Genomic DNA, 56,595 nt, shown 5'->3' with positions numbered 1-56,595 from the left:
TTGTTGATGATAGCTCTCTGGGCAAGGTTGAAGGAGAGGGGATAATTGGACCAGAATCGATTATTCAACGTTATTGGGTAATGGGTGACAAAAAAATGCGAACGGGTTTTCAGACTCTTTACCGTCGAGATAATAATATTTATTCTTTAGCTAGTGGGATTATTGCGGGTCAAAATCTCGAAAGCACAATGGAAGCAATATTGACACGTCACATGGATTCATAAAAAAAGCGGACAAAGTAATGTCCGCTTTTTTTATATTTATAGCTATAGCAACGTAAGAGATATCTAGGAAAAATCAAAACCCAAAAGATGAGTGGCGGCGCTTCGCGCCGCCACTCATCTTTTGGGTTTAAAGTGTAGCAACACTTTTGGGAATTAAAAAAACAAAACAAGTAAGGGTTTTAAAAACACAAAATGGCATATTTTGTGTTTTAGCAAAAAGATAGAGACGCTTTGCGTCTCTATCTTTTTTTTAGCGAGAGCTTACACTTTTTAGCTCAGTCGATAAGATATCGATCGCCTTGGCAAACTGTGGATCAGAGCTTGTCCCTACTAGCTCACGATTTTTATTGAGCTTTTCCAAATCTTCTTTGGTTAGCTCAACTACGCGATCAGGCACAATCCCCATGTGATTGATATCGCGTCCGTTGGGTGTGTAGTACTTAGCGATCGTTACCGCCATACCTGAACCATCACTCAAGGAATGTACTGACTGTACTAGTCCCTTACCAAAAGTTTTAGTGCCGACAATCACCGCTCGTTTGTTGTCTTGCAAAGCCCCCGAAAGGATCTCACTAGCACTTGCTGAGCCACCATCAACTAACACCACAAGGGGTTTATTAGTGAGAGCTTGACGGTTAGCGGTCAGCCTCTCACTTTCACCCTTGCGATCAATTGTGGAAACAATGGTGGCATTGTCGAGCCACATCCGCGCAATTTCAGCACTGGAATAGAGTAGTCCACCGGGGTTAGAGCGCAAATCTAAGATAAATCCAACCGCGCCTTTACTGACGTGATCTTGGATCGCTTTACGCATATCACTGGCGGCATTAGCATTAAACTGACGCAGGCTGATGTAGCCCACCTTGCCAGCATTGGTATCACGAAGCTCGGCTTTGACTGGATGAATCTCAATCTTGGCGCGTTCTAGCTCAATATCAAATTGCTTGTCGCCCCGCTTGATCCCCAATTTAACTTTTGTGCCAGCAGGACCACGAATTAGGGCTACTGCTTGGTTAATATCCATCCCTTCCGTAGACTTATTCGCGATCGAAGTAATAATGTCTTTAGTCAAAATGCCAGCTCGAGATGCTGGTGAATCTTCAATTGGGGCAACAACTGTCAACTGTTTGGTCGCGTCATCCATCCCCAACTGAATACCAACGCCTGTGAGTTCCCCCGAAGTATCAATTTGCATACTCTTAAACTGCTCAGGGTCCATAAAGCGAGTATATGGATCATCGAGAAGTTTGAGCATTTCCCGAACTGAGCGATATGCCTCAGCTTTGGAAGAGTAATCGCGATTTTCGACATATTGTCGTCTGACTTGCCGCCAGTCAACTTTGTTGAAAGCACCATCGACATATTCGCGATTGATCAGCTGCCAAGCTTCATCAACGATTTCTTTGGGGCTATCCCGAAATGCGGCGATGCTAGGGTTTGCTAGCTGAAAACCAACAACTGCCACAGCCGCAGCCAATGCTGCTGTTGTACCAAGTACAAGTCCGCCTTTTGCCATGTCAACTTCCTGAAAAGTGATGTGTGTGAGGAATACGTGAATGCGAGATATAAAATCACTCCAACTCTAGCACAGGAGTTTTTAAGCGTGTGATTAAATTAGCAAAATCATGGAGTGAACTAGCCCTTTCGGGTTCAGCATTAATGCTTAAAATTACTGAATATTCTAGCTGCCGCTAAATTTTAGGTTTGCTTTGTATTTATGAGTTTATTAGTAGTGTTCATAAATCTTGTTGTACCCATAATCGGAAATGTGATTTCTAATACAGATTGATGGCTTATAAATTGATGAAATCATTATTGGATAATTTGTCTATGGTAATCATAGAAATCTGTCTATACGCTTCGTGAATTCTTCGCTTTTCAGCCTTAGGATGCTTCTGAAGCAGCGCTTATTTAAACTCGTTCTACCTTAATATGAAAACTTTGTGAAAGGTATGGAGTCTGTAATCAAAAAATTTCTATTGAGTACGTTGCTAGTTTTGTGGTTAGTGAGTTTTCCTTTTACAGGTCAGACTTGGGCGCAATCACCTACTCCCACCGCTAGCCCTACAGAAACTGCTTCTCCTGCGGCTACCGTAAGTCCTTCGCCTAGCGTTTCGCCAACCACTACCTCAGCTCCCACAAGTAGCGATGTTGTAACTCTAACTAAAGAGCAAAAGGAAGCCCTCGACAAACTTCTTGCACCTGCACCTGCTGCTTCTCCCATCAATTCTGGTGATACGGCATTTGTGTTGGTAGCGGCGGCTCTTGTATTGCTGATGACTCCAGGGTTAGCATTTTTCTATGGCGGATTAGTCCGCACCCGCAACGTATTAAACACGATGATGATGAGCTTACTGCTCATGGCTGTAGTCGGTGTTACTTGGGTACTTTGGGGATATAGCCTAGCCTTTGATGTATCCGTCAAAGTTCCAGAATTTGGTCAAGGGATCGAAAAGTTTATTGGTGGGCTTGATTGGGCTTTTCTCAATGGAGTTAAGTTTACTGAGCCTGACCCTGTTGGCTATGCAGGTACGATTCCCCATGCTGTGTTCATGGTCTATCAAATGATGTTTGCAATCATTACCCCTGCGCTGATTTCTGGGGCGATCGTTGAACGGATGAGTTTTAAGGCTTACTTCTGGTTTATTTTGCTTTGGTCTACCTTGGTTTATTCTCCTCTTGCCCACATGGTATGGGGGCGTGGATTGTTGCAAGAACTTGGATCATTAGACTTTGCTGGCGGTACGGTTGTGCATATCAGTTCTGGGGTTGCCGCAGTAGTTGCGGTTTTGATGATCGGATCCCGTAAAGACTTCGCAACTAGACCACATACGCCTCACAACGTTCCTTATGTCCTATTGGGAATTGGAATACTATGGTTTGGTTGGTTTGGATTCAACGGAGGTAGCGCTCTTGCAGCTGGTCCTCTCGCGGCAGTTGCAATTGTTGCCACGACAGTTTCAACTTCGGCAGGTGGCTTGACATGGCTATTGGTTGAGTGGGTACTGCGTGGTAAGCCAACAGCCGTTGGAATTGCCAGTGGATTTCTGGCTGGACTAGTGGGCATTACACCTGCGGCTGGCTTTGTCATGCCAATTGGCGCGATTTTGATTGGTTCGATTACAGCAGTATGCTGTTTCATTGCTGTAAGTTTGCGTGCTAAGTTCAAGTTTGACGATTCGCTTGACACTTTCTCTGTCCATGGTGTAGGCGGCACTGTCGGCGCAATGTTGACGGGCGTATTTGCTACTAAAATTGCCTTTGGAGGAGATGCTCCACTCGGGCTTTTGGATGGTAATCCTATCCTAATCTGGAAGCAGTTTGAGGGTGTTGCGATTACCTACGTGTTTGCAGGCATAGCCACTTTTATTATTCTGCAAGTCTTGAAACTATTTATGGACTTGAGAGTTGCTCCTTCCATCGAAGAGCAAGGTATTGACTTGCCAGTACATGGAGAAGAAGGCTATGGCAGTGAGTTTGGTTCTGGTGTATTTATCAGTCAAAGTCCAACTGAAAGTTAAAATTTCAAAACAATCTCAGACTCAATCCTAAAATACTTTCAATAACTATAGACACTATAGACGGCGCAATGCGTCGTCTATTTTTATATATCAATGCTCGAAACTGTATAAGTTTACACAAAACCTAGGTGCTTGAATCTGTTGTTATGAACGTAATTGATCTTTGCATTCTTTGTATTTGCATGGGTATCTTAATTAGCTGAGGAGAATCTTAAGGTGTTGGTCTATAAATCAAATCAAAAGAGGAGACTCAAGAGTTCAGTAAATTGGACTGCTTGTATTCCCCTTGCGGCAATTATCGGTGTTTTTTGGGTGTACGCAGCCACTGCTCAAACTCCTGCTCCCACCCCTGAACCCTTAACTCCAGATAAAGTTCAGGAAAACGTTGCGGCTCTCAAAGTTGGTTTAGATACTATTTGGGTAGTTATTGCTTCGTTTCTAGTGTTTTTCATGAATGCTGGCTTTGCTTTGGTTGAGTCTGGCTTTTGCCGCCGTAAAAATGCGGTTAATATTCTTACCAAAAACTTAATCGTATTTGCGATCGCTACGATCGCTTACTGGGCGATTGGCTTTGGGTTCATGTATGGCGATAGTGGCGGCAATACTTTTATTGGCTTGAAAGGATTTTTCTTGAGTGGTGCAGACAATAGCCCTGCAACCCTTGATGCTTATAAGGGTGACTTCCCTGGACTAAGCTGGACAGGTGTGCCTCTAGAAGCTAAGTTCTTGTTCCAGTTAGTATTTGCAGGAACAGCAGCAACGATCGTTTCAGGTGCAGTAGCTGAAAGGATTAAGTTTGTTTCCTTCTTGATCTTCAGCTTTTTGCTAGTTGGCATTTCCTACTCGATTACCGGGCATTGGATCTGGGGCGGTGGCTGGTTATCAAAAGTTGGCTTCTTTGACTTTGCTGGTTCTACAGTAGTTCATTCAGCTGGCGGCTGGGCAGCACTTATTGGCGCGGCAATTCTTGGCGCACGTCATGGCAGATACGGCGAAGATGGCAAGAATCGTGCTATTCCTGGTCATAGTATGAGTCTGGCAACTCTAGGATGCTTGATCCTGTGGTTGGGTTGGTTTGGTTTTAACCCTGGTTCGACCATGGCGGCTGACGGTCGTTTGATCTCCCATATTGCCTTGACTACAAACATGGGTGCTTCCGCAGGTGGTATTGCTGCAACTATCGTTGCTTGGTTTTATCTTGGTAAGCCAGACTTATCAATGATCGTTAACGGTATTTTGGCTGGATTGGTATCTGTTACAGCTTCTTGTGCTTGGATTACCTTACCTAGCTCCATTATCATTGGTGCGATTGGCGGCATAATTGTTGTGTTTGCAGTTGGCTTCTTCGACAGTCTTAAGATTGATGACCCTGTTGGTGCTACTTCAGTTCACCTTGTTTGTGGTATTTGGGGTACTCTAGCTGTTGGTTTATTTGCTGTTGGACAGACAGCGGATATCGGCGGTGGTTACATTTTGCAAGCTGGTGCTGGTCCTAAGGCTGGTTTATTCTTCGGCGGTGGCTTTGATCAAGTTGTAGCTCAATTGATCGGTATTGCTTCCGTTGGTGGTTTTACCGTTGCCTTTAGCTTTATTGCTTGGTACGTTATTTCCCTAATTACAGGTGGTATTCGTGTTGAGCCAGAAGAAGAGTTCAAGGGTCTTGATATCTCTGAACATGGCATGGAAGCTTATTCTGGCTTTAGTAAAGAAAGCGAATAGTTTTTCCAAACCCCAAAAATAGCAATGGCGGCACGAAGTGCCGCCATTGCTATTTTTGGGGTTATCTCCTAAGTAGGACTCACATTGCAATAGACGAGTGGCGGCGCAAAGCGCCGCCACTCGTCTATTGCAAAACAAAAAGCAAAGGCAGCCCATGGGGCTGCCTTTGCTTTTTGTAAAGTTCATCCTAATTCCGATGGGGTTATCGGGGTATAATGGTGGGGCAAAGAAGTTAAAAATATACGAAATCTCATTTGAACCATGACAAACACTTTGGCAAATCCTGTAAAAGTATCAAAGGTTGAAGTCCTTAAGCAAAAAAGCAACTTTTTGCGGGGACCTATCAACACTGAACTAACTGATGGCAATCCTTTTTTCAGTCAGGATGGTATACAGATCCTGAAGTTTCATGGTTCTTATCAACAAAAAGAGCGAGATTTTGAAAAAAACAAGGCTAAAGGGGAAGAAGCTCAGTACAGCATGATGCTGCGTACCCGTAGCCCTGGGGGAGTGATTCCTTGGCAGTTGTATGTGGCGCTGGATAAACTTTGTGATAAATATGGCAATCACACTTTACGAGCCACAACGAGACAAGGTTTTCAGATCCATGGCATTCTCAAAGAAAATCTGAAAACGGTGATTGCTGACATCACCAGAAACATGGGATCAACGGTGGGTGCTTGTGGCGACATCAATCGTAATGTAATGGCTCCATCGGCTCCTTTTAAAAATAAGCCTGAATATATCTATGCCCGTGACTATGCTTTTAAAATTGCGGATTTACTAGCACCACAAGCTGGCGCTTATTACGATATTTGGCTTGACGGTGAAGTAGCCGTGACTTCTTCCGAAGCACCAGAAGTGACTGAGGCGCGAAATCGTCAGGGAACAGGGACGGCTAAAACAAATATCAGTGATACTGAGCCGATCTATGGTGTGCAGTATCTGCCACGCAAATTTAAAATTGCGATCGCGGTTGCTGGTGATAACTCAGTCGATCTCTATACCAATGACTTGGCATTGGTGGTGATTACCAATGCTCAAAACGAGCTAGAAGGCTTTAATGTTTACGTTGGTGGTGGTTTGGGACGCGCCCACAATAATGATGCAACCATTGTCAGAATGGCTGACAGCATTGGCTTTGTGCCTGTGGCTCAAATTTATGATGTGATTAAGGCGATCGTTTCATTGCAACGGGACTATGGCGATCGCCACAATCGTCGTCATTCTCGCTTTAAGCATATTTTGCATGAGTGGGGTGTAGAGAAATTTAAGCAAGTTTTATTGGAATACTATCCAACCAAGCTTGATGCGGCGCGTGAATTGCCTGATTTCAAATATCAGGATTATTTGGGCTGGCATGAGCAGGGTGATGGCAAATACTTTGTCGGTGTCTCGATTGAAAATGGTCGGGTTAGCGATCGCGAAGATCTAAAACTTAAAACTGCTTTGCGGGAAATCAGCGAAAAATTCCATCATGATTTTGTCCTTACTCCTAATCACAACTTGTTGATTACAGAAGTTGCCGCCGATGAGAAAGAAGAGATTCAAAAGATTCTCGATCGCTGTGGTGTTCTTGCTACAGATAAAATTGATTCCCTCGTTCGCTATTCGATGGCTTGTCCCGCATTTCCAACTTGTGGATTAGCGATCGCCGAGTCAGAACGTGCATTACCCAGCGTATTAGCCAGAATCCGCCAACTATTAGTACGTTTGGGCTTAGAGAACGAAACCTTTGTCACCCGCATGACAGGCTGCCCCAATGGTTGCGCTCGTCCCTACATGGCTGAACTTGCTTTTGTCGGTAGCGCTGCTGATGAATACCAAATTTGGCTAGGTGGTAGCTTTAACTCGACCCGTTTAGCTCAACCCTATGTACAACGTTTGCATATTCAAAATCTTGAACAAGGTTTAGAGCCTCTATTTGTTTATTTCAAAAATGAACGAGTCGCTAGTGAAACCTTTGGTGATTTTTGCGATCGCAAGGGGATCGAAGACTTACGCAAGTTTGCGGAAACCTATGTTCCCGAAGTAGATGAAACTGACTCTAAGGGCAAACGTAAAGATGTCCGTCATCGTGTTACTCTTTCAGCAAAGTCCTATGAACTGCTCAAAAAAGCCGTTGAGGAAAAGGGTGCTTCGATGAAGGATCTTGTAGAAACAGCTTTGGAGAAATATTTGGGTTAGTGAATTTAGGATGGGAGGAGCTTTGCGCCTCCCATCCTAAATTTTGCCATATATAAAAAAAAACCTTGAATCAAGATTCAGTTCCATTATTAGAAGCGGCGCGGCGATATCTAGATATCAATCACGCGCCGTTTTATATGCCCGCGCATAAACGGGGGCAGGGAACTGATCGCGAGTTGACGGCAATCATGGGTGAAAATATGTTTCGCCTAGATTTGCCAGAATTACCTGATCTTGAAGACTGCATCACTGAAGCTGAAACTCTTGCTGCTGATGCTTATGGTAGCGATCGCGCATGGTTTCTAACCAATGGCTCTACTTGTGGCGTGCAAGCGATGCTTTTGGCAACCTGTGGCGCAGGTGACAAGATTCTCATTGGGCGCAATTGTCATAAGGCGGCGATCGCAGGATTAGTTCTCAATGGTGCTACGCCGATTTATTTACCTACTGACTATCTAGCAGAATATGATTTAGATTTGGGTGTAAGCCCTAAAACTCTAGAATTATTTCTAAATCTGCATCCTGAAGCAAAAGCAGTGATGCTGGTAAGTCCTAATTATTTTGGAGTCTGTGGCGAACTTGAGAAAATGGTAGCGATCGCCCATTCTTTTGATGTTCCGCTATTTGTCGATGCTGCTCACGGAGCGCATTTAGGGTTTCATCCTGAACTACCAAAATCGGCATTACAAGCGGGAGCCGATCTCGTAGTTCAATCTACGCACAAAGTGGCAGGTAGTCTCACGCAGTCTTCAATGTTGCATCTCCAAGGCGATCGCGTTGCCACTGAACAGGTTGATCGAGCGTTACAAATATTGCGATCGAGCAGTCCCAATCTCTTGCTCATGATTTCTCTGGATGTGGCAAGGCGACAAATGGCTGTGCATGGCAAAGAACTCTTAACTGAGACGTTGAAGCTAGCAAAAACTGCGCGATCGCAATTAGACCAAATTCCAAATTTGCGAACCTTTAGTCAAATAGAAGTTGCTACTCTTGATAATACTCGACTTACGGTGATGACTGATTGCCTAGAGATTACAGGGTTTGAAGCCGATGAATATCTGCATTCCCAAAGGGATGTGATGGCGGAAATGCCTACACTTACGCAATTAGTATTTAGTCTTAGCTTTGGTAATACTAAAACTGATATTGAGCGGCTAGTGAATGGATTGCAACAACTCAGCAAGGAACAAGGAAAAAGGAAAAAGGAAAAACCAATCACCAATTACCAATCACCAATCACCAATTACCAATCTAAACTTACTCCCCGTGAAGTCTATTTTGCTAAAAGCGATCGCATTCCTCTCGAACAAGCGATCGGGCGAATTAGTGCGGAATCTCTTTGTCCCTATCCTCCAGGGATTCCTTTAGTGTGTATTGGTGAAGAAATTACCTTTGAAGTATTAGAAATGTTGCAAGCTATTGTGCGATCGGGAGGCATCATTAATGGAGCTAGTGATACCACTCTGCAAACGGTTCTAGTCGTATCATAACTCTGTAGCAAATATTGAATCTACATTACAATAAGTGACATCTGGCTATACGACAGGGTGTCTTTTGACTTGAAAGAAGGAATAGCGCAATGTTGTAGAAAAAAACCGTGTGGGCTTTCAAGTTAAGAAATGGCTTAGCCATTTCTTAACTTGGTATTAAATCTAGATAAGCATTTGGTAAAGACTTGTGATCTTGGCTTAACCTAAGAGTGCGATCAGGAAATCAATTATCTTGTTGAGTATGCACAATAATTATGCTGGAATCCTTACCACCGTTAAATGACCATAACTTACCTTATCCCGATACGATTCATCCAATTGTGGTGCATTTTGTAATTGCGATGGTGTTGTTTGCCGTAGTATGTGATGCGATCGCCTATTTCACGCGCAATCCGCGCCTATACGAAGTTAGTTGGTGGAATCTGTTTTTTGCCACTATTTCTATCTTTATTGCCATTGTGTTTGGACAAATTGAAGCTGGACTTGCAGAACCTTATAGTTCAGTAGAACCTACTTTAAACTTACATACAATCATCGGCTGGTCATTATCGGGGATTATTGCAGCCATGACAGGATGGCGGTATGTCTTGCGTATCCGCGATCCCAAGACTTTACCTATTTCATTTCTCTTTGCAGGTGTACTATTAACAGGAATAGTTCTGTTTCAAGTTTATTTAGGTGATTTATTGGTTTGGGTTTATGGGCTGCACACAGTTCCAGTAGTCGAAGCTTTAAGGGAGGCTAATCTGAAATGATCGCAACTTTAATCGATCAATTACATGATCAATTGGGAGTGAATGGTTTACCCTACAGCATTCCCATCCATCCAAATCTCGTTCACCTGACCCTTGGCTTATTCATTGTAGCGATCGGGTTCGATCTAGTGGGCGTATTTTTTGTTTTGGAAAAGCCGCTATTCAAATTTATGGCGATCCCTGCGGCGCGATCGAATTTTTTTGATGTCGGTTGGTACAACATGGTCGCCGCCGCGATCGTTACTTTCTTTACGGTCGGCGCAGGTTTTTATGAAATCCTTCTAGCTACACCCGATGAGAATGTCAAAAGTGCTTGGGGTTTTCAAGCAATGGAGACAATGATTTGGCATGGTGTGGGCGGTGTGCTGTTATTAGCTCTAATTGTGGGCATGACGGTCTGGCGTGGGTTTCAGCGCTTCCTATGGCGCAAGGATATGGGACAACAGGTGCAGTGGAGCTATTTGTTAGCAGGACTCGTAATCTTCGCGATCATGTTTGTGCATGGGACTTTGGGCGCACAGCTTGCCTCAGAGTTTGGGGTGCATATTACCGCCGATCGCCTGTTACGCATGGGGCAAGATCTTAATTCGCTATAGGAATAACCATGAAACTTCGCACGATTTTAATTTTAGCGGTTGCAGCGATCGTGATCGCTTTCGTCAGTCTCTGGATGGGACAAGCCGCCTATACTTGGTTCCCGCCCCAAGCTTCGGCAGAATCAATATTAGTTGATAACCTGTTTAGCTTTTTAGTGACCTTAGGAACCTTTATTTTTCTCGGTGTGTTCAGCACGTTGACCTATTCGATCTTGTTTCAACGCGCCGAAAAATATGACTATAGCGATGGTCCCCACATTGAGGGAAATGTCAAATTAGAAATCATCTGGACAGCGATTCCCTCTGCCTTGGTAATTTGGATTGCCGCCTATAGCTATCAAATCTATGACCAGATGTCAATTTTAGGACCAATGGAACATGTGCATATGGCGGCGGCGGCTGATGCAGCACCAATGGAGCAAGATAAAACTGCATTTAGGGAAAACGCGGTACATATTGATGTATTTGCGCGGCAATGGTCATGGGAATTTGTTTATGGCAAAGGCACTAATATTGATGTTAGTAGTACAGAATTACATTTACCGAATAATCGCAGGATCGAATTAACACTGCATTCCGAAGATGTTCTACATGGCTTTTACGTTCCTGCCTTTCGCGTGAAGCAAGATGTGATTCCTGGACGTGATATTAATTTTGAATTTACACCGATTCGTGAAGGCAAATATCGCTTGCGGGATTCTGAATATAGCGGCACTTACTTTGCAGCTATGCAAGCCGATGTGGTTGTGGAATCGCCTGAAGCCTTTCACCAATGGCTAACTGATGCTGCAAAACAACCTGCGATCGCTGCTTTCAATCCTGCATCTGATGAATACAACAAACGTAGCCCTAACCAATGGCAAACCGTTGTCCCTGCGGCTCCGCCTGTGGTGAATTATTCCAATTAAATATTCCAATTAGTTATGGAGGTCAACTTATGTCTGATCCATTGGAAAATAATGTTGAAGAAGTTTCTCGCAAAAGAAATCCTAAACGAATTATTGCATTGACCGCGATTGGTGCAATTCCTCTGGGGATTGGAATTTGTTTTATTCAAGTTCCGATCAGTTGTGCTTGCGGTAATCCTGCATTAGATATAACTGGTAGTTATCTGAGAACTCAACAAGCCTATCACTTAGAAAAGCAGAGTTTTAGCAAATCTGTTGAGTCCCTGAATATTCCACCGATTCCTGAAAAAACGAATCGTTATCTTTTCTCTACAGAAGTAACTAGCGATCGCGTTTATATCTATGCAACCCCAAGGGAAGTACCAACTGACCTATTTGGGCTAGGACTCACTAAAGCCAAGATATATGCTCTTGTCGGTGCTGTTGCCTATGACGAGAAACGGAAAGCTACTGATTCAGTTCTATGTATAGCTGAAGGAAGTACTTTCGATAAGCCATCTAAGCCTCTATTCAATGGTGGAAAATTTACTTGTCCAAGTGGATTTTATGCCAGATAGTGATCGGGCTTAAATTGATTCAACATCTCATCCGTTTCCCAATTCTTAGTTAATCTTATTCGTTATGGCAAACATTTCTATTGATGCGATCGCCGATCTTCCACCTCAGTCTGAGCAACCCGAAGACTGGCGGCGATTTTTTGGATTTAGTACCGATCATAAAGTGATTGGGATTCAGTATATCGTTACTTCTTTTTTCTTCTTTCTCATTGGTGGCGTGTTGGCGATGGTGATCAGGGGTGAACTAATTACCCCTGAATCGGATTTAGTCGATCGCGCTGTGTATAACTCCATGTTCACGATGCATGGCACGATCATGCTGTTTCTCTGGACATTTCCCGTACTTTTAGGAATATCCAATTACCTAGTGCCATTGATGATCGGCGCTCGTGATATGGCTTTCCCTAAGTTAAATGCGATCGCCTTTTGGATGGTTCCTGTATTTGGAGTAATCCTGATGGCAAGCTTCTTTGTGCCTGGGGGATCTTCGCAATCGGGCTGGTGGGCTTATCCGCCAGTGAGTTTGCAGAATCCTACGGGTAATATTGTTAATGGTCAGTTCCTTTGGTTAGTTGCAGTCGCCATTTCGGGCATTTCTTCGATTATGGGCGCGATTAACTTTGTGACTACGATTTTCCGAATGCGAACTACGGGCATGACTTGGTTCAAAATGCCTGTGTTTGTGTGGACTGTCCTTGCCGCGCAGATTATTCAGTTATTTGGTTTGCCAGCGTTGACCGCAGGAGCAGTAATGCTCTTGTCTGACTTAACCTTCGGCACGAGTTTCTTCGATCCAGCTAAGGGCGGCGATCCTGTTCTCTTTCAACATTTTTTCTGGTTCTATTCCCATCCTGCCGTCTATGTGATTGCTTTGCCAGTGTTTGGGATTTTTTCCGAGATTTTCCCTGTCTATGCGCGTAAGCCTCTCTTTGGTTACAAAGTTGTCGCAGTATCTTCCTTAATCATTACAGCATTGAGTGCAGTGGTTTGGGTACATCATATGTTTGCTAGTGGCACGCCTAGCTGGATGCGGATGCTCTTTATGGCGACGACGATGTTGATTTCTGTACCAACGGGGATCAAGGTTTTCGCATGGGTGGCGACGATCTGGGGTGGCAAAATCAAGCTAAATACAGCGATGCTATTTGGATTAGGAGCGATGGTGATGTTCGTATTCGCAGGAATCACAGGCATCATGCTGGCTTCTGTTCCCGTTGATATTCATGTGAACAATACTTACTTCGTCGTTGGACATTTCCATTATGTGATTTATGGCGCAGTGGTAATGGGAATCTATGCCGCCCTGTATCACTGGTTCCCCAAAATGACAGGCAGAATGTATTCCGAAGGTTTAGGGAAACTGCATTTTATCCTCACCTTTATCGGTACAAATGCTTGTTTCTTTCCGATGCATCCCCTCGGTTTGCAGGGAATGCCTCGCCGCGTTGCCTCCTACGATCCAGAGTTTGCTTTCTGGAATGTGATCGCCAGTTTAGGCGGATTTCTCTTAGGAGTATCAACATTGCCCTTCTTGCTCAATATGATTGGCTCTTGGGTACAGGGCGAAAAAGCTCCCAAAAATCCTTGGCGGGCGATAGGTTTGGAATGGCTAATTTCTTCGCCTCCTTCCCATGAGAATTTTGAGGAGTTACCGATTGTAATTTCGGAACCTTACGGCTATGGCAAAGATGAACCCTTAGTTTCTAATCCTGATAAATTGGAGAGAGTCCATGCAACCAACTGATACTTCTATAGATAGTTCTAATCCGATTTTAGAAGTTGCTCAAGCAGCCACACTTCACGATCATCCTGACAATCGAATGTTTGGCTTTGTAGTCTTTCTACTTTCGGAAAGCGTCATCTTCCTTAGCTTTTTCGTTGCTTATATTGTCTATAAAACTACCGCCCTCAATTGGCTACCAGTGGGAGTTACAGGCTTAGAAATTCGAGAACCTGCCATTAATACCGTAGTTCTAGTTTCCAGTAGTTTCACCATCTATCTCGCCGAAAAGTTTCTCCATAAAAATAATCTTTGGGGATTCCGCGCCTTCTGGTTACTAACGATCGCAATGGGTAGCTACTTCCTTTACGGTCAAGCCGTGGAATGGAGTGGTTTAACCTTTGGCTTCGGTGATGGTGTGTTTGGTGGTAGTTTCTATTTGCTGACGGGCTTTCATGGCTTACATGTTTTCACTGGTGTGCTGTTGCAGCTAATCATGTTAGTGCGATCGTTCTTTCCTGATAATTACGCAAAAGGAGAATTCGGAGTCGAATCCACTTCACTATTTTGGCACTTTGTCGATGTGATTTGGATTGCGTTGTTTATTCTGATTTACGTCTGGCAATAAAAGAATCATAAAAATGTAGGGGCAAAGCATTCCCACCCCAATCTATAAATTCTTAGATCCCCTTTATTTGGGAATGCTTTGCCCAAAACCTCGCAACGTAGGGACAATCCCAAAAATCTCTAACCCAGAGACAATTTTCAAAACATCAGACGCAGTGAAAATTTAACAGTGAAAGCGGAGAGGGCAGAGCATTTGCGGATCGAGATTTTTGTGGAGAGTTTGGAAATTGTGGCGCAAATGCTCTGCCCCTACGGTTCTTTTACGATTGTTTTTCTATTTTAAAATTATTTATTCAAAGGAGAACCCAATGATTATTGACGACCATTATTACGATGTGATTATTGTGGGAACTGGTGCGGGGGGTGGAACCCTTGCCTATAAACTGGCTTCCACAGGTAAGAAAATCCTGATTCTGGAACGCGGTGACTTTATGCCCCTCGAAGAACAGAATCGCAGCAATATTGATATCTTTCAGCGCGATCGCTATCATGCTCCCGAACAATGGTATGACCACACAGGTGAGCCATTTTCGCCACAGACTAACTATGCGATCGGTGGTAATACCAAAATCTATGGTGCGGCTCTATTGCGGCGGCGCGAGAAGGACTTTGAATCCGTTACCCATCAAGCGGGAATTTCGCCAGAATGGTGTGTGAAGTATGACGAGTTTGAGCCTTATTACACCGAAGCCGAAAATCTCTATAAGGTGCATGGTGAGTCACAAACTGATAGCACCGAACCAAATCACAGCGGTAATTATCCCTATCCTGCGGTGAGTCATGAGCCAGAGATGCAGAAGATCTATGAGGCGATCGCTAATCAAGGTTTGCATCCATCCACAATTCCCCTCGGCTTGACCCGTAAAGAGGATGACCCCACTAGCGACTCTGAAGAAAGTTGCCTCATCCCCGCCCTGAAATCTGCCAATGTCACCTTGAAAACCCAAGCAAAGGTGATTAGTCTCCATACCAATCCATCGGGGCGATCGGTGAAGGGAGTAGAAGCGGAAGTGGGCGGACAGTCCTATCTCTTTTTAGGCGATATCGTTGTGCTTGCCTGTGGTGCGATTAATTCGGCGGCGTTGCTATTGCGATCGGCTAATGATTCCCATCCCAAAGGACTTGCCAATAGCTCCGATCAAGTGGGACGGAATTTGATGAAAAGTCTGTTGTCATCGGTAGTCCAACTCAGCACGAAGCCCAATAATGGCTCCTTCCAAAAGTCGATTTATGTGAATGATTTCTATTGGGGTGATGCGGATTTCCCCTATCCGATGGGACATATTCAGAACTCTGGCGGACTACTCACCGACATCATTTTTGCAGAATCTCCTCCCGTATTCTCTATTGTTGCCAAGCTCATGCCCAACTTCGGATTGAAGCAGTTGGCAACCCATTCGATCGGTTGGTGGGCGCAAACGGAGGATTTACCAGACTCGAATAATCGGGTGCGTTGGGAAAACAATAAAATCCATATCGATTACAATCCCAACAATACGGAAGCCCACGATCGCCTAATTTATCGCTGGACTGATGTTTTAAAAAATATCGAAAAGTCCCTAGATGGCTTCCGTACTGGTTTCCTGCATCCCCGCTCTGAGTCGCCCTTGCAAGTGGTCACCAATCAATGCGGAACCTGTCGCTTTGGTGTCGATCCCTTAACTTCCGTTTTAGATCGCGATTGCCGCGCCCACGATCTCGATAATCTCTATGTTGTCGATGGCAGTTTCTTCCCGTCTAATGCGGCGGTGAGTCCTGCTTTGACGATTATTGCTAATGCTCTAAGAGTAGGCGATCGGTTAATCGAGAGGTTAAAATAGAATCTCAGATTGAAAAACATATCAATACTTTGGGAAATAGCAATTTGTATTTTTTATCAACTAAAGTCTATAGTAAATTAAAATAAAGATCTAATTGATAATTTAGTTGGCAAGCAAAGTCTATCCCAAGTATTGATTTCAATTAATTTATAGGTTACACAAATTGACAATATGAATATTATGTTAATACCTTTTCGGATAGATGAACTCTGGGGATACCAAGACGTAGAAGACAATGTAATAATTGTTCCTCAGTTTAATTATGCTCACAATTTTTCTGAAAACCTAGCATCAGTGAAAATAGGTGAGAAATGGGGATATATCAATAGTCTTGGGAATGTGGAAATACAGCCGAGATATGATAGCGCTGGTAAATTTTCTAATGGAGTTGCAAGAGTCAAAGTAGGGAATAAATATGGATATATTAACAGTACAGGAAGAATGTTAATCCAACCTAAATTTGAATGGTCTGGATATTTTTCAGATGGATTAATTCCAGTTTTAATTAGCAAAAAAATTGGTTATATAGATATCGAAGGAAACATAGTTATAAATCCTCAATTTGACGAGGTACTTAGTTTCTCAGAAGGGATTGCGCCAGTTAAAACAAACAATAAATGGGGATACATTGATAAAACTGGTCGTCTACTTGGCAAGATAGAATTTGATGAAGCCCAAAAAAGCTCTGATGGATTAGCAAGAGTTAAAATCAATAGCAAATGGGGGTATATTGATAAAAAAGGGCAAATAGTAATCCAATGTCAGTTTGATCAAGCTTCAGACTTCTCAGATGGAATTGCAGAAGTAATATCTTCCGATCAAATTATTCATATTGATAAGACGGGTGATGTTATATGGTAAGTCCTTAGTTTTGATCACGTTTTGTGTAGGGAGATGATTGGGCGATCATGTTTTTGGTCAATGAGTGGGCGATCTCGTTTTTTGTGGGTAAGTGGGCGATCGTGTTTTTGAGGTGAGTGGTTGGGCGATCGCGTTTTTTGTTGATGATTGGGCGATCGTGTTTTTTGTGAGTGGTTGGGCGATCGTGTTTTGTGGGTGAATGGGCGATCGCCTTGATACAAATTTATGGCAGAGTTGTATGTACACTTGTACACACTATAATTAGATGAAGTATCAATGGGACAAAAACAAAGCCGCAGCCAACCTTCAAAAGCATGGCATTGAATTCGCCGATGCAGTATCCGTATTTTCAGACGATCTCGCCATCACAATTCCAGACAACAGATTTGACGAAGATCGATTTGTCACTATTGGCATGGATGCCTTTGGCAGAATCTTAGTCGTTGTTTTCACATGGCGAGGTGAAGACATTCGCTTAATTTCAGCACGATTAGCAGAGCGCCGCGAACGTAAACAATATGAAGAGGATTAAAAACATGGAACCAGAATATGACTTCAGCAAAGGCAAACGTGGAGCGATCGAGCCAGTCGCTAAAGGTAAAACTCGTATTACAATTCGGCTAGACGATGACATTTTAGAATGGTTTCGCTCAGAAGCTAACAACAAAGGCGGCGATAATTATCAGACATCCATCAACGAAGCCTTACGTCAACATATCCATCAACAATCACAAGAACCGCTAGAGAGTATATTGCGTAGAGTATTACGGGAGGAACTTACTCAAAGTCAATCCACTTAAAACCTTTCTCATCTGGGCTTGTGGGTAATTGGGAGATCGCGTTTTTGAGGGGATTAGTTGGGTGATCGTGTTGATGATTAATGATTATTGCCAAAAAAGATTAAAAAAATTGAATGTTGCAACATTTGTAGTAACATTCAAAAAAGACGCTTAAACATAATCTACTGGAGAAAATAGCCATGCTTCTAAATATCAAAAAAAGAGGAAACTCCCTAAGCATTATCATTCCAAAAGAAATGGCAGTCAGCATGAATGTTGATGATGGCGACAAACTTTTTGCTACGAAAACTGCCTCTGGATATGAGATATCTGCATATGATCCTGATTTCGCAAAAAAGATGGAAGTAGCCCGACGTGGTATGAAGAAATATCGCAACGCACTAATTGAGTTGGCTAAATGATCGAACCTTATTGGCTTGAGACTCATGACGTTTGCGCTATACACAATGAAATCATTGCCGATTCAGGTGGCGCGGCGGGAATTTTGAATGAAGGCGCTCTAGAGTCAACTTTATTCAAGCCCAGAAATCTGTATCATTACGAAGAAGATGTAACCTTATACAAATTAGCTGCATCTTACGGCTATGGGCTAGTAAAAAATCATTGTTTTATTGATGGCAATAAGAGAATAGCCCTAATTGCTGTTTATACATTTTTAGCGATTAATGGAATTGAACTTATAGCATCAGAGACTGATGCAGCAAACTTTTTCCTAGAATTAGCCGCAAGTTTTGGAAAACAAGAAGAAGATATGAATAGACTAGCCAACTGGCTGCAAATTAATAGCGAACCTATTAACGATTAGTAGATTAGGCGATCCCGTTTTTGAGGTGATTTGGCGATCACTTTTTTGGTGAGTGGTTAGGAGATCGCATCTTGTGAGGAGGAAGATTGGGTGATCGTGTTTTTTGTGAGGGATGGGGTGATCGCTTTTTTGATGGGATGATTGGGCGATCGTGTTTTGGGTAGGGGGATGATTGGGCGATCGCCTTACATTAGTTCTGTTTAAATACTTGCTCAATATCTCTTGAACCATGAAGCAACCTAATCACATCAATACCATCCTCAATCTGTTGATAAAACACAACATAATTACCAATAGGAAAACTCCGTATATCTGGCAATAACTCTGGTCTTTTCCGCCCCAAACCCGAATTCTGAGCCAAAGTCAATAGCTTACTTTCTATTCGGTCTAAAAAATCATCCGCTCTATCTGGACTATCATCCGCAATATAATCCCAAATATCCAGTAAATCTAACTCAGCAAGCGGACGCTTCACAATGATTGCCATTATTACACCTGTTTCTGTTGCTTGCGCTGCCGTGCTTTCGCTTTCACTGCCTGCATATCAAGGGGCGTAGCATCACCACTATCTAAACCCGCCTGAATATCTTGACGCAACTCCTGCAAACGAAACTGCTGAAGTTGATCTCGTTCCTGTAACAATCTCAACCCCTCACGTACAACCTCACTAGCAGAATAGTACAAGCCAGTATTAACCTTTCCCTGTATAAAGCTCTCTAGCTCTGGTGTTAGAGATACATTCATAAATTTAGTCCTCTAATAATCTTGATGTAAATATTCTCGCTGCAATAACAGTAAATAGCAATAACTGTTATCAAATTTTATTGGTATTATTTGTTTCTGGTTGATGATTGGGCGATCGCGTTGGTGATTTTGTTTTTGCACTAATATTAAGATTATTACTTCTACCTACAATTCATCATGGCTCAAGCGATCGCAGCGAAAGATGTAATGCTAAGGGAATTAAAGCAAAACTTTGGGATTCAAATATCTCAAGATGCTGCTTTTTTTAATGAATGGTTGGATGGGTTTACACCATTAAGTGAAGAAGATCACCATTTATTAGATCGGGTGAAAGCAAATTTTCTAGAATTGATGGAAGATCCACCAATGTTAGAAAATACAGTAAAAATGGTAGTGCTTGCACCATTGTTAGATCTCGCTGGCTTTTATCACAAGCCATTTCGGATCGAGACAGAAACAGCTATAGCATTGGAAATGAAAGACGAAGGAACCATAATTCGAGGACGGATCGATGTATTGGTAATAAAGAATCAGCTTTGGTTATTAGTCATTGAATCAAAACGAAGTGATTTTGCTGTAACAAGAGCGATTCCACAAGCTTTAGCTTATATGTTGAGTAATTCGGAACCCGTGCAATCAACTTTTGGCATGATTACCAATGGGAATGATTTTTTATTTTTGAAGACTTCACAAAATGAGTATACTAATTCACGGTTATTTTCTTTGGTAAACCCTAATAATGAGCTTTATGAAGTATTACAAATACTAAAACATCTAGGCTCGAAAATATGTATGTAAGCTTTGTGATCTCGTTTTTGGTGGTGATTGGGCGATTGAGTTTTCGGGGCACTGGTCAGTTAAGGCGTGAGATGTAAAATATAGAGTCAGAAACAAGTAGAAAGCTAAGGAATGTCCCCCATTGCCAAAGCGAAAAGCAGGGTGGTTTTATTTTTTCCGAAAATGAAACCACCCTGCTCTCCCATCAAGGGAGAGCAGGATGGGGGGTGAGGGCAATCTTCATAAGTTATAGGTTGGTATTGATATGCTTGACCATTAAGTGACGCTGCTCTCGGCGAAATCCTAGTTTGGTATAGAGCGCTTCGGCTGGCTCATTCCAGTGATCGACAACTAGAGACAGTGATCGCATCCTTTGGCTTCTTAAATAGTCTTCAATCACGACAAAAGCTTGCTTACCAAGCCCCTTGCCACGATAGTCTTCACGGATATATAGCTCATCGACTAGCCCACAACGACCATGATATTCCATACTAAAAAAGAAAGTTAGGGCAACATAGCCAATTGTGCGATCGCGATCGCACATCAACCAAATCACGCCAAATTGTTCATCACTAAGCAGCGCAATAAATGCTTTGATAACACCATCATCAAACGTTATCTTCTCAAATTGATAGAACTCTTGCACAAGTTCCATTAATGGATCAATATCAATAAATTGTGCTAAGCGAAAATTGAGGTCAAGATCACTCATATTCTATACATTCACCTTGTAGTTTAAATTCAATTCATCACCTGCAACCCCACGGATTCCCCAATTATGGCTTGGAGTCTCGATCAAAATAATTTCAATATCTAAAGAAGAAATATCTAATTTTTCCTTTAGACGTTCAAATAATAACCGATAGAGATTTTTCTTTGCTTCCACAGTACGTCCTGCAAACATCAGGATCTCGATGATAATATATTTGTTTGAGCGATCGCTTGGATATTCAAAGTCTTCAGCTTGCAATGGAAAGAATCGCTGAAACTTCTTTTCAGGAGGATAGTTGAGAGCCTCGACAACGCAAGCATGAATAGTAGTCGATAGAACTTCGCGATTTTGCTGGATGAAATCAGCATTTCCATAGATTTTAGTTTGCGGCATGTTATGCGGTTTAACTTGGGTACATCAACATACAGCGCTTTGCGTTCAAATCCAAACTAAGAAATTTTTTGAAAGTGTTGCTTCGCAACACTTTCAAAAAATTTCTTGTGGTTCGTTTGATTAGTAATTGCTGTATATGCTATTGTTCCATAAAAAGCTGAGGTTAGGCGATCGCACTACGAGGTTAAAAGCTTAACCTTAATCACAAAATAGAATGTTGCACCTTGCGTGACTAGATCGGAATGCCATTTTAATGGAGGATTACCGCCAACCTTTCCCAAACTTTCAACCCAGATTGTTCCTCCCATTAGCTCAGCTAAGCGCTTACTAATCGCTAAACCTAAACCAGTACCACCATATTTTCGACTAATCGAATTATCAGCTTGCATAAAAGCTTGAAATAAATTGGCAATGCGATCGCCTGTAATGCCAATCCCTGTATCCGTAACTGCAACTTGAAGCTCATATTGATATTCCTTATCTTCTTCCGATAAGTGATTACCACTAACGACAACTGACACAGAGCCTTCGGGGGTAAATTTAATCGCATTCCCAATAATATTGATAAGAATCTGACGCAGACGAGTGATATCCCCAATAACATTTGTAGGAACATCAGGATGAATCTGATATTGCAAACTAATCCCTTTATCCTTAGCTTGACCATTTAATAAATTACAAGCTGATTGAAATACATCGGCTAAGGCATATTCTCTCTGCTCTATTTTCAACATACCTGACTCAATTTTAGAGAAATCCAGAATATCGTTGATAATCGTTAACAGAACATCGCCACTTTCGAGAATTGTCTGTACAAAATCCTGCTGATCTTCTGTGAGTTCAGTCGTCGAGAGTAACTGCGCCATCACCAACACTCCATTCATCGGCGTACGGATTTCATGACTCATGTTGGCTAGAAAATCACTCTTAGCCTTAGTTGCAGCTTCGGCGGCTTCCTTTGCTTGGGCTAGGGCTAGTTCGGAGAGTTTGCGCTCTGTGATATTCCGAGAGATTTGAATAACTGTATCTTCCGATAAAGGAGAAATATTTGAAGCAAACCATACCTCATTACCATCAATTTCTAGTCTGTAGTCACAACTAACAACTTGTTTAGCGATCAATGCTTTTTGAATGGTTTGTAAAATAATATTTGCCGCCTCTTCTGGAAGTTCTTCATGAATAGGTTTACTGAGAACCTCCTCACGGGTTCCTTTTAAGTTTATATTTTGGGTTTTGACTATTTTGAGGCAACGCCCTTCTCGATTGCGAACTAATACCACATCAGTCATCGCGCCAAGGAGGATACTCTGTTCGATATATGCAGCTTTGAGTTGAGATTGACTATCTTTTAACTCCATCTCAACTTGTTGCTGTTCGCTAGCCTCTTCAGTACTAGAAGTGTTTTGCAAAGAATCTTTATTAGCTTCAGATACACCTAAATGTGATGATCGCTTAATCCATCGGAGCATTAAAGCTCCTAGTCCCATTGCTAAAATCAAGGGAAATCCAAACAGCAGAATTATTGAACGAGGATTAAATAGAATCTCTGATATAGCTTTTCCGAAATGAGAAGTTAAGTAATAGATAGCTGTCCATGTGATGATAAGCTGCAATACACAAGGTATCAGCAACAGCCAATAAATGGATATTCTGCCTTTTAGAAAAGATTTACGTAAACTGTGAGAAGACATTTAGATTTGTGTTAGGGGTTTCCCTTGACTTTTATTATGACAGGGGCTTGTATTTTTATCAAAATAGGGAATTAGGCGGGACGAACGAACCATAAACTGCGTTTGCCATCATGGGAAATACAATCTAGAATTAAGTCTTTGACCCTGAGCGGCAAGCGCCCACTCCTACGCGATCGCCTTAAACTACTGGGAGAACATTCCAAAATTTTGGCAATCTCTGTAGTTGTCCAGAGTCTAGTAAACAAGTCATCAGGGAAAGAAGACATACTCTGGGCTAGTTCTTTCCAAGCCTGAACGTATACTTCAGTTGCATCAGTATGCTGAATCATCGTTTCATTGTCATTGCCATGATCTATCTCCACTAAAGCTGGCGGTCTGGGATCTAATTCACCAAAAATATCAGTGTCAATATAAACTTGAACATTAAAGATATCGTCCCAACTTTTGAGAAAATCTTCCTCATTTTCTACTGTAAAATCATTTGAAGTACTTGACAAAGAATGCTCTTTTAAGAATGTTTGATCACTACCTCTTTTTACTGTATCGATCAAATTTTCTAGAGAAGCGATAATATTTTTTTGGTTATGATTTTTATAGAGATTAATTATCTCTTGCAGCGAGAGGGCAAGCTCTTTCGGTACGGCTAGCATCTCTACGTTTGATTGCTGTGTTGGCTGTAAGGGATCGACCACAGGAAAGACCCAACTAAAATTGTTGTGGAACTGTAAAAGATTTCAAACAAATCCACGATTTTAAAAGTATAACGCTAGTCTCTATGGAGACAACAACTATTCACTGATTTGTCGATCAGCAAAAGCACGTATGTTTGCAAATACCCTTCCAATTTCACAAAAAAGTTCTAATAAATTCCCGATAATTTATTCTGAGAGTTTTCTAAATCATGACACTGGTATTTATCATCCTGAAAAAGCGGGTCGGCTTACAGCCATAGTCGATGCTCTCAAAAATTCAGCGATCGCCTCACAATTAGTTTGGCAAGAACCGACCTCGATTAATTCTCGATCTAAATCAGGGCTGGACATTCTCCAAGAGGTTGCTCGTTTTCATACTTCAGAATATATCCAAGCTTTGCAGCAACTTACCGATCGCGGTGGTGGCTATATTGATGGCGATACGATCGCTTCACCCCAGACCTATGAAGTAGCGCTATTAGCGGTTAGTGCATGGCTAGATGGTGTTGATCTTGTGCTGGAGTCTGGTCGTCCAGCCTTTGTGCTAGCCCGCCCCCCTGGACATCACGCCCGCGCTCAGTCAGGAATGGGTTTTTGCATTTTTGGTAATGCGGCGATCGCGGCGATGTCAGCTTGCGATCGCTTAAATCTAGATCGTGTTGCCATTCTTGATTGGGATGTGCATCATGGCAATGGCACTCAGGATGCTGTCTGGGATCGTCCTGATATTGCCTATGTGTCCACTCACCAAGCGCCGTTTTATCCGATGACAGGTCGCAAGGATGAGACAGGTGCTCACGGCAATATTTTGAATATTCCCATGCGATCGGGTTCGGCAATGCCTGAATATTTACCAGTATTCGAGGATCAGATTATGCCATTCTTACGCAACTTTAACCCTGACCTATTAATCATCAGTGCAGGTTTTGATGCTAATGCTGATGATCCCTTGGCAAGTATTTTGCTCAAGCCAGAAGATTTTGGGGTTTTTACTAAGCTCTGTTTAGAGATTACTCCGAAGATTTTATTGGGTTTAGAAGGTGGCTATGACTTTAGCAGCCTATCGCGATCGGTTATTAGTGTCATCGAGCAGTGTCTATAACAAGTGGCGGCGCAACGCGCCGCCATTTGTTTCTTAGGCTTTAACTCAAAAATTAGCGTTGCGGCGCGAAGCGCCGCAACGCTAATTTTTGAGTAGGAAGGGAGTAGCTACAAAAAAAGGTAGGGGCAATTCATGAATTGCCCCTACCTTTTTTTGTAGACGTAAATATAGAAGACGCTTTGCGTCTTGATAATTTTTAGCCTTCTTTGTTGATGAAGGGCAACAAAGCAACTACACGAGCTTGCTTAATCGCTGTAGTCAATGCACGTTGCTGCTTTGCAGTTAAACCTGTAATACGACGAGGCAAAATCTTGCCGCGTTCGGTAATGTATTTACGCAGTAATTCGACATCTTTATAGTCGATTTTGGCAGCAGGCGCGATCGGAGAGAGGCGCTTACGATAAAAAGAGGAGTTCATTGCCATGATTGGGATTACGCGGTTTTGGTGATTGGGTTAAGGGACTATTTGATTTCTTTGTGAACAGTGTGAGAGTTGCAATGAGGGCAAAACTTTTTGAGTTCTAACCTTGCAGTGGTATTACGACGATTTTTCATGGTGGTGTAACGAGACACACCAGGAGATCGCTTATTGGCATTGGTGCGACATTCGGTGCACTCTAGCGTAACGACGAGACGGACACCTTTGTTTTTAGCCATTTTTTTAGTTGTGAGATTACTTAAAAGTGCGATCTACAAGTATTACACAGAATCATCCCACTTCTACGCCCACTGGAAAATTATTATCAAAAACTTGGGCGATCGCAATAACTAACGTCAGTTTGGGTTAAGCTGGCAAATTTTAAAAAACCAAAAGTAAAAGGCTTGCTAAGCAAGCCTTTTACTTTTGGTTTTTGATAAAGGCTTTGCTACGCAAAGCCTTTATCAAAAACTGTTTTAAATTATCCCGAACTCGCGCTAACTAGATTCGTGCAAAGTTATACAGAATAAAACTTTGGTGCGTTGTAACGTCAATTTTATAGAACTAGACCCAAGAGTGATGTTTATGGTAGCAACCAAAGAAGTATCTTTGCCACGCAATTGCACGTTCAGCCCAACTGATTGGCAAGCGCTTGCGCCCTTCTGGTATCCCGTTGCCTTCTCCCATGAAATCACAGCCGACAAGCCCTATGGCACACATTTATTAGACGAAAGATTGGTGATTTACCGAGTTTCTGATGGATCGGTTATTGTTGCCAAAGATCTATGCCTACATCGTGGAGCGCCCCTAAGTTTAGGGTGGATTGAAAACGATCGCCTCGTTTGTCCTTACCACGGAGTGCAATACGACTGCGATGCTAAATGTGTCTTTATTCCTGCTCAGCCCGATGCTACAATTCCGTTAAGACTTAGGCTCAAGACTTATCCAGTAATGGAACGCTATGGGTTAGTTTGGACAAGATTGATCGACAATGGAGAAGTTCCATTTCCTGAGTTAGCTGAATGGGAAGATCCAGACTACATTCAGGTACTACCTGATTCTGTAGATTTGGATGCAGCCGCAGGACGGCAAGTGGAAGGATTCTTAGATGTCAGTCACTTTGCTTTTATTCATGCTAAATCTTTTGGAGAACAAGATAATCCTGAAGTTCCAGACTATACCATCGAGCAAACAACCTCTGGATTCAGAGCCGACTATATTAGTACGGTTAGCAACTATGCCCATGGCATGAAGCATTTAGCTCCACCTGATTTTTTGTGGAGGAGACTATTTGAGTTGTTTGTTCCCTTTACCGCCAAGTTGACTGTTTTCTTTCCCCATGGCAAACTACATGTTCTCAACGCAGCTTCGCCAATTTCAGCACGTAAAACGCGATTGTTCGTACCAATTTGTCGCAACTTCGATAAGGATGCACCTCTACAGGACACGCTCGATTTTAATGATCAGGTGTTTTATGAGGACAAGGCGATCGTGGAGGAGCAATGGCCAGAGGATTTACCTATTTGTCTTGCTGACGAGGTACATATTGCTGGTGATAAAAGCTCGATCACTTTCCGTAAAAAGCTAGCCGCGATCGGCTTAGGCAAATCTTTCACTTCGTAATTAAAGAAATGGCGGTGCAAAGCGCCCCCATTTCTTAACCCATACAGTTCCGCCCCGAAGGGGCGGAACTGTATGGGTTTCTAATTCCGTAAGCTGCGAGGATTAATTCCTGCTTTTATTGCAGTTAAAACCCCGATCGCTTCCCAATAATTATCAACTTGAATCCCTCTTAAACCCAACATTTCAGGTGTAACATTTAGCCCTGTTTGATTCTCTTTGACAAAGATAGTTTGCACATGGGGAAGTGGATTTAGTGCTAGTAGACCCGCTCCACCACAAGCACTGTATGGCGTGACGATCGCATTGATATCATCAGCCGTAATGTCATCGGGCTTAAGTAAATCACGATTGGTAATGATTTTCGGGGCACGACTTAACCCCACTAAGACGCAAGGCAAAAATGTATAGCCTAATTCCTCTGCCGCCGCACGAGGCGAAACGCTCGGATCGAGGGGCAAAGGTTGTAAAGCAGGAGCATGGGCGCAGGGTATGGCAAACTCACGCACGATCGCATGACTAATGACTGCTTCTGCTCCTGCGAGCGCATCAACGCCTTTACCTTGGCGATAGTTTTGTAAGGCTTCACTATCAGGATCATCAGGAAATCTGGCGACTACTGCGATCGCTTCTATCCTAGAGACTTTAATCAATTTCTCGGCGGCTCTGAGTAAACTATCAAGATTAGCGATCGTTCCCCATGTCGCACCCGACTCTCCTGATCGCAGTTCTACACCCAGATCGCTATCGGTAACTAAAACATCAGTAATGTTTAAACCTAATGTTGCTTGTGCAGCAGCGATCGCTTGACGGTGACGCAGTTCTAAATCTGGTTCCATGCTTCGATCGAGAATTACGCCAATACGATTAGCTCTTACAGGACGTAATCCCCAATCACCTTTTGCCATACGATCAATGGCATAACCCTCGGTATATAACACATTTGGCATTGACCAATATAAACTCGCGCCATTCAAGACATTGGGATGCGTAATTAAGTTATCGGCAACTGAGGCGATCGCTCTTGCCACTGGCAAAGCATCTCCAGCATAACCACCAATTGCGGCATTAATGCCAGTAGGCACTAGTAGTAAGACATTAAAAGATTGTAGCTGCATGAAATTCAGTAATGATAACGAAGTTGAGCAACTAGCAAAGAATCAGTTTCCGCTTTGTAAATAATGCGATGCTCGTCAGTAGTACGTCTTGACCAATATCCCGAAAGCCATGTTTTAAGTCTTCAGGCTTGCCGATGCCTTCGTAGGGAGTGCGTTGAATTTCCTTGATTAATGTATTAATGCGTTTGAGAATTTTTGGATCGGTACGTTGCCAGTAAAGGTAGTCTTCCCATGCATCGTCAGAAAAAATTATCGTCATTCGACAAGTTCTCTCTGCTTGCCTTTGCCAGATTCTAGATCAGCGATCGCCCTAATTAACCTCTGAGCATTCTTTGGGCTACGTAACAAATAAGCTGTTTCTGCAAGAGCTTCGTAGTCCTCAAGTGACATAATCACCACCGAATTTTGATTTTGACGGGTCACAATTACAGGATCGTGATCATCACAAACTTTCTCTAAGGTTTTCGCAAGATTATTGCGGACATAGGTGTAAGTAACTGCATTCATGACTAGTCACCTAGTGATTATATGTACACTACATTGTACATATCTATGAGCCTAAATATGCTTCTAAAACTTTAGGATCACTTTGAACTTCAGCAGGTGAACCATCAGCGAGGTTGTGACCTTCGGCTAAGACCCAGACGCGATCGCATAGGGACATAATCACATCCATATTGTGTTCGATAATCAAAAAGCTCAAGCCTTCTTGATTTAACTTGTGGATCAGGCTACAAATCTCTTCTATCAAGGCAGGATTTACTCCCGCCGCAGGTTCATCGAGCAAGATTAATTTGGGGTCAGTCATTAAGGCGCGGGCTATTTCTAATAATTTGCGCTGACCACCCGATAGACAACCTGCATAGTCATCCGCCATCCTGATTAAGCCGACTGATTCAAGAATATGTCTCGCTTTCTCGCGATTTTCCCGTTCTTGTGTGGCAATTTTTTGACCTTGAAACCAAGTATTCCAAAACTTTTCGCCGACTTGACCTTGTGCAGCTAGCAGCATATTTTCTAGTACTGATAATCGCGACAGGACTCGCGGCACTTGAAAGGTGCGAATCATGCCAAGTTTGGCGATCGCATGGGGTGGCTTACCTTGAATTGGCATTCCGTCAAACTGCACCGTACCGCGATCGGGCTTAAGGAAGTTAGATAACAATCCAAAAAATGTGGTTTTTCCTGCCCCATTGGGACCAATTAATCCTGTGATGCTTCCTGCGGGTACTTCAATGCGGGCATTGCTAACGGCATGAATGCCGCCAAAGGATTTCGAGATGTTTTCAGCTTTAAGTATTGGGGCGATCGACATAGATTTCGATAGTTAGCAGTTGACAATAATCTGATGAGTTGAGTCGTTAATAAACGATACCCCCGAAAAGGTCTAGTCTTTGTAATGAAATCGACAACCCACAATAACTATACTGTCCTCTGATACTTCATAAACCAGTCGATGTTCGGTGTTAATACGTCTCGACCAATAGCCTGATAGATTAGCTTTTAGGGGTTCTGGCTTACCAATACCTTCAAGGGGAGTCCGCAAAATTTCTTTAATCAGAGTGTTGATTCTTTTTAAGAGTTTTTTATCAGTTTCCTGAAACCATAAATAATCGTCCCAAGCTTCTTCTGTAAATGTGAGCTTCATTCTTCAATTAACTCTCTCTCAGTGACTTTTCCTGCTTTTGCTGATTGAATTGAGCCAAGAAGACGTTTTGCATTAACAGGATTTGACAATAAATACAATGTTTCTTGCCATGATGAAAATTCGTCTAGCGAAATTAAAATAGCTTTGTTGCCTTTGTCGTTACAAATAATTGTTGGTTGCACATTATCAATCACGCGATCAATCAAGCCATCTAAATCATGGCTTGCTTGCTGAGTAGTCATCGCATCCATTTTATACTCCGTATATTTATTTTTTATTATCTAAATAATAGCTTCAAAATTTTTGGTGAATTTATTTCCATTGTTGAAGTTTCTCTTCTGGCAATGGCTCAAAGAAAGCGTAACTAAGTTTTCCTGTTAATAAACCAGGGGTGCGGGGTTGCGATCTCTCTTTTCCTAAACCTAGTCGAAAGTAATGTATTAAGTCATAAATTTCGGCAAGCTTTTCCTCTGGTATATCTTGCAGTTCTTGAACAATTTTTTGAATTAGCATAAGCCAAATTACCTTGTTATTAAGTATCTATGAGTGCCATATAATTGATTGAACTATTGAATTAGCTAGTCGCTCTACACAGTTTTTAATTGATTTGTCAGGGATATCAAGATTAGCTAATTGTTCAGAGACTACAGCAGAAATTGTCTGCCATGTTGTCCAGCAAACAACTTTATGAGCTTCTTGTAAAAGTTTTGATTTCTCAAAAGTATGATTTTCTGAACGTTCTAGCACAGACTCTAAATAAATTTCAATCGCGTCGATAGGATTTTGTCTACCATGTCCACGAATTAACATGGGAGGCTCAGAACCTAAAATCAACCACAATATTGGCTGATTATTTCTTTCCAATGCTTCTTTCATAACCAAAACAAACTCTCTCGCTAGTTGTTCTGCTTGAAACGAACTATGTCTAATTCTTTTAGCTTCAAGTAAAACAAAGGTACTTGGTGTTTGAATGATTCCATCTGGTTGGACGGCTAACCCATTTCTATGGACTGAGGCACTTGGGATGAGATAAAAATTGCTTGGTAAAAGTGTAAATTTCGCCTCTTCAATTTCTTTCTGAAGTTTTATACGTGCTTCTAATGCTCCATGCGAAGCTTTTACTATTGCACCGAGAAATGCTTGACGGGGAAGAAAATCTAAGGATTGAAATACTTCAGCAGTTAGGACATTTTCAAACCCTTTACCTCCTTGACGGTACTCTTTGATTTTTTGCCCCATCCACGATAATTCTTCTAAAAGCCTCCCTAGGACTCTAGAGTTATTTCCTTCAATATTCATATCATATCTTTATCAAATAGATGCTTATAAACTTCCTGAGTATCTTCTAGAAAATACTCAATTTCGTCATCTTCACTAAAAAACTGTGCTAATGAAAATTCTTGCCATTGACCACTTTCCCAATCACTGTATTCCAACATTTCTTGCTTAGCCGTTAATACTTGAGTGAATTTAGCAACTTGCTCGATCACCTGATCGAGCAAACTATCAATTTGTTGATGAAGTTGTTCGCGAGTATTTAAAGACATGAGTTAACTACTCGATAAGTTTATGAAAGTGACTTCTTTGTTCGAGGTGGCTTTGTAGAGATTTTTTGGAGTTTTTGGATTTGTTTTAGGGTTAGCCCTGTTAATTGAGCCACTAAATCTGGAGACATATTAGAACGCAACATATTTATAGCAATTTGGTTAGTTGCTTCAACCTTGCCATCAGCTTTGCCTTTAGCTAAACCCTCAGCTTTGCCTTTAGCTAAACCTTCAGCTTTGCCTTTAGCTAAACCCTCAGCTTTGCCTTTAGCTAAACCTTCGCGCAGAATTTCTTGATAGACTACTGACTCTTCCATGATCTCACTCCTGAGTAACCTTTGAATTACTTCATGATCTAATGCTAACCCAGAGATAATCGCTGTGGCAGCTGCGACATTACTTTTAACTTTTCTATCATCAATATTGTTAATTAGTTGGGCGACTTCTCGTAAGGTTTCAGTACGATCGCCTGTTTTTGTTAAAACTGCCAGAGGCAACAGTCCTTGATATTGTTGAAAAATTTCTGTAGGCTGCTCCCAAAGACGAATGACATTAAATTCATGATTTAACTTTTTAGTATTGAAGCTTGATTGATGTACAAGTGATGATTTTGTTTCTCTTAAGTAGATGACAGTTTGATGAATATCCTTAGTGGGATATTTACCATAGAGCCGCAAATAGTAATTAGCCATCCGATAAGCCATTGTGTCATCGGTTTTGGTTTGAAATTCTAGATGCACAATTACTTCTGCTGATTCCAAAAGAATTACAGAATCGGCACGAATCGGATCTGCGGAGAGTTCCGATGGCTCCAGTTTTGTCAGAGGGATCGGCTTCCCCAAGAGCCAACTGGCAAAGTCAGTGGGGAAGTTTTCGACTAAAAATTTACAGGTATTGTCATACATTGTTCAACTGTTTTAAACCGTCTTTGATTGCATAGTTTCAGCGATCACAATTTTGATTAACGAACAATATGTCTACCCTACAATTGCGAGCTATCAAGAAAATCAACATTTTCGTAGAGGGCAGATAAGGGGAATTGGAGATCGATGCTAGTTATCTGAATAAGAGGATCATCTTTCTCAAAAGTTGTCTGCTCGATCGCTATAGACTGATATTCCCAAGCACGATCGCTATGTCTTTGATAAACTTCGGCACTAGGACGCTCTGAGTCGATCAGGATATAGGCTTGCAGCGTATCGATCGCCATATAACTTTGCTGCTTAATACCGCGATCGCGTGCTTCGGTGGTAGCAGACAAAACTTCCGCAATCAGCACAGGATATTGCAAAAAATCACGGGAGAAACGATCGCGATCGTCACAGGACACAACCACATCAGGATAATAATATTTCCGAGATCGAACAAGAACTTTAGCATCGCTGATTGAGATCTTGCATCCTTTTCCACGCAAATGAGCAAGCAGTAATGCTCCTAAATTAAGAGGAATTTGGCTGTGAGGGATTGTGCCGCCTGTCATCGCAATGATTTTCCCATTTTCATATTCATGTTTTTCTTCTTGCTGACTTTCCCAAACAAGGTACTCATCAGCAGACATGATGATTTGATGATCTTCTTGAATTAACAGTGGTTGAGCAATCATCAACTTAATCTCCTAAAACAATATTTAGTCACAATTCCTAAACCGTCATCGCTTGGACAGGAGCAGTGATCGCGCCTATAACTGGTAAATCACAGCGATCTTGATACACGCTTAAGTCAAACCAGAAAGTCGTACCCACACCAACCTCACTCTTGATATGAATCGCACTGTGATGTTTTTCGATAATGTTGCGGACAATCGATAGACCTAAGCCAGTACCTTCAAGGGTATGTACCTTATCCTCGACACGATAAAAACGATCAAATACGCGATCGCAATCTTCGGCAGGAATACCATGTCCTGTATCCTCCACCTCGACACGGATATAGTTGACGGTGCGATGGGGCTGAGTTGTGGTTTGATCTTGCCAAGGATAGATCCGAATTGTGACTTTACCGCCCATATCCGTAAATTTCAGAGCATTGCCAACTAAGTTAGATAACACTTGCAAAATCAAATCGTAATTGCCCCAGATTCTTTCCAAATCTGGCTCAATTTCATGAATTAGCTCAATACCTTTAGATGAAGCATTGAGTTTATACGTTCTGACCGTTTGCTCCACAGTCTCTGATAGATCGATCGCTGAGAAATGATATTGACGACCTGACTCTAATCGAGATAGATCCAGCACATCATTGACTAGACGGGTAAGGCGATCGGTTTCGTTATTTGCTGTACCGAGAAATTCTTTTTTCTGATCTTCGCTTAGTTCATCACCATACTCGTGCAAGGTCTCGATAAAGGACTTGATATTAAATAAAGGTGTGCGTAACTCATGGCTAACATTGCTGATAAATCGACTTTGCGCCGCATTTAGCTCCACCTCACGAGTGATGTCCTGAATCGTAATCGCAATCCCCTTAATGGCATTACTAGAACTTAAGACACTGGTAATCCAAATCCGAAAGGCATGGGCTAGCACTGAATCACCCTTATCGCCTGAAGCCATAATCCGAAATTCTCCGCCCTCCCGATCGCCTGTAGCAATTTGCATCAGCGATCGCCCTAAATCAGCACTAAGTCGCTCAGGCAAAATATTCAGGATACTCTTGCTCTTCCATTCCCCCTTCACAGGATCTTGATCCCAGCCCATAATCTTGATCGCCGCAGGATTAGCCAGCACAATCCGCATATCTGAATCGAGCAACAACGCCCCATCTGCGATCGTCGATACTAGAGTTTCTAGCTTTGCCTTTTCGGCGGTCAATTCCTCAATATTCTGCTCTTCATACTTTTTGAGGCGTTGCGCCATGTCATTAAAGCTGCGAATTAATTCCCCCAATTCGCCACCAAAGGGCAAGTCAATACGTTGTTTAAAGTTGCCACTAGCAATATTTTGTACCCCAGCCACCAATTCCCGTAGTGGTCGCGTAATTGTCACCGAGTTGGATGCTGCCCCCAAAATTACCATCGCCCAAATCGATACAAATACAGCAGTAGTCACATCTAACGTCAAACTCGATGAGGCTACTGCCGTGGGATTAGGATTAATGCCGATCGCAATGATCCCTAACGATTTACCTTCATGCTGCAAGTTTACAAATATGTCCGTAACTTCCCCCTGTGGCGTAATATGCTGCCTGACCAAAGGGCGATCGGGGCGCATCATTGGATCTTCAGGCAACTGAATACGTCGTCTGATACTTAAAGAATTTTTTACCTCATTAGAGTTAAACGGAATCCCGTAAAAAATTTCGCCATCAGGATCAGCATAGAGAATGTAGCGAATGCTAGAGCTACTATCGTAAAATTCTTTAGATAGGCGAGTTACTTCCTGAAGATCATTTTTTGCAACTAAGGGGGCGACGTTAGCAGCCAGCAATAACCCCAAATCTTTGCCAAAGCGCGTATCATTGAGGCGAGCATCAGTTTGAATATCATTAACAGCCCAAAAGGTGACAGCACTCATTAGCAAAGAAACTAATAGCGTAATCAAAGCCATTAGCTTGGTTTGTAACGAAAATTCTGTCCACCAACGTCTGGGTATATTGTAAATTTGAAGCAAAAAGTTCATCTTTTTGTAGTCATTTGGTTGGATATTGTTGGATATTTGTGTGGCTTTTCGTTTAATATGTGCGATCGAAACGCAAGGATGAGGATCTCAAGATGGATGAGGCTAGCATTGTCAATGCGATAGAGGCAGACCTTCAAAACTATAAGGTAAAAACCCAAATCCGCCGCAAAGAATCTCAGTTACATGTTCTGATCACCAGAGCAGATGGTGATGATGTTGACTATGCCTCTCTCTATGATATTGTGAAACGCCGTATTGATAAGCTACCGATCGAAGGGGCGGATAGTTTAGTGGTCTATGGTAGGTTGTCTGGGGCTAAGCATCCAGAGTGGCACAGAACAGCAGAAATTAAGCCACCTTTACCATTAATTGAACTTGATCTTGAAGAACTAGAAGAATTCGACAATATTGGCACAATTGCAAACCTATCATTCGATGAGACAGAGATTCAGTCCACAAATCCTGCATCGGATCTGCCCGAGGACTTAAAAAGTTTTAAAAGTAGTATCGAAAATGATCTAAAAACAGCCGCTAATAAATCAGGGTTAGATGTCCATGCTGATGTCCATGCTCCTGACAAAATTAACAATATCAAGAATGAGGATTTTGATTTAGGCGATCTCGACTTGCAATCCCTTAACTTAGATAGTCTGCCGCAAAACAATGATTTTGAGCTAGTAGCATTTGACAAAGATCCTTTTGAAGTAAATAGTCAAGAATCAAAACCACGATCGCCTCTAGAGGAGAAGCACTCTTGGACGGACAAGGATAAGGATGAAGACTTTAGTTTTGATTCCCCAACTGTAGCCGCGATGCCAATGCCCTTACCTCCACCCCCACCCACCGTTAAACGCGCTCCTAAAAAGCCTGTTGCTACTGTCGAAACAGAACATGAAGCGATCAAAACTGCTTACCCTAAGAATAAGTCGTTAATGTTTTCTGTGGCTTTTGGAGGTGTGGCGATCGCCATTGTTGGCATTTGTGGCTGGCTAGTGTGGGATCGTTCTAATCAGCAACAATATCTAGCAAATGCAAGGAACTTTAGCAACCAAGATATTAATCCCAAGAAAATTACGAAGCTAGAAACTCTCACTGGTACACGCAATCGCTTACAAACGATCATTTCGCAGCTAGAAGAAATTTCTGATCGACCTGCTTCGCTATATGGTGATGCTCAGGCTGAGCTAGCAACGCTGCGCCCAAAATTAGTTGAATTTGATCGCAAAATCAATGTCGAACAGGCGGCTAATAAAAATCTAGAATCCTCCAAGAACGGCACAATTGAGGCGGCGAAATTAACCCAAAATCCTCCGCATAAGTCAACTGTGTGGAAATCTGCCCAAGAGAAACGGCAACAAGCTATAAAGCAGCTAGAGGAGATTCCCACCGACTCTGTGTTATACGGCGATGCTCAACAACGCCTCAAAGCTTACCGTACCGAATTAGTCCAAATTAGCAAATGGGTAGAAATCCAACAAAGGGCTGAGTCCGCAGCTAGCACGGTTACTCCTGCTATGGTAAATCAGCTCAAACAATTGAAAGCTAAAGCTCCAGAGAAGCAAAAGTTTCTACCTCAATGTCAAACTATTTTGCAACCCCAAATCTCTACTGCTGAATCGCAGAGAACAGGATTGCCAATCCCTGCTTTGACTAGCTATTTATGTGCCTATTTCTGGGATTCATAGAAAGTAAATAGTCTTGTTAAGACATAAACCCAAGGAGTGAGTGGCGGCGCAAAGCGCCGCCACTCAATATTCTAAGCAAAACTTACGTTGCTATAAAACCTCAAAAATTGTGGCGCACGCGCAGCGTGCGCCACAATTTTTGGGGTTTGATTTATGCCCAGTTACTTAGATATGCTCAACCGCAAACATGCCTAAAAAATATTATGATCATCTAGCTTCTACTTCCTGATCAACCGTTTTAAACCCAAGCCACCATGCTAAGTTCGACTAAAGAACTTCTAGAAACCGCCCGTCGCAACTCTTATGCGATCGGAGCCTTTAACATTTACAACTTAGAAGGCGTAAAAGCCGTAGTCAATGCAGCCGAAATTAGCCGTAGCCCTGCCATGCTGCAACTACACCCTAGCGCCCTCATCTATGGCAAACTTCCCCTAGTGCAGATGTGTATCGAAGCCGCCAAATCGGCAAAAGTACCAATCTCCATTCACCTCGATCACAGTACTTCCGCTAGTGATATTCGCTTAGCTCTAGATGCAGGTGTGCGGTCAATTATGGCGGATGGCTCACCAATGTCTTACAAAGAGAACTTGGAATTTACGAGAGACATGACTATCCTCTCCCACAAATTCCATGCAGTCGTCGAAGCAGAGATTGGCAGAATTAGTGGAACTGAAGATGGATTGACGATCGCTGAGAAAGAAGCCAAAATGACCGACCCGATCCAAGCTTTGGAATTTGTGAAGCAAACCAAAGTCGATGCGATCGCAGTCACCATCGGTAACGTGCATGGTGAATATAAAAGCCCACCCCGTCTCGATTTTGATCGTCTTGAGAAAATCCGTAACCTAGTCGATATTCCCTTAGTTTTGCATGGTGCATCGGGCTTACCATCGGAAATGATCCAGAGATCGATTCAATTGGGAGTCTGCAAATTTAACGTGAATACCGAAGTCCGCCAAGCCTATATGCAAGCCCTGAAATTAGAAATCTGTGGTGATAGTCCCAAGGATTTGTTAGAGATCGCAGGTGAAGCGATCGCTGCTATGCAAGAAGTGATTATCGAAAAGCTCAATCTTTTTGGCTCAGTAGGTAAAGCTCATTTACATGACACACCCTACGCCGCAATGTTAGCCAGCCAAGCCTACTACCTTCCTACTCAAGAGTTATTGACGCGATGATTAGCCCCTCATCAATAATTCTTGACTTTATCATGGCTATACTATTGGGCAAAAACCTTAATGCCAAATAAAGAAATGGCTATGCCATTTCTTTATTTGAAAACCAAACCCTAAATAGTGAGGGCGGCGCAAAGCGCCGCCCTCACTATTTAGATGTAATACATAGTTGTAGCCATTTGACGTTGGCGTTGCCGATCGCATAAATCCTTCAGCGTACAGCCATCTAATACATTAGAAGCCGCCTTTTGGGCAGTTTCCCATACTTCATGGATTACTGAAAGAGACGCGCTCTCATTGCCTGACTTACTACTTTTTTCCGCGATCGGATCGTATCCCTCAATTCCCCGAATGATTTCTAGTAAACTTATTTCCCAAGGCTCACGGGAAAGGATATAGCCACCCTTAGCTCCCCGTTGACTCTTAACTAAGCCTTGACGCTTTAAAGTCGCGAGTAACTGTTCCAAATAGCGATCGGGAATATTTTGTTGGTTCGCAATTTGACGAATCTGGAGAGGCTGATCGATCGCAAAATGATTAGCTAGCTCAAGCATAGCCAAAATTGCATATTCACTCTTTAAAGAAAGTTCCACAACAGACCGTAATTTTTGTTTAAAAAATTTTTCTTAACTGTTTACTATGATACTACGGTATTGCACTGTAAATTTAGAGCAAATACGCTCTAATACCAAAACACGAAATGGCTATACTTTTGTGGTTTGGTATAGCTGTCGCCATTCTTGTTAGGACATAAAACCCAAATAGTGTGAGGCGGCGCTTCGCGCCGCCTCACACTATTTGGGTTTTGAATTGTCCTGATACAGGTGACTATAGCTATATAAAGCCGAAAAATTAAAGCGCTTCTGCGATTTTATAGCTTTATACCAAATCAAGAAATGGCTACGCCATTTCTTGATTAAAAAACTTACTAGCTTTGGGGGGGCAATTCACAAAGGTGTTGCAACACCTTTGTGAATTGGCATTACTCATTTACGGGCTGAATAAATCTACTATTTGCCCTAACATAACATCCCTCAAATGTTGAAGTCACAGAACGAACTTGCATCCAAGGTCTTCCATTTTTATCACGAGCATTTATTAAAACTTCATCAGACCCGCCCCGACCGATTTGTGCTTCTATAATGTCATTGGCATTATAAGTACGTTGAACAGGACTATTTATACTTGGTTCTTTACGACAATTGAGGCTATCAACAACTACTCGCCAGAGCGATCCTGTCCCATATCTATCTACTCTTTGCGCTCGTACATTAGTTTCATTTCTGTAGTAGTTGCCCTGTTTATCTGGGACGGCAACCTCGGCTTGGACAACGCTGACCGGCAATAATGTCACTGGCAAGACAGCGATCAGCAACATAGAATGTTTCAGGTAGATAGAAATTGTATTTAAACAATTACTTGGAAAAATATTCATATTATTTAGCAGAATGTCCCATGGTCAGTAGGTTGTATGAACGGTTCTAAAAATGCAATAACTGTATCAAATTTGACGCAAGCAATTACGCTTTTGTTGCGGGATGAAATAGGAATTGTGCGCGTGACGGGGGAAATTTCTGGTTTCACAACCGCAGCCTCTGGACATCGATATTTTACGATCAAAGATGAGTCAGCCCAGATCGATTGTGTGATGTGGGCTAGCCGTGCCATAGCCTTTCGTCCTAAGAGTGGAATGCAAGTCGTTGTCCAAGGTCGGCTAACGGTTTATGCAACCCGTGGCAAATATCAGATTGATTGCGATCGCGTGACTGCCGCAGGACAAGGTGATTTATATCTAGCCTTTGCGGCGATGAAGGAAGATCTAGCGGAACGCGGATATTTTGATCCAGAACGTAAGCGAGAGATTCCTGCTTTTCCTTTGAAAATTGGGGTGGTCACGTCACCGACAGGAGCCGTGATTCAAGATATCCTCAGTACGCTAAAGCGGCGATCGCCCCATTGCGAGGTTTATTTATGTCCTGCCACAGTGCAAGGTGAGACGGCTCCTGAAGAAATTGCAGCGGCGATCGCGGCTTTGCAAAATACCGAAGCGGATGTGTTGATAGTTGGTCGTGGTGGCGGCTCGATTGAGGATCTCTGGGCGTTTAATACAGGGCAAGTTGCGGAAGCAATTTATCATTCGCGGATTCCCGTCATTTCTGCGGTTGGACATGAAACCGACTTTACGATCGCGGATTTTGTGGCGGATTTACGGGCTGCTACACCAACGGCGGCGGCGGAACTAGTAACGCAATGCGATCGCGAAACCCTATGGCAACAGATTACCGCTTGGGAAAATCGCTTAAATCGCGTTGTTCAATTAGAAATGCAGAATTATGATCAACGGTTGAATGCACTCATCAATAGCTATGCCTTTCAAAATTTTGGCGATCGCCTGCATGATCGCGCTCAACAATTAGACGAAGCTGATCAAACCATGCAAAAGTCTCTCCTTCGTCACTTGCGCCAATCCACCAATAAACTTGAAAGCATCACCGCCCATCTGCGATCGCTACATCCACTATCACCATTACAGCGTGGTTTTGCTTTGTTGCGATCAGGTGATCGCTTGCTTAGCAATGAGGATTCACTCACTGAATTTGATAAAGTGGAAATTGTGCGGCGCTCGGAAATTGCCCAAGCCAAGATTGAACAAGTAATCGATAAAGTATATGACCGACCAGAATAAATCGCCAAAGAAACTACCAGATCTAACCTTTGAAGAACAGATGCAGCGACTCGAAGAAATTGTGGAAATTCTCGATGATGGGGAAACTGCTCTAGATGAGATGCTTGCGCTCTATGAAGAAGGCATGAAGCGATCGCAATATTGCCGTGAATATCTGGAAAAAGCGGAACAGAAAGTTACCCTAATTCAAAGTCAAAATTCATGATTTCGTCAATAGAGATCGCCACATCAGGCAACATTAGCAAGTTAATTACTTCACCTTTGCCATAAATTTGTACATGCTGATATCCAGTTTCACTTGGTTGTCGATAGATCTCAAAAACTTGTGCTTCCAAATTAGCAATCCACAGTTCAGGGATACCAGCTTTAGCATAAAGAGGAACTTTAACATCACGATCATACTTTAGGGTTGAATCCGCTACTTCAATCAACAGAAATATTTCTGTGGGTATGGGATGACTTTCTAAATAATAATTTTGGCGTTCTTTAACCACGGCAATATCTGGTTGTGGCTCAGAGCGATCGCCCATATGAATGGGATTTTGTTGTCTGACTAAAGCTTTATTTCGGGTGCGATCACGTAGTACATCAGCCAGTTTTGATAAACAAGCAGCATGTTTTGCTCCAATCGGGGACATTTCGATTACTTCTCCTTCAATTAACTCTGTTCTTTGCTCCACGTCTAAAATACCAACTTCAGCCATTTTGTAATATTGCTCAACGGTGAAGCGGTGCTTAGTTGGAGTTTTTGATATTGTGGGGGCGGTGATCGCAATCATGACTGGCTATCCTCGGCTGATAGAATATTTTCTAGTATAGTAACTCTCCCTCTCTGAAGTGAACTAATTGAATCAAGTCAAGACTAACACCCATAAAAATTTTCACTAATATGGCTCATAAAGGCAATAAATCTTTTTTACCTAGCAAAGACTGTGTAGTTTGCGGCAAGCCCTTTACATGGCGCAAAAAATGGGAGAGATGCTGGGATGAGGTTAAATATTGTAGCGATCGCTGTCGTAAGCAAAAAGGGAATAGTTAAAATAAATATCAGGACAGGCGACGCGAAGCGTCACCTGTCCTGATATCTGAAAAGCTATCGAGGACTGGAGATTAATGGCTTAGGATTATGAAAAAATTTCTGCTCACATGCTTGTTCTTTGCAGGCTTATTTTGGGCGCTCTCGACCTATCAAGGTTTAGCAGTCCAAGGCAAATATGACTCGATGGTATTGAATTTTCGCAATGACTTGTCATCGGAACAAGTAGATCTCGAACTGAAGGCGATCGCCTCAAAATATGGAATTGAGCCAAAATTCAATAGTCCCTTCTCCAAGTCCAGTCGTCTTTACATCGTTAAAGGCGATGCTCAAGTCCTCGACAAGCTCAAACAGTCAGAAGAACTTCGTAGCTTGACTGAGTACGTCGAAGCTAATTACGTTTATTCGATGGACTTTATTGGTGGTGGCACAACTCCCAATGATCCGATGTACAAGGATCAATGGAACTTAAAAGCGATCGAAGTGGAAAAGGCTTGGCAAAAGACCAAGGGCAAAGGTATCACAGTTGCTGTCATTGATACAGGTGTGAGCAAAGTCGATGATCTCAAAAACACTAATTTTGTCAAGGGCTATGACTTTGTAAACGATCGCGAAGATGCTAGTGATGATAACGGACATGGAACCCACGTTGCGGGAACGATCGCCCAATCGACAAATAATAATTTTGGTGTAGCTGGCATTGCCTACGAAGCTAGCATCATGCCCCTCAAAGTGCTGTCAGCGTCAGGGGGCGGCACAATTTCGGATATTGCTGAAGCGATTATCTTTGCCGCAGACAATGGCGCAAATGTGATCAATATGAGTCTTGGCGGTGGTGGCGAAAGCAAGCTCATGCAAGAAGCGATCGACTATGCCTACAAAAAAGGTGTGGTTATCGTCGCGGCGGCGGGAAACTCCAATCGCAATGCTGCTTTTTACCCAGCTCGCTATCCTAAGGTAATTGCGGTATCCGCCACAGGTTCTACTGGTGAAAAAGCTCCCTATTCTAACTATGGTGCAGGTATCGATGTAGCGGCTCCAGGAGGTGCGATCGCAAGGGGGAAAAACGGCGAAAAGGGTGATACATCGGGCGGTATTTTGCAAAATACGATTGATCCTAGAACTAAGCAATCTGTATTTAGTTCTTTCCAAGGAACTAGCATGGCAGCCCCTCATGTGTCTGGAGTCGTGGCTCTGATTGAAGCATCAGGGGTGAAAGATCCTGAAAAGGTTTTGCAAGTTCTCAAACAGTCTTCCCGTAAAGTCACTGATGATACTTTGAACTATTACGGTGCAGGGCATTTGAATGCGGCATCCGCAGTAAATATCGCTTCTCAGGGACAATTAGGAATTCCTGATTTCTTACGATGGGCGCGAGACAATGGATACTTGAGTCCGCGTTTTTGGATTGATGGCGGGGCGATCGCTTTAATTCCTAAACTAATTATGGTGATTGGCTCCTATCTATTAGCGTGGCTACTTAATCGATGGTTCCCTTTCCGTTGGAATTGGTCATTTTCCAATGGAGTCTTCTTTGGTGGCGCAGGGCTATTCTTTTTACGTGGCTTCTATTTATTTGACATTACCCAACTTCCTTTCCGTATAGCAGGTAGTTCTTTACCTGAGTTAGGAAATGCTTTTTCTAATACCAATGCGCTTAATCCGATTACGGCAAGTGTATTACTGCCACTTGGTCTATTACTGATTCTGCTCGGACATCCCCAATGGAAATGGTTTGCGATCGGTTCAGCGATCGGTACTTCTGCTTGCTTAGCAACCAGTGCAGTGCTTGCACCACAGATGATGTGGATTGGTGATGGACTGCCTGCGATCGCTTTTCTCAGTGTCAACTCACTACTTTGTTTTGGGTTTGCCTATCTATCGATTAAATCAGAAACTTCTAGCATATAAACCTAAAGTGGGGGGGCTAAGCCTCCCCCACTTTAGGTTTTGGCTTTGGGAAATTACTACAGAGAATATATGAATATCCAGATTATCGGAACCGTAGAATATATCGATATTGGTACAGGAACTTGGGTGATCGTAACTGACACTGATGAGCAGTATGAGATTTGGCAACCAGCCCCCGAAGCGATTTTGCAAGAGGGATTGAAAGTAAAGGTTACCGCTAAAGTCCGAGATGATGTATTTACAATGGCAGCGATCGGCGAAGTTATAGAAATTGAAGATTTTCAAAGATTAGGATAAATAGCCTTCCTAAATCATTTGCCATACAGTCAAGGGGCTTAAACCCCTTGACTGTATGAGCCTTAGCACTTCCCGATTCATTGAGGATTGCTAAGTAGCTAAGCATAATTAATAACAAAACACAAAATGGCGTAGCCATTTTGTGTTTTTAAACCCCAAACCCTGTGGCGCACGTTGCGCGTGCGCCACAGGGTTTGGGGTTTGTTATTTAATTGCGCCCAGCTATTGATGCATTCCCTTTTTTATGTTTATTCAACTAAGAGGGTAAATACCCCACCGCTCTGCGGTGTGAGTATATTCTAGTAAAAAAGAATTTGATACCCCGTCCGCTTGCGGCGGGGTGATTCATTTAAAACTGGCGACGAGCGAAAATGAGAATAGCGATCGCCAAAGTCAACAGCGCATAGCTCAAGATATAAACGCCATTGCTAAACATATCTGGCAGGCTTGGCAAAATATTATAAACTGCTTCATTTTTAAGATTAGCACGCGACAAATCGGGAAGAATCATATACAAAGTGCGCGTTACAGCTTGCAAACTTGGATTTTTAGAAATTTCACCCAATAACAATAAATCGCGGCTAAAGTTACCAATTAAATAAGCCGCAAGAGTTAGTAAAGAGGCAATTAGCGAACCTGAAAAGGAACCAAATAAAATGGCGATCGCGCCTAGCAGCATGATTTGCCAAAAGATAAAAAAGTTAGCCGTGAGAATCGCAGGAATCGGGATCGGAATATTTTTAATCGCCATCAAGGCAATAAAAATTACCGTCATAATCGACACCAAGGCTCCGACCACAGCAGTTAAACCGAGATGTTTGCCTAATACAAATTCAGCCCGATGCATTGGCTTAGCAATCAAAATAAAAATTGTACGTTTGTCGATTTCCTTATTAATCAGATTTGTGCCAACCAACACCGCCACAATTAAACTCACCACTTCGATCGCCGCAATACCCACATCGACAATCATCTTTGCCGATGAGTCATAGGAAAATTCTGGCAACATTAGCATTGCTGACACCACAATTACGGTATACAGCAAAGATAGATACAGCACCTGTTCGCGCACAGTTTCGCGAAATACATTGGTGGCGATCGCCCAAACGCGACCTAAACTTAGACTCAGGTTCAGGCTCAAGTTCATAGGTCTAAAGAATCCTCATACGTCCTAACATGATTGCATTTTATCGCACAATTAGAGGGGCGTTTCGCGCCGACTGTGCATTATGCTAACAACCTATGAATAATTTGCCAGCAATTCTTCCTTTTATCCAAGAGTTAACTAAGCAGGTAGGTGATCGCCTACTTGCTGATTTTGAACAGGCGCGAGTGGCGATCGCCAAAGATGACGGTAGCCTCGTTACTAAAAGCGATCGCTGGGCGGATGCCTATATCAAAGCAGCACTCGAAAAAGAGTTTCCTGAATATGGGGTTTTGACTGAAGAATCAACCCAGACTTTAGGAAATCAAGAATGGTCGTGGGTGGTTGATCCCCTTGATGGCACAACCAATTTTGCAAGGGGCATTCCTATTTGGGGCATATCCTTAGGACTATTGCATCACGGCACACCCGTTTTTGGTTATGTTGCAATACCACCATTGCGTCAAAATATTTATGGTTGGTCTGATGAGCATGGCTCAGCAGCATTTTTTAACGACATACTGATTCATTTGCCTGAAGTTGCACCTAATCCTGATGCGCTTGGTAATTACTTCTTTAGCGCCTGTTCCCGCAGCCTCGAAAAAATGGGCAGATCGAAGTTTCCTTTTAAACTGCGAATGTTGGGTGTGGCAAGTTATAACATTTTGACCGTGGCGATCGGTTCCACGATTGGAGCTGTAGAAGCAACTCCCAAGATTTGGGATATTGCGGCTGTGTGGGTAATCCTAAAAGCGATCGGTGCAATTTGGGTTCCCTTAGAAGCTTCCCAGAACATTTTTCCATTAGAACTAGGAAAAGATTACAGTAGCCGTAATTTTCCCACTTTAGTAGTTAGCCATTCTCAACTCTTGCCAATGGCTCAAGTGATCGTCAAGCCTTTTAATACCAATTAAGGAATAATATAATATCGCCTTACCCTTGGGTAAATTGTTGAGAATATGGAACTATTTGATTTAACGAGCATTAATTGCGATCGCTATGTCAACGTTATTGTTGATTGCATTGGTATTGATGATTTGCTGACCTATCGTATTCCTGATGATCTCGACATTCAGATTGGTGATATTCTCAGTGTTCCATTAGGTAATCGACAAGTAGGCGCGATCGCTTTACAAATTTCTGATACTTCTCAAATTACAGATACTGAGACAGAAATTAAATCAGTTATTGCTGTAGTTAGCTCAGGTATTTTCCCAAAGACATATTGGGAGATGCTGATTCGCACAGCAGAGTATTATCGTACACCTGTGATGCAGACTGTAAAAACTGCTCTGCCGCCTAAGTTACTGGATCAGTCTCATTATCGAATTAAAGTAAAGCATGAGGATCTGGTTCCGCCTTTGGCGGAACCAGATCCTCATGCTTTACCAAAAGCAGCACAAATGGTTTGGGACTTTTTACAAGAGCATAGGCATAATCCCAAAGGAATTAGTCGTCGTTATATTCAGCAAAAGCTTGGTAGATATACTAGTTCAGGCTTAAAGGAACTTCAAAAACTAGAATGGATTGATACGGTTTTAGAACTACCAAATCGACCGCAACCTAAATATGAAGATCTTGTTATTTTACTGAAAGCACCTGATAGTGAAGTCACCACCAGACAAGCAGAGATTCTCGCGATTTTGCAGCATCAAGGTGGGGAATGTTTAAAAACGCAATTAATTAAACTTGCAAAGACATCATCTTCAGTTTTGCAAACACTTACGAATAAAGGATATATTGCCATATCCAAACAAGAGTCGCTACGACTAGGTGGAAAAAGTCATACAGTCAAACGCGATCGCCCCAAAGATCTCACACCCGATCAAGAGTCCGCATTACAACAAATTTTGCAGGCGATCGCTGACCAAACCGCTCCTCATTTTCTCCTGCATGGGGTTACAGGCTCAGGCAAAACAGAAGTATATCTACAAGCGATCGCTGCCGTACTCGCAGCAGGAAAATCAGCGCTAGTTCTGGTTCCTGAAATTGGCTTAACCCCACAATTGACCGATCGCTTTAGAGCCAGATTTGGGGATGCAAAAGTGAATGTTTATCACAGTCAGTTATCAGAGGGCGAGCGCTTTGATACATGGCGATTGATGCTCACGGGTGAAGCTCAAATTGTCATCGGTACGCGATCGGCGGTGTTTGCACCCCTATCGAATTTGGGCTTAATTGTGATGGATGAGGAGCATGACAATAGCTTCAAGCAAGATCAGCCCCAGCCCTGTTACCATGCACGCACGATCGCAGAATGGCGATCGCAGTTAGAGAATATTCCTCTAGTGCTTGGTTCAGCCACACCCTCGGCGGAAGTAATCTATGATCACCAAGAGGGTAAATCAATCTATCTCGAACTTCCCTATCGTATTGGCAATAAAGACATGCCTCCGATTGAGGTTGTCGATATGCGTGATGAATTTAAAGCTGGTAATTATTCGATTTTGAGTCGGAAGTTGCAAGGTGCGATCTCCGAAATGCTCGAAGCCAAGCAGCAAGGAATTCTCTTCATCCATCGACGTGGATATAGTACTTTTGTATCCTGTCGATCCTGTGGCTATGTTGCCGAGTGTCCTCACTGCGATGTTTCGCTCTCCTATCACGATCCGATTTCACCTACTGCCCATCAACCAAAATCCGCGCATTTACGCTGCCATTATTGCAACTACACGTTAATTCAGCCCAAATCTTGTCCAGAGTGCGGCTCACCTTATTTTAAGCATTTTGGCAGTGGCACACAAAAAGTGGAACAGGAACTCGCAAAGCTATTCCCCAATATCCGCTTGATTCGCTTTGATAGTGACACCACCCGCAACAAGGATCAACATCGTTTATTAATCGAACAGTTCCGTTCAGGAGAAGCAGATTTATTAGTGGGGACACAGATGTTAACCAAGGGGTTAGATATTCCGCAAGTAACTTTAGTAGGCGTAGTTTCGGCGGATGGATTATTAAACTTTTCAGACTATCGCGCAGGGGAGAGAGCGGCGCAAACTTTGCTACAGGTAGCGGGTCGTGCAGGTCGTGGCGATGAAGATGGCAAGGTAATCATGCAAACCTATACCCCCGAACATCCTGCCATCCAAGCGGTACAAACCTATCAACTGGAAGCATTTATGCAGACTGAGTTAGAAATGCGTGAAGCTCTGCGTTATCCACCGATGGGACAGATGGTACTAATTCACCTCAGCAGTGAGAGTGACACTACCGTTGAGAAAGCAGCGAATCAATTAGCGGATTATTTACGTCAATTAGAGAATGATTGGGATATTTTAGGGGCAACTCCCGCCACGATCGCTAAAGTTGCTAATCGTTATCGCTGGCAGATTTTACTAAAATTTGCTCCTGAAGTTTTACCCAATGTGCCAAGTCTAGAAGAGTTGCGAATGTTGGTTAACTCTAAAGCTGTACGAGTAGCGATCGATGTCGATCCACTCACCATTTTGTAACCGCAGTAAACCGCCAAGAACTTAAGTTCTTGGCTAAAAGCTCAAACCCGTTTCAACGAGTTACTTAGTAGTATTCTATAGTCCACTTCAGTGGACTTGAGCTTTTAGCCATGCACTTGAGTGCATGGCTACTTGAGTGCATGGCTACTTTAAGTCTAATCAACGAAAATTCCATACTTCGTAACGACCATTGCGAAGTGTGAGAATTTGTCCTTCAATACTACTAGGTAATACGTCTAGCCAAATTCTGCTGCCCTTCATATCACTGAATAGAAGAGCACCATCACTAGAGAAGGCGAGCGCTAGAGGATAATGCCGATCGCCTAAATCAACTTTTTCGCGATCAAGCAGTAATAGATATTCAGGCTTGCCGCCACCATCTAAACTAACCGATGATAGAGTCCATTGCTGCTGCACTAACACACTAAAGTCTTCGATACTGAGCGAAACTTCCCCATTGCGTTGCAACTCCCGATACATCGTCCGAATGATGCGCTCAATCGTTACTGATGAGAGGGATGCCCACTCGACAGGATTGCCAGTGGGAGGATTAAAAGCACCGCCACTGGTAACAAGGGGAGGGATCGTACTTGTGTTAAGCAAAGGGGCAAGGTTCGCCTCACCTGAAGCGAGAATTCTTAGTCCTCCGTTATCACTAATCCAAAGAGACTGGGCGGTTAAAGTGGCTGTTTGCGATTTTCCATAGGGATCGTATAGCACGACTCCCAGATTATTATTCAGCGAAAGCCCCAAAATCCTCCATAGCAAAATTGAGGAGCGATCGCTAAGTTCAGGAAATGGATCATTAATCCACTTATCCCCATCTTTAATTAAATTGATATTAACTTCATACCAAGCCTGCCCTGATTCAAGTTTTGGTGGTGGCAAAAACCATGTAGAACCTGCCTCACCCTTCCCAATATAGGTAACTGTTCCCATCAATTGTTTCGGATTAAGTGTAACTGGAGCCAGATCCAAACGTTGCAATAATTGATTGGAATCTTTAGGATCAACTTTCTGCTCCCTGAGCCAATGTTCAGCGCGGCGCAACCCATTGCGCTGTAAAACTACTAACCCTCCCCACAGCTTAATTTCTTTGGCTTCCGTAAAAGTTAACATGGTCATCACCCTTTGCCAAATGTGAGGATGATATTTCGCTAACATTTCCGCAATTTTGTCACCCTTGTAAGCAGGATCATTGGCGATCGCCAGAGCTTCAGTCCATCTACCATCAATAATATTAATTAATGCTTTATCTCCCAAATTAGAATTGGGATTTTCGGCTTGCTGCGAGGTAATCTGAGCATGTAAAGCAATCATGTCATACTGCTCTTGCAAAAATGGCGAAAGCGTTTTTCCCTGAGTCTTCAAGTCCTCAACCATCAAATTAAACTTACCCAAAGCAGGTGACCATAGACCCACACTCGCCATCACTAAAGCATCTTGGTAATACTTGGGCTGTCCCTTCGCTTCATTTAATGTCACCTGTCGCAATTTTACTGGGCGAATGGAACTAGCGATCGCTTCTTCAGGCTGAAAAATCAAAAATTGCGGTTCAAATGATTGAGTTTGATTGACTACAAGTTGCACGGAACCAGAGTTACTTGCTAGAGCATTACGCCATTTAGGAAGTTCTCCTATGGGACTTGTCCATGCATCTAATTCTACTAACCGCGATCGCTTATCATTGACAAAATAGTAAATCTGTCCGTAGCTAATTCCATCAACATTACCTACAGTGGTGAACCAAACTCCATTAAATTGAGAAGGAGCATTATTTAACAGTGATAATTTCTTAAGGGGCAGACGATTACGATTTGGGCGCATCCGTTCAGGAATGGACTCAGTGGCATATTTAAACCGTGGCGATCGCACAAAATACTCGTCAATTCCTGCGATCGTGGTTGTGCTTACCAATAGTAATTTCTCTACACCCCGATCTGAAATTGTTTGATAGAATCGGATTTCGCGAAGATTTTGCGTTTCTGTTTCCAGAACGGTATAGATAATTTCCCCTGTTTTAAGATTGAAGTTTTCGCCAAGTTTTAGTTGACTGCGCCCTAGTTCTGCTTGGATTTGGGGGATGCTTTTAGGGAGATTCCATAATGAATTAGAGTAAAAAGCAGGAGCGTCAGAAGGTGCTAGCCAACTAATTGCTAAAGGATTAGCCAGATAGATTAACCCTAATCCAATTAATCCTCCAACTATGGGAATGCTCAATACAATAGTTAGATTTGACCATGTGAAGCGATCGCGCAGATCGATCTCTGGTAAGTCTTGTCCAGAGGAATTAACGTCTTGCAACTCACGATCTGTCTTAACAAGATCGCCAAAAGGTTTTGAGGATTCAGGTAAAGATTTCATGCGCGACATCGCAAATCTCATACGGATGCCATAGCCTAGCACAATAGCTTAACCATAGCTGCCCTGAGATGGCAGGGATTGTAATTCTCATTATTGTAATTCTCATTATATAGCTATCGCCGAGAATCTTGATTTAGCTAGATGCCCAAGTAAATCAAACAAACGGCATTATCCTATATTTTCATGCTGTTTTCATACTGAAAAGAAATTTTTAATTATGACAATATACCTGTTATCGAAGGTTAGAAATTTGGGTACGTTACTAGCAACGTTTAAAGGCAATTAAACAATCGACAAAAATCATGGCAAATGTTCTAAAGGGTATTCAGTCTGTTGTAATCAGTGTTTCAGTTAGCTTAATAGCTTTTGGGGGATTTAGTCTTGTAGCTCAAGCGGAGACTGAATGTGCAGCTTCTTCAAATGGTGATGTTGCTGTTGCCGCTTGCGTTGATGCGGATGGTAATACAGCAGTAACTGCTGTTGATTCGGAGGGGAATCAGGTAACTATTACTGAGGATAGTGAAGGAAATAGGACTACTGAAACTGTTGAAGTAACTAAGTAGATTATAAGCATTCAAAAAACAAAAAGAAGCGGCACTTTGTGCCGCTTCTTTTTGTTTTTTGAATGCTTAGGGCTTACCCGTAAAATAAGGAACCGATTTTTGGTGGCATGGCTAAGCTGTGCTACTACAGCAAAGCAAGTTTTGCTTAGGACATAAACCCCAGAATCGAGGGGCGGCGATTCGCGCCGCCCCTCGATTCTGGGGTTTTGGTTTGTACTAGCTAACTCTTTTTTTGCTATAAATTAAATAAATTGCAAAAACCTTAGAGTAGTAAAACCCTCCCATCGTAAAAGATTAAGTTAACGTGAGTTCGATAGAGCCATTTGCGCCATGCTTCGCACGGCACAAATGGCAGAAAATGGTAAGAATCGCTTAGCGATTCTTACCATTTTCTGCTTTCGGCGAACTGACGTTAAGTTAAATGATTATAGAATTTGATTGTGTAATTCACAGCCTATAAAATTGGTTTATCATTGATAAAAAACAGGCTAAAATTAGACTAGCTAATTTTTGTTATAATTCGCTACTACCTAGCCAATTAAACGCCAAGGAATTTAGCCAAATCCTATAGTTACGTTTTTACAAATACACATTCATGAATTAACGCATTATGTCTACATCAGTAACATCTCAAGAGTCCCAAGTTGCTCAAGACCGCATTATCTTTTTTGACACCACCTTACGCGATGGCGAACAGTCCCCAGGCGCAACTCTGAACGTGGAGCAAAAATTGCTAATCGCGCAGCAACTGGCTCGACTTGGTGTAGACATTATTGAGGCGGGTTTTCCCTTTGCGAGTAAAGGTGATTTTCATGCTGTCCAAGAAATCGCTAAGCTCGTTGGTACAGAAGATGGCCCCACAATCTGCGGTTTAGCCCGTGCCACCAGATCTGACATTGAAGCGGCTGCTGAAGCGGTCAAACCTGCGGCAAAAGGTCGCATTCATACGTTTCTTGCCACCTCTGATATTCACTTAGAGTATAAGCTCCGCAAAACTCGCGCTGAAGTTTTGGCGATCGTGCCAGAGATGGTTGCCTATGCCAGATCCAAAGTTGCAGATGTCGAGTTTTCCCCTGAAGATGCTGGACGCTCCGATCCTGAGTTTCTTTACCAAGTCTTAGAATCAGCGATCGCCGCAGGAGCATCGACGGTAAATATTCCTGATACTGTGGGCTATTTAACTCCATCTGAGTTTGGAGCCTTGATCAAGGGCATCAAAGAAAATGTACCAAATATTGATCGCGCCATTATTTCTGTGCATGGTCATAATGATCTCGGCTTGGCGGTAGCGAACTTCCTTGAAGCTGCCAAAAACGGGGCGCGTCAAATGGAATGCACAATTAACGGGATCGGTGAACGGGCTGGTAATGCCGCTCTCGAAGAATTGGTGATGGCATTGCATGTGCGCCGAGCTTATTTCAATAGCTTTCTTGGTCGTCCTGCTGAATCGACTGAACCACTCTGCAACATTGATACCAAGCAGATTTACAAAACTTCTCGTCTTGTATCTAATCTCACTGGCATGTTGGTGCAACCCAATAAAGCGATCGTGGGCGCAAATGCCTTTGCCCATGAGTCGGGTATCCATCAGGATGGCGTATTAAAAAATCGTCTCACCTACGAAATCATGGATGCTCAGTCCATCGGCTTAACCGATAACTTGATCGTCCTTGGCAAACTTTCGGGACGAAATGCTTTGAGTTCTCGCCTTAAAGAGCTTGGCTTTGAGCTTTCAGAACAGGAACTTAATGCCGCCTTTGTCCGCTTTAAGGAACTTGCAGATAAGAAACGCGAGATTAGCGATCGCGATTTAGAGGCGATCGTTAACGACGAAATTCGTCACGCTCCTGAAGCCTTCAAACTTGATCATGTGCAAGTAAGCTGTGGCGATCGCGCAATCCCTACTGCAACAATCACGATTGTGATGCCCGATGGTACAGAAATCACCGATGCGTCAGTGGGAACTGGCCCCGTTGATGCGATTTACAAAGCGATTAATCGCATTGTGAATGTTCCGAATCAGTTGATTGAGTATTCAGTCCAGTCCGTTACCGCTGGTATCGATGCCCTTGGTGAAGTAACTATCCGCCTTAAGCATCCTGATGTCGGTACTCTTTCTGGACATTCCGCTAACACTGATATTATTGTTGCCTCAGCGAGAGCCTATCTCAGTGCTTTGAACAAGCTCTACTTTGCGCTTCAGACCCCGAATACAAAAATAAGCGATCGCGACAAACTTAAAAAAGAAGCAGCTTTATAAACAATAAAAAACGGCGCTTTGCGCCGTTTTTTATTGCCTATAAAGCTTGCAAAGCCAGATGAAATGCGGTGATCGATTTGGCATCAAGACTTGTATCTGCACTCTGTGATCGCAATAATGCTTCTATCTCTTCACGGCTCAATAATACGACTTCTATCTCTTCATCTTCATCTTGAGCAGGAGGATGTTCTAGCTTCTCCAGCCCTTGGGCTAGATATGCATGAATAATCTCATCAGAATAACCTGGACAAATATAGAAGCCTCCTAAATATTGCCATTGGCTAGCTCGATAGCCTGTTTCTTCTTCAATTTCACGCTTGATTGTTACACTATGATCCTCCCCAACTTCCAAAGTGCCAGCAGGAAATTCTAGTAAATAGCGTTGAATTGCAAATCGATATTGCTTAACTAACACGAATTTGCCATCGTCTGTCACAGGAACCGCTAGTCCTGCCCCTGGATGTTTAATATATGAATACTCACCTGTTACGCCGTGGGGTAACTTGATGCGATCGACGTGGAAGGAAAATTTACTACCTTGATAGCTAAGGCGATTTTGCAAAATTTCTGAGGTGATGGGATCTGACATGGTTATTTTTATTAACTAACTTCAGCACATTTTGTCACAAGATGAGATTGGATTTTGCAAGTAAATCTAATGCACTTCACAACCGTCCCTAATCCCACAACATCACAAATCACTGCGAATATTAGCTAAAATGTTGTAGTGCTACGATTGATTGGCGATCGCTCAAATTAACCAGCGCAAAAGATTATGTTACAGACAATCCAAGGAATATATCGGAACGGTAAGATCGAGTTAGCGGAAATTCCCAAAGATATTACGGAGAGTCAAGTTTTTGTGACTTTTTTTAAGCCTGAGTCAGTTAGTCTCGCTAGTCAGTTTATGTCATTTGGGATGTTTTCAGGTTCTCAACAATCGACTGAAGCTGATTTTAGAGATGCTGAGTTTAATGATGAGAAAATCAGGTAGCTCTTTTGAGTTGTGACCAAATATTTGTGCTGCAAATTTGGTTAGGATTGTTTGGTAGTTGACTAGGGAGATCACCTAAAATATTCATTTTCAATATTATTGTTACAAAATAGCTATAGTTGAAATCCTGCCTAAAAAAGTTTTGTTAATTCTATTAAAATGTCATCAGTAAAGTGTAAAGGTACGACAAAATCTGGCGCAAAATGTAATCGTGAAGCAGGTTCTTCTGGATATTGCTATGCTCACGATCCTAAAGCCATAGCTGAACGTGAGACTCAAAATCAAGCGTTAAAGTTAAAATCTAAATTTGCGATACCATCTAAAAGATTTAGCGAAAGACAGGGGTTTAAACACGTATCTGAAGTAATTCAAGTTGATGATATAAGTAAAGATTTAAGACATTCACTTTGGAATGTTTTAAGTAACAATTTTTTACTCCAGTATTCTAATTCTATAACATGGATGTTTTATGGGAAGAGAATTGATGAATTTATTAAATATTTGTGGATAGATTTTTTTAAAAAGCCAATAGATGATTTGTCATCTTTTAAGAGTGGGCAAGTAAATGAATTGCGAGAACTCTTTGATAGATTTGAATGGTTTGAAGTTTATGATTTCCTTGAAGTTACTCTTAACTATTTTGAAAGTGTGACATTAGTGGAAGAAGTGAATAACATCTTAAATAGAGAGTTTTCAGGCTTTAGGTTTGTTGGAGGTGTATTTACAGATATAACAACTGAACAAGAGGTTAAGATGCTAGAGGACGCATTGACTGGTAAGCGATTTCCTGCTGTAGCGAGCCATCTCCAACGCGCTCTTACTCTGATGAGTGATCGAAAAAATCCAGATTATCGAAACTCTATAAAGGAATCTATCTCTGCTGTAGAAAGTATTGCAAAAGAGATTACTGGTAAGCCCAAAGCAACTTTAGGAGAAGCGCTCAAAGTTTTGGAAGTTTCCAACAAAATCCATCCGTCTTTAAAAGAATCTTTCTCAAAATTGTACGGTTATACTAGCGATGAAGGAGGCATTAGGCACGCTATGCTAAGTGAACCTAATCTTACTGCTGCTGACGCAAAATTTTTTCTACTTTCATGTACATCTTTTATCAATTATCTAAAGTCAAAAATTTAATCCTTCAATTGTCTTGACCTATTTTAGAATGTTTAAATTGAATCTCTGTGACCAACTTATTAGGAACAATGTGAAGAACATTTACAAAAAATGACAAAAGGAAGAGAAAGTCAATTGAAAATCAAGATTTAGGTTTAATCGCTCACTGGGAGAAAACTGTAGCAAACTGTCATAACCAAATCGCAAAATTAGAAAGGAGACTCAAAAAATGAATACAACTTATAAACAACCAATTGATCGCCTCAAGCGTCACATGGCGGAATACCAACCCCAACTAAAACGCGCCATTGCAGCCATTAATATTCTTGAAACGGCTAGTCCAGATTCCGATGAGTTCTGTAATGCACTAGCTGAACTTCACGTTTGCACCACTATCTTAGAGCCATATTCAGAGGGAATGCTAGAAGCGATCGAGCAGTTTACAGAAGATGACTCTATCTCGGCTGATTCATAAAACTTGTCTCAAGGAGCGATCGATCATCATAATCATCCTCAAGCAATGTGCGATTTTAGGTTGGATGAGAGGTGATCGCACTGTAGATTTAGCGATCGGCGGTATAAAAATAACAACGATAAGAGGACGATCATCATGGCGATCGCAACACCAAATGCACTAATAGATAACCGTATCCGCTACGTTACAAACACCGAAGGCAAAACAATCGATGTAATTGTTCCCATTGAACTTTGGCAACAAATTATTAACTCCATTATTCCTGATAGCACCATATCTCAACAAGAAGATATTTTAGAATCCTTCGCTTTGCAAAATTTAGAACAATGCTATGGAGAAGATGAACCTGAGTACTCATTAAAAATAATCAAGGAATACAACACCAATTATGCAAGAAAGTAAAATTATTCTCACCCCAATCCCTCAAGCCAATGGAGCTATCAAAAATCGTTCTGCACTGATTATCAAAATGGATTGAAGAAACTTTACTTTCATTAGGGATTGAACTATTGCCATTGACCACAGAAATTACAGTCAGAATCAACTCTCAATAAAAAAGCCCCTCCTTGCGGAGAGGCTTTTTTATTTCGAGAAGACTAGATTAGTCGATTAACCATTGATAGCAGGAGCAGCCATTGCTACAGGTGCTACATCAACTGCTGCCAAATCGAGTGGGAAGTTGTGAGCGTTGCGCTCGTGCATTACTTCCATACCCAAGTTTGCGCGGTTGATTACGTCTGCCCAGCTAGGTACGACACGACCTTGGCTGTCAGA

Annotated in this window: 63 protein-coding genes and 1 pseudogene (1 of these 64 only partly in view); 36 read left to right on the top strand and 28 right to left on the bottom strand. The window is 42.4% G+C overall.

Going from position 1 to position 56,595, the window contains the following annotated elements; all coding sequences use genetic code 11:
• Positions 1-224: the end of a hypothetical protein gene (locus tag H6G05_RS09855; protein ID WP_190578012.1), read on the top strand. It extends 229 nt beyond the left edge of the window; 224 of the gene's 453 nt are visible here — the last part of the coding sequence; the start codon falls outside the window, past its left edge; its stop codon occupies positions 222-224.
• 250 nt (positions 225-474) lie between these two features.
• Here H6G05_RS09855 and ctpC read toward each other — a convergent pair whose 3' ends face one another.
• The gene (ctpC, locus tag H6G05_RS09850) at positions 475-1,740 is read right to left on the bottom strand and encodes a carboxyl-terminal processing protease CtpC (protein WP_190578011.1); all 1,266 of its coding nucleotides are present in this window, start codon (positions 1,738-1,740) and stop codon (positions 475-477) included.
• A gap of 436 nt (positions 1,741-2,176) precedes the next feature.
• On the opposite strand from ctpC, the gene amt reads away from it, so the two are divergent.
• The 16 genes from amt to H6G05_RS09770 all read left to right on the top strand — a co-directional run bounded on the left by amt (position 2,177) and on the right by H6G05_RS09770 (position 18,590).
• Positions 2,177-3,745 (top strand): ammonium transporter, encoded by a 1,569-nt coding sequence (amt, locus tag H6G05_RS09845; protein ID WP_190578010.1) that lies wholly within the window; start codon positions 2,177-2,179, stop codon positions 3,743-3,745.
• 216 nt (positions 3,746-3,961) lie between these two features.
• Positions 3,962-5,464: an ammonium transporter gene (locus tag H6G05_RS09840; protein WP_190578009.1), complete on the top strand. Its 1,503-nt coding sequence runs from the start codon at positions 3,962-3,964 to the stop codon at positions 5,462-5,464.
• Positions 5,465-5,725: 261 nt separating this feature from the next.
• Positions 5,726-7,651, top strand: coding sequence for a sulfite reductase, ferredoxin dependent (gene sir / locus H6G05_RS09835; protein WP_190578008.1), 1,926 nt, complete (start codon positions 5,726-5,728; stop codon positions 7,649-7,651).
• 65 nt (positions 7,652-7,716) lie between these two features.
• Positions 7,717-9,141, top strand: a complete 1,425-nt coding sequence (locus tag H6G05_RS09830; protein WP_190578007.1) for an aminotransferase class I/II-fold pyridoxal phosphate-dependent enzyme — start codon at positions 7,717-7,719, stop codon at positions 9,139-9,141.
• Between the two features lie 254 nt (positions 9,142-9,395).
• The gene (locus H6G05_RS09825) at positions 9,396-9,896 is read left to right on the top strand and encodes a DUF2231 domain-containing protein (protein WP_190578006.1); all 501 of its coding nucleotides are present in this window, start codon (positions 9,396-9,398) and stop codon (positions 9,894-9,896) included.
• Positions 9,893-10,492, top strand: a complete 600-nt coding sequence (locus tag H6G05_RS09820; protein ID WP_190578005.1) for a DUF2231 domain-containing protein — start codon at positions 9,893-9,895, stop codon at positions 10,490-10,492. Before H6G05_RS09825 ends, H6G05_RS09820 begins: the two co-directional genes overlap by 4 nt.
• A gap of 8 nt (positions 10,493-10,500) precedes the next feature.
• Entirely contained in the window at positions 10,501-11,400 is a 900-nt protein-coding gene (locus H6G05_RS09815; RefSeq protein ID WP_190578004.1) for a cytochrome c oxidase subunit II, read from the top strand.
• Positions 11,401-11,429: 29 nt separating this feature from the next.
• Positions 11,430-11,957, top strand: coding sequence for a type IV pilin-like G/H family protein (locus H6G05_RS09810; protein ID WP_190578003.1), 528 nt, complete (start codon positions 11,430-11,432; stop codon positions 11,955-11,957).
• Between the two features lie 64 nt (positions 11,958-12,021).
• A complete protein-coding gene (gene ctaD, locus H6G05_RS09805) occupies positions 12,022-13,701 on the top strand; it encodes a cytochrome c oxidase subunit I (protein WP_190578002.1) in 1,680 nt (559 codons plus the stop codon).
• Positions 13,688-14,305 carry a cytochrome c oxidase subunit 3 gene (locus tag H6G05_RS09800; protein ID WP_190578001.1) on the top strand — a complete coding sequence of 206 codons (618 nt, stop codon included), beginning with the start codon at positions 13,688-13,690 and terminating at the stop codon, positions 14,303-14,305. Before ctaD ends, H6G05_RS09800 begins: the two co-directional genes overlap by 14 nt.
• Before the next feature lie 307 nt (positions 14,306-14,612).
• Positions 14,613-16,124 carry a GMC oxidoreductase gene (locus tag H6G05_RS09795; RefSeq protein ID WP_190578000.1) on the top strand — a complete coding sequence of 504 codons (1,512 nt, stop codon included), beginning with the start codon at positions 14,613-14,615 and terminating at the stop codon, positions 16,122-16,124.
• A 171-nt stretch (positions 16,125-16,295) separates the two neighbouring features.
• On the top strand, positions 16,296-16,985 hold the full coding sequence (locus H6G05_RS09790) for a WG repeat-containing protein (protein WP_190577999.1): 690 nt from the start codon (positions 16,296-16,298) through the stop codon (positions 16,983-16,985).
• 265 nt (positions 16,986-17,250) lie between these two features.
• Positions 17,251-17,517 carry a BrnT family toxin gene (locus H6G05_RS09785; RefSeq protein ID WP_190577998.1) on the top strand — a complete coding sequence of 89 codons (267 nt, stop codon included), beginning with the start codon at positions 17,251-17,253 and terminating at the stop codon, positions 17,515-17,517.
• A gap of 4 nt (positions 17,518-17,521) precedes the next feature.
• Positions 17,522-17,785: a BrnA antitoxin family protein gene (locus H6G05_RS09780; protein ID WP_242025378.1), complete on the top strand. Its 264-nt coding sequence runs from the start codon at positions 17,522-17,524 to the stop codon at positions 17,783-17,785.
• Positions 17,786-17,964: 179 nt separating this feature from the next.
• Complete coding sequence (locus H6G05_RS09775) at positions 17,965-18,186, top strand: AbrB/MazE/SpoVT family DNA-binding domain-containing protein (protein WP_190577996.1); 222 nt, start codon at positions 17,965-17,967, stop codon at positions 18,184-18,186.
• Positions 18,183-18,590, top strand: a complete 408-nt coding sequence (locus tag H6G05_RS09770; RefSeq protein WP_190577995.1) for a type II toxin-antitoxin system death-on-curing family toxin — start codon at positions 18,183-18,185, stop codon at positions 18,588-18,590. The genes H6G05_RS09775 and H6G05_RS09770 overlap by 4 nt, the downstream gene beginning before the upstream one ends.
• 190 nt (positions 18,591-18,780) lie before the next feature.
• On the opposite strand, the gene H6G05_RS09765 is transcribed toward H6G05_RS09770, so the two are convergent.
• On the bottom strand, positions 18,781-19,077 hold the full coding sequence (locus H6G05_RS09765) for a type II toxin-antitoxin system RelE/ParE family toxin (protein WP_190577994.1): 297 nt from the start codon (positions 19,075-19,077) through the stop codon (positions 18,781-18,783).
• A 2-nt stretch (positions 19,078-19,079) separates the two neighbouring features.
• Entirely contained in the window at positions 19,080-19,334 is a 255-nt protein-coding gene (locus H6G05_RS09760; RefSeq protein ID WP_190577993.1) for a type II toxin-antitoxin system ParD family antitoxin, read from the bottom strand.
• Positions 19,335-19,511: 177 nt separating this feature from the next.
• On the opposite strand from H6G05_RS09760, the gene H6G05_RS09755 reads away from it, so the two are divergent.
• Positions 19,512-20,132 carry a type I restriction endonuclease gene (locus H6G05_RS09755; protein ID WP_190577992.1) on the top strand — a complete coding sequence of 207 codons (621 nt, stop codon included), beginning with the start codon at positions 19,512-19,514 and terminating at the stop codon, positions 20,130-20,132.
• A 226-nt stretch (positions 20,133-20,358) separates the two neighbouring features.
• Here H6G05_RS09755 and H6G05_RS09750 read toward each other — a convergent pair whose 3' ends face one another.
• The 4 genes from H6G05_RS09750 to H6G05_RS09735 form a co-directional block, all read right to left on the bottom strand.
• Entirely contained in the window at positions 20,359-20,823 is a 465-nt protein-coding gene (locus H6G05_RS09750) for a GNAT family N-acetyltransferase (protein ID WP_190577991.1), read from the bottom strand.
• Positions 20,824-20,826: 3 nt separating this feature from the next.
• On the bottom strand, positions 20,827-21,216 hold the full coding sequence (locus H6G05_RS09745; RefSeq protein WP_190577990.1) for a tautomerase family protein: 390 nt from the start codon (positions 21,214-21,216) through the stop codon (positions 20,827-20,829).
• Between the two features lie 176 nt (positions 21,217-21,392).
• Positions 21,393-22,907 (bottom strand): ATP-binding protein, encoded by a 1,515-nt coding sequence (locus H6G05_RS09740; RefSeq protein WP_190577989.1) that lies wholly within the window; start codon positions 22,905-22,907, stop codon positions 21,393-21,395.
• A 71-nt stretch (positions 22,908-22,978) separates the two neighbouring features.
• Positions 22,979-23,599 carry a hypothetical protein gene (locus H6G05_RS09735; RefSeq protein ID WP_190577988.1) on the bottom strand — a complete coding sequence of 207 codons (621 nt, stop codon included), beginning with the start codon at positions 23,597-23,599 and terminating at the stop codon, positions 22,979-22,981.
• A gap of 130 nt (positions 23,600-23,729) precedes the next feature.
• Between H6G05_RS09735 and H6G05_RS09730 the strand changes: the two genes are divergently transcribed.
• Complete coding sequence (locus tag H6G05_RS09730) at positions 23,730-24,701, top strand: histone deacetylase family protein (RefSeq protein WP_190577987.1); 972 nt, start codon at positions 23,730-23,732, stop codon at positions 24,699-24,701.
• A gap of 196 nt (positions 24,702-24,897) precedes the next feature.
• Here the strand turns inward: H6G05_RS09730 and rpsR are convergent, their stop codons facing one another.
• Together rpsR and rpmG are read right to left on the bottom strand one after the other, a co-directional pair.
• Positions 24,898-25,125 carry a 30S ribosomal protein S18 gene (gene rpsR, locus H6G05_RS09725; protein WP_242016694.1) on the bottom strand — a complete coding sequence of 76 codons (228 nt, stop codon included), beginning with the start codon at positions 25,123-25,125 and terminating at the stop codon, positions 24,898-24,900.
• Between the two features lie 38 nt (positions 25,126-25,163).
• The gene (gene rpmG / locus H6G05_RS09720) at positions 25,164-25,358 is read right to left on the bottom strand and encodes a 50S ribosomal protein L33 (protein WP_094535841.1); all 195 of its coding nucleotides are present in this window, start codon (positions 25,356-25,358) and stop codon (positions 25,164-25,166) included.
• Between the two features lie 346 nt (positions 25,359-25,704).
• Here rpmG and H6G05_RS09715 point away from each other — a divergent pair, with 346 nt between their 5' ends.
• A complete protein-coding gene (locus tag H6G05_RS09715) occupies positions 25,705-26,742 on the top strand; it encodes an aromatic ring-hydroxylating dioxygenase subunit alpha (protein ID WP_242025376.1) in 1,038 nt (345 codons plus the stop codon).
• Positions 26,743-26,822: 80 nt separating this feature from the next.
• Here the strand turns inward: H6G05_RS09715 and H6G05_RS09710 are convergent, their stop codons facing one another.
• The 12 genes from H6G05_RS09710 to nblS all read right to left on the bottom strand — a co-directional run bounded on the left by H6G05_RS09710 (position 26,823) and on the right by nblS (position 34,666).
• Positions 26,823-27,857, bottom strand: coding sequence for a DUF3326 domain-containing protein (locus tag H6G05_RS09710; protein ID WP_190577985.1), 1,035 nt, complete (start codon positions 27,855-27,857; stop codon positions 26,823-26,825).
• A gap of 31 nt (positions 27,858-27,888) precedes the next feature.
• On the bottom strand, positions 27,889-28,116 hold the full coding sequence (locus tag H6G05_RS09705; protein WP_456356023.1) for a Txe/YoeB family addiction module toxin: 228 nt from the start codon (positions 28,114-28,116) through the stop codon (positions 27,889-27,891).
• Positions 28,113-28,364, bottom strand: a complete 252-nt coding sequence (locus H6G05_RS09700; protein ID WP_142603209.1) for a type II toxin-antitoxin system Phd/YefM family antitoxin — start codon at positions 28,362-28,364, stop codon at positions 28,113-28,115. Before H6G05_RS09700 ends, H6G05_RS09705 begins: the two co-directional genes overlap by 4 nt.
• Positions 28,365-28,407: 43 nt before the next feature.
• Positions 28,408-29,172, bottom strand: a complete 765-nt coding sequence (locus H6G05_RS09695; RefSeq protein WP_094535847.1) for an ABC transporter ATP-binding protein — start codon at positions 29,170-29,172, stop codon at positions 28,408-28,410.
• A gap of 72 nt (positions 29,173-29,244) precedes the next feature.
• Positions 29,245-29,505, bottom strand: coding sequence for a Txe/YoeB family addiction module toxin (locus H6G05_RS09690; RefSeq protein WP_190577984.1), 261 nt, complete (start codon positions 29,503-29,505; stop codon positions 29,245-29,247).
• The gene (locus H6G05_RS09685) at positions 29,502-29,747 is read right to left on the bottom strand and encodes a type II toxin-antitoxin system Phd/YefM family antitoxin (protein ID WP_242025374.1); all 246 of its coding nucleotides are present in this window, start codon (positions 29,745-29,747) and stop codon (positions 29,502-29,504) included. The genes H6G05_RS09690 and H6G05_RS09685 overlap by 4 nt, the downstream gene beginning before the upstream one ends.
• Before the next feature lie 70 nt (positions 29,748-29,817).
• Complete coding sequence (locus tag H6G05_RS09680) at positions 29,818-30,018, bottom strand: hypothetical protein (protein WP_190577982.1); 201 nt, start codon at positions 30,016-30,018, stop codon at positions 29,818-29,820.
• A 27-nt stretch (positions 30,019-30,045) separates the two neighbouring features.
• Positions 30,046-30,804, bottom strand: coding sequence for a hypothetical protein (locus H6G05_RS09675; RefSeq protein ID WP_190577981.1), 759 nt, complete (start codon positions 30,802-30,804; stop codon positions 30,046-30,048).
• Positions 30,801-31,052, bottom strand: a complete 252-nt coding sequence (locus tag H6G05_RS09670; protein WP_190577980.1) for a hypothetical protein — start codon at positions 31,050-31,052, stop codon at positions 30,801-30,803. The genes H6G05_RS09675 and H6G05_RS09670 overlap by 4 nt, the downstream gene beginning before the upstream one ends.
• 20 nt (positions 31,053-31,072) lie before the next feature.
• Positions 31,073-31,954 carry an Rpn family recombination-promoting nuclease/putative transposase gene (locus tag H6G05_RS09665; protein WP_190577979.1) on the bottom strand — a complete coding sequence of 294 codons (882 nt, stop codon included), beginning with the start codon at positions 31,952-31,954 and terminating at the stop codon, positions 31,073-31,075.
• Between the two features lie 77 nt (positions 31,955-32,031).
• Entirely contained in the window at positions 32,032-32,652 is a 621-nt protein-coding gene (locus H6G05_RS09660) for a Uma2 family endonuclease (protein ID WP_190577978.1), read from the bottom strand.
• 37 nt (positions 32,653-32,689) lie between these two features.
• Positions 32,690-34,666: a two-component system sensor histidine kinase NblS gene (gene nblS / locus H6G05_RS09655; RefSeq protein WP_190577977.1), complete on the bottom strand. Its 1,977-nt coding sequence runs from the start codon at positions 34,664-34,666 to the stop codon at positions 32,690-32,692.
• A 59-nt stretch (positions 34,667-34,725) separates the two neighbouring features.
• On the opposite strand from nblS, the gene H6G05_RS09650 reads away from it, so the two are divergent.
• Positions 34,726-36,351, top strand: coding sequence for a hypothetical protein (locus H6G05_RS09650; RefSeq protein WP_190577976.1), 1,626 nt, complete (start codon positions 34,726-34,728; stop codon positions 36,349-36,351).
• Positions 36,352-36,605: 254 nt separating this feature from the next.
• Positions 36,606-37,529, top strand: coding sequence for a class II fructose-bisphosphate aldolase (locus H6G05_RS09645; protein WP_190577975.1), 924 nt, complete (start codon positions 36,606-36,608; stop codon positions 37,527-37,529).
• Positions 37,530-37,678: 149 nt separating this feature from the next.
• Here the strand turns inward: H6G05_RS09645 and H6G05_RS09640 are convergent, their stop codons facing one another.
• Both H6G05_RS09640 and H6G05_RS09635 read right to left on the bottom strand, forming a co-directional pair.
• Positions 37,679-38,119 carry an RrF2 family transcriptional regulator gene (locus tag H6G05_RS09640; RefSeq protein ID WP_190577974.1) on the bottom strand — a complete coding sequence of 147 codons (441 nt, stop codon included), beginning with the start codon at positions 38,117-38,119 and terminating at the stop codon, positions 37,679-37,681.
• Between the two features lie 389 nt (positions 38,120-38,508).
• Positions 38,509-38,961, bottom strand: coding sequence for a hypothetical protein (locus tag H6G05_RS09635; RefSeq protein ID WP_206756215.1), 453 nt, complete (start codon positions 38,959-38,961; stop codon positions 38,509-38,511).
• Positions 38,962-38,997: 36 nt separating this feature from the next.
• Here H6G05_RS09635 and xseA point away from each other — a divergent pair, with 36 nt between their 5' ends.
• Positions 38,998-40,212 (top strand): exodeoxyribonuclease VII large subunit, encoded by a 1,215-nt coding sequence (gene xseA / locus H6G05_RS09630; protein ID WP_190577972.1) that lies wholly within the window; start codon positions 38,998-39,000, stop codon positions 40,210-40,212.
• The gene (xseB, locus tag H6G05_RS09625) at positions 40,196-40,417 is read left to right on the top strand and encodes an exodeoxyribonuclease VII small subunit (RefSeq protein WP_190577971.1); all 222 of its coding nucleotides are present in this window, start codon (positions 40,196-40,198) and stop codon (positions 40,415-40,417) included. The genes xseA and xseB overlap by 17 nt, the downstream gene beginning before the upstream one ends.
• Here xseB and H6G05_RS09620 read toward each other — a convergent pair.
• Positions 40,389-40,991, bottom strand: a complete 603-nt coding sequence (locus H6G05_RS09620) for a Uma2 family endonuclease (protein ID WP_190577970.1) — start codon at positions 40,989-40,991, stop codon at positions 40,389-40,391. The two genes, xseB and H6G05_RS09620, sit on opposite strands and share 29 nt — an antisense overlap.
• 110 nt (positions 40,992-41,101) lie before the next feature.
• On the opposite strand from H6G05_RS09620, the gene H6G05_RS09615 reads away from it, so the two are divergent.
• The 3 genes from H6G05_RS09615 to H6G05_RS09605 all read left to right on the top strand — a co-directional run bounded on the left by H6G05_RS09615 (position 41,102) and on the right by H6G05_RS09605 (position 43,456).
• Complete coding sequence (locus tag H6G05_RS09615; RefSeq protein WP_094529854.1) at positions 41,102-41,251, top strand: DUF2256 domain-containing protein; 150 nt, start codon at positions 41,102-41,104, stop codon at positions 41,249-41,251.
• A gap of 87 nt (positions 41,252-41,338) precedes the next feature.
• A complete protein-coding gene (locus tag H6G05_RS09610; protein WP_190577969.1) occupies positions 41,339-43,159 on the top strand; it encodes a S8 family peptidase in 1,821 nt (606 codons plus the stop codon).
• Positions 43,160-43,228: 69 nt separating this feature from the next.
• The gene (locus tag H6G05_RS09605) at positions 43,229-43,456 is read left to right on the top strand and encodes a hypothetical protein (RefSeq protein WP_190577968.1); all 228 of its coding nucleotides are present in this window, start codon (positions 43,229-43,231) and stop codon (positions 43,454-43,456) included.
• A 349-nt stretch (positions 43,457-43,805) separates the two neighbouring features.
• Here H6G05_RS09605 and H6G05_RS09600 read toward each other — a convergent pair whose 3' ends face one another.
• Entirely contained in the window at positions 43,806-44,603 is a 798-nt protein-coding gene (locus tag H6G05_RS09600) for an ABC transporter permease (RefSeq protein WP_190577967.1), read from the bottom strand.
• Between the two features lie 95 nt (positions 44,604-44,698).
• Between H6G05_RS09600 and H6G05_RS09595 the strand changes: the two genes are divergently transcribed.
• Both H6G05_RS09595 and priA read left to right on the top strand, forming a co-directional pair.
• The gene (locus tag H6G05_RS09595) at positions 44,699-45,514 is read left to right on the top strand and encodes an inositol monophosphatase family protein (RefSeq protein ID WP_190577966.1); all 816 of its coding nucleotides are present in this window, start codon (positions 44,699-44,701) and stop codon (positions 45,512-45,514) included.
• A gap of 45 nt (positions 45,515-45,559) precedes the next feature.
• Positions 45,560-48,052 (top strand): primosomal protein N', encoded by a 2,493-nt coding sequence (gene priA / locus H6G05_RS09590; RefSeq protein ID WP_190577965.1) that lies wholly within the window; start codon positions 45,560-45,562, stop codon positions 48,050-48,052.
• A 159-nt stretch (positions 48,053-48,211) separates the two neighbouring features.
• Here the strand turns inward: priA and H6G05_RS09585 are convergent, their stop codons facing one another.
• Entirely contained in the window at positions 48,212-50,416 is a 2,205-nt protein-coding gene (locus tag H6G05_RS09585) for a hypothetical protein (RefSeq protein ID WP_190577964.1), read from the bottom strand.
• 302 nt (positions 50,417-50,718) lie between these two features.
• On the opposite strand from H6G05_RS09585, the gene H6G05_RS09580 reads away from it, so the two are divergent.
• Complete coding sequence (locus H6G05_RS09580) at positions 50,719-50,979, top strand: hypothetical protein (protein ID WP_190577963.1); 261 nt, start codon at positions 50,719-50,721, stop codon at positions 50,977-50,979.
• Positions 50,980-51,589: 610 nt separating this feature from the next.
• Positions 51,590-53,239 (top strand): 2-isopropylmalate synthase, encoded by a 1,650-nt coding sequence (locus tag H6G05_RS09575; RefSeq protein ID WP_190577962.1) that lies wholly within the window; start codon positions 51,590-51,592, stop codon positions 53,237-53,239.
• 37 nt (positions 53,240-53,276) lie between these two features.
• Here H6G05_RS09575 and H6G05_RS09570 read toward each other — a convergent pair whose 3' ends face one another.
• On the bottom strand, positions 53,277-53,828 hold the full coding sequence (locus H6G05_RS09570) for an NUDIX hydrolase (RefSeq protein ID WP_190577961.1): 552 nt from the start codon (positions 53,826-53,828) through the stop codon (positions 53,277-53,279).
• A gap of 186 nt (positions 53,829-54,014) precedes the next feature.
• On the opposite strand from H6G05_RS09570, the gene H6G05_RS09565 reads away from it, so the two are divergent.
• From H6G05_RS09565 to H6G05_RS09545, 5 genes are all read left to right on the top strand, one after another.
• Entirely contained in the window at positions 54,015-54,233 is a 219-nt protein-coding gene (locus tag H6G05_RS09565) for a hypothetical protein (RefSeq protein ID WP_190577960.1), read from the top strand.
• 159 nt (positions 54,234-54,392) lie between these two features.
• Positions 54,393-55,367, top strand: a complete 975-nt coding sequence (locus tag H6G05_RS09560) for an AbiJ-NTD4 domain-containing protein (protein WP_190577959.1) — start codon at positions 54,393-54,395, stop codon at positions 55,365-55,367.
• Between the two features lie 208 nt (positions 55,368-55,575).
• Positions 55,576-55,821, top strand: a complete 246-nt coding sequence (locus H6G05_RS09555; RefSeq protein ID WP_190577958.1) for a hypothetical protein — start codon at positions 55,576-55,578, stop codon at positions 55,819-55,821.
• The gene (locus tag H6G05_RS09550) at positions 55,796-55,984 is read left to right on the top strand and encodes a hypothetical protein (protein ID WP_190577957.1); all 189 of its coding nucleotides are present in this window, start codon (positions 55,796-55,798) and stop codon (positions 55,982-55,984) included. The genes H6G05_RS09555 and H6G05_RS09550 overlap by 26 nt, the downstream gene beginning before the upstream one ends.
• Positions 55,957-56,223, top strand: coding sequence for a glycosyl hydrolase family 31 (locus H6G05_RS09545; RefSeq protein ID WP_190577956.1), 267 nt, complete (start codon positions 55,957-55,959; stop codon positions 56,221-56,223). Before H6G05_RS09550 ends, H6G05_RS09545 begins: the two co-directional genes overlap by 28 nt.
• 207 nt (positions 56,224-56,430) lie before the next feature.
• Here the strand turns inward: H6G05_RS09545 and H6G05_RS09535 are convergent.
• A pseudogene (locus H6G05_RS09535) lies at positions 56,431-56,595 on the bottom strand (photosystem II q(b) protein); the annotation flags it as partial.

Origin of the sequence: Phormidium tenue FACHB-1050 (assembly GCF_014696925.1) — a bacterium.
Taxonomy (GTDB): Bacteria; Cyanobacteriota; Cyanobacteriia; order Pseudanabaenales; family Pseudanabaenaceae; genus Pseudanabaena.
This window is presented reverse-complemented; position numbering and strand designations above follow the sequence as displayed.

Coding starts and splice junctions, on each gene's coding strand:
- H6G05_RS09695 (WP_094535847.1), bottom strand. CDS start 29,172: ATGTCGATCGCCCCAATACTTAAAGCTGAAAACATCTCGAAATCCTTT.
- H6G05_RS09665 (WP_190577979.1), bottom strand. CDS start 31,954: ATGTATGACAATACCTGTAAATTTTTAGTCGAAAACTTCCCCACTGAC.
- H6G05_RS09670 (WP_190577980.1), bottom strand. CDS start 31,052: ATGTCTTTAAATACTCGCGAACAACTTCATCAACAAATTGATAGTTTG.
- rpmG (WP_094535841.1), bottom strand. CDS start 25,358: ATGGCTAAAAACAAAGGTGTCCGTCTCGTCGTTACGCTAGAGTGCACC.
- H6G05_RS09770 (WP_190577995.1), top strand. CDS start 18,183: ATGATCGAACCTTATTGGCTTGAGACTCATGACGTTTGCGCTATACAC.
- nblS (WP_190577977.1), bottom strand. CDS start 34,666: ATGAACTTTTTGCTTCAAATTTACAATATACCCAGACGTTGGTGGACA.
- H6G05_RS09780 (WP_242025378.1), top strand. CDS start 17,522: ATGGAACCAGAATATGACTTCAGCAAAGGCAAACGTGGAGCGATCGAG.
- H6G05_RS09645 (WP_190577975.1), top strand. CDS start 36,606: ATGCTAAGTTCGACTAAAGAACTTCTAGAAACCGCCCGTCGCAACTCT.
- H6G05_RS09660 (WP_190577978.1), bottom strand. CDS start 32,652: ATGATTGCTCAACCACTGTTAATTCAAGAAGATCATCAAATCATCATG.
- H6G05_RS09685 (WP_242025374.1), bottom strand. CDS start 29,747: ATGACTACTCAGCAAGCAAGCCATGATTTAGATGGCTTGATTGATCGC.
- H6G05_RS09545 (WP_190577956.1), top strand. CDS start 55,957: ATGGCGATCGCAACACCAAATGCACTAATAGATAACCGTATCCGCTAC.
- H6G05_RS09565 (WP_190577960.1), top strand. CDS start 54,015: ATGTTACAGACAATCCAAGGAATATATCGGAACGGTAAGATCGAGTTA.
- H6G05_RS09820 (WP_190578005.1), top strand. CDS start 9,893: ATGATCGCAACTTTAATCGATCAATTACATGATCAATTGGGAGTGAAT.
- H6G05_RS09815 (WP_190578004.1), top strand. CDS start 10,501: ATGAAACTTCGCACGATTTTAATTTTAGCGGTTGCAGCGATCGTGATC.
- xseA (WP_190577972.1), top strand. CDS start 38,998: ATGAACGGTTCTAAAAATGCAATAACTGTATCAAATTTGACGCAAGCA.
- xseB (WP_190577971.1), top strand. CDS start 40,196: ATGACCGACCAGAATAAATCGCCAAAGAAACTACCAGATCTAACCTTT.
- H6G05_RS09790 (WP_190577999.1), top strand. CDS start 16,296: ATGAATATTATGTTAATACCTTTTCGGATAGATGAACTCTGGGGATAC.
- H6G05_RS09605 (WP_190577968.1), top strand. CDS start 43,229: ATGAATATCCAGATTATCGGAACCGTAGAATATATCGATATTGGTACA.
- H6G05_RS09825 (WP_190578006.1), top strand. CDS start 9,396: ATGCTGGAATCCTTACCACCGTTAAATGACCATAACTTACCTTATCCC.
- H6G05_RS09710 (WP_190577985.1), bottom strand. CDS start 27,857: ATGCAGCTACAATCTTTTAATGTCTTACTACTAGTGCCTACTGGCATT.
- H6G05_RS09690 (WP_190577984.1), bottom strand. CDS start 29,505: ATGAAGCTCACATTTACAGAAGAAGCTTGGGACGATTATTTATGGTTT.
- H6G05_RS09680 (WP_190577982.1), bottom strand. CDS start 30,018: ATGCTAATTCAAAAAATTGTTCAAGAACTGCAAGATATACCAGAGGAA.
- H6G05_RS09635 (WP_206756215.1), bottom strand. CDS start 38,961: ATGAATATTTTTCCAAGTAATTGTTTAAATACAATTTCTATCTACCTG.
- H6G05_RS09615 (WP_094529854.1), top strand. CDS start 41,102: ATGGCTCATAAAGGCAATAAATCTTTTTTACCTAGCAAAGACTGTGTA.
- H6G05_RS09560 (WP_190577959.1), top strand. CDS start 54,393: ATGTCATCAGTAAAGTGTAAAGGTACGACAAAATCTGGCGCAAAATGT.
- H6G05_RS09570 (WP_190577961.1), bottom strand. CDS start 53,828: ATGTCAGATCCCATCACCTCAGAAATTTTGCAAAATCGCCTTAGCTAT.
- H6G05_RS09810 (WP_190578003.1), top strand. CDS start 11,430: ATGTCTGATCCATTGGAAAATAATGTTGAAGAAGTTTCTCGCAAAAGA.
- H6G05_RS09745 (WP_190577990.1), bottom strand. CDS start 21,216: ATGCCGCAAACTAAAATCTATGGAAATGCTGATTTCATCCAGCAAAAT.
- H6G05_RS09550 (WP_190577957.1), top strand. CDS start 55,796: ATGACTCTATCTCGGCTGATTCATAAAACTTGTCTCAAGGAGCGATCG.
- H6G05_RS09765 (WP_190577994.1), bottom strand. CDS start 19,077: ATGGCAATCATTGTGAAGCGTCCGCTTGCTGAGTTAGATTTACTGGAT.
- H6G05_RS09675 (WP_190577981.1), bottom strand. CDS start 30,804: ATGAATATTGAAGGAAATAACTCTAGAGTCCTAGGGAGGCTTTTAGAA.
- sir (WP_190578008.1), top strand. CDS start 5,726: ATGACAAACACTTTGGCAAATCCTGTAAAAGTATCAAAGGTTGAAGTC.
- H6G05_RS09600 (WP_190577967.1), bottom strand. CDS start 44,603: ATGAACTTGAGCCTGAACCTGAGTCTAAGTTTAGGTCGCGTTTGGGCG.
- H6G05_RS09715 (WP_242025376.1), top strand. CDS start 25,705: ATGGTAGCAACCAAAGAAGTATCTTTGCCACGCAATTGCACGTTCAGC.
- H6G05_RS09610 (WP_190577969.1), top strand. CDS start 41,339: ATGAAAAAATTTCTGCTCACATGCTTGTTCTTTGCAGGCTTATTTTGG.
- H6G05_RS09750 (WP_190577991.1), bottom strand. CDS start 20,823: ATGAGTGATCTTGACCTCAATTTTCGCTTAGCACAATTTATTGATATT.
- ctaD (WP_190578002.1), top strand. CDS start 12,022: ATGGCAAACATTTCTATTGATGCGATCGCCGATCTTCCACCTCAGTCT.
- H6G05_RS09730 (WP_190577987.1), top strand. CDS start 23,730: ATGTTTGCAAATACCCTTCCAATTTCACAAAAAAGTTCTAATAAATTC.
- H6G05_RS09700 (WP_142603209.1), bottom strand. CDS start 28,364: ATGAATGCAGTTACTTACACCTATGTCCGCAATAATCTTGCGAAAACC.
- H6G05_RS09800 (WP_190578001.1), top strand. CDS start 13,688: ATGCAACCAACTGATACTTCTATAGATAGTTCTAATCCGATTTTAGAA.
- H6G05_RS09580 (WP_190577963.1), top strand. CDS start 50,719: ATGGCAAATGTTCTAAAGGGTATTCAGTCTGTTGTAATCAGTGTTTCA.
- H6G05_RS09785 (WP_190577998.1), top strand. CDS start 17,251: ATGAAGTATCAATGGGACAAAAACAAAGCCGCAGCCAACCTTCAAAAG.
- ctpC (WP_190578011.1), bottom strand. CDS start 1,740: ATGGCAAAAGGCGGACTTGTACTTGGTACAACAGCAGCATTGGCTGCG.
- H6G05_RS09585 (WP_190577964.1), bottom strand. CDS start 50,416: ATGAAATCTTTACCTGAATCCTCAAAACCTTTTGGCGATCTTGTTAAG.
- priA (WP_190577965.1), top strand. CDS start 45,560: ATGGAACTATTTGATTTAACGAGCATTAATTGCGATCGCTATGTCAAC.
- H6G05_RS09620 (WP_190577970.1), bottom strand. CDS start 40,991: ATGATTGCGATCACCGCCCCCACAATATCAAAAACTCCAACTAAGCAC.
- H6G05_RS09795 (WP_190578000.1), top strand. CDS start 14,613: ATGATTATTGACGACCATTATTACGATGTGATTATTGTGGGAACTGGT.
- H6G05_RS09760 (WP_190577993.1), bottom strand. CDS start 19,334: ATGAATGTATCTCTAACACCAGAGCTAGAGAGCTTTATACAGGGAAAG.
- rpsR (WP_242016694.1), bottom strand. CDS start 25,125: ATGGCAATGAACTCCTCTTTTTATCGTAAGCGCCTCTCTCCGATCGCG.
- amt (WP_190578010.1), top strand. CDS start 2,177: ATGGAGTCTGTAATCAAAAAATTTCTATTGAGTACGTTGCTAGTTTTG.
- H6G05_RS09740 (WP_190577989.1), bottom strand. CDS start 22,907: ATGTCTTCTCACAGTTTACGTAAATCTTTTCTAAAAGGCAGAATATCC.
- H6G05_RS09755 (WP_190577992.1), top strand. CDS start 19,512: ATGGCTCAAGCGATCGCAGCGAAAGATGTAATGCTAAGGGAATTAAAG.
- H6G05_RS09775 (WP_190577996.1), top strand. CDS start 17,965: ATGCTTCTAAATATCAAAAAAAGAGGAAACTCCCTAAGCATTATCATT.
- H6G05_RS09595 (WP_190577966.1), top strand. CDS start 44,699: ATGAATAATTTGCCAGCAATTCTTCCTTTTATCCAAGAGTTAACTAAG.
- H6G05_RS09705 (WP_456356023.1), bottom strand. CDS start 28,116: ATGACGATAATTTTTTCTGACGATGCATGGGAAGACTACCTTTACTGG.
- H6G05_RS09555 (WP_190577958.1), top strand. CDS start 55,576: ATGAATACAACTTATAAACAACCAATTGATCGCCTCAAGCGTCACATG.
- H6G05_RS09575 (WP_190577962.1), top strand. CDS start 51,590: ATGTCTACATCAGTAACATCTCAAGAGTCCCAAGTTGCTCAAGACCGC.